Genomic DNA, 55339 nt, shown 5'->3' with positions numbered 1-55339 from the left:
CGCCTGGACCCGAGAGGCCGCCCAGTTCGCGCTGTCCGGCAGCGACGACGACGTCTTCTCCTGGATCGACCTCGACCGGGCCGTCGCCCAGGGCCAGGACGACCGGGAGACCGTCCTCTACATCGCCCAGGTCTCCAACCCCACCATCGCCAAGGCCGCGGTGGCCGCGTTGGAGAGCAACAGCGCCACGGCAATCGGGGACTTCCTGACCTCCGGGGTGATCCGGGCCTCGCAGGACGACAACCGGGTGCAGATCGGCCGGATCCTCGACCAGAAGCCCGGCAAGGCCGTCACCCAGGCGGCCAACGAGGCGCTCGACAAGAACACCCCGGAGGCGTTGCAGGACTTCTTCGACCGCACCTACCCCGCGGCCGTACGGGAGGACGACGCCGTCGAGACCGCCACCTCGGTGGCCAACGGCGGCGACTACACAAAGGCTTACGGCGACGTCGCCCTGGAGGGGCCGACGTGGATGCGCCGGAACTTCGTGCAGGTCGTGCAGTACGCCGCGGCCCAGCTCGACCACGACGCCGCCACCCATGTCGCCGCGATCCAGGGGGCGATCGCCGCCGCGGCCAAGACCGCCTACACCGCGCAGCAGACCGCGGCCCTGGCGTCACAGGTGGCGGCGACCGCCCGTAACGCCGCCGCCGAGGCCCAGGACTGGGCGGACAAGGCCATCGCCGCGGGCACGAAGGCCGGCCAGTACTCCGACCAGGCCCGGCAGAACGCCGACGCGGCGGACAAGTCGGCCGCCGACGCGCAGGCCTCCGCGAACAAGGCCTCGGCCGCCGCCTCGACGGCGCGCACCGCCTCCCGCTCGGCCAACTACTCCGCGAACAAAGCGATCGACGCGGCCCGTTCGGCCCTGGCCTCCGCCTACAGCGCCCAGCAGTCCGCGGCCAGCGCGCGCCAGTCGGAGCTCGCGGCGGGCCGGGACGCGGCCACGGCGGCCGCGGCGGCGAACCAGGCACGTGCCATCGTCATCCAGAAGCGCCAGGCGGAGGCCCGCGAGGCCGCCCGTGAGGCCGCCGAGAAGGCGCAACAGGACCGGAACAACGGCCACAACCCGGCCGACAACGGCACCAATGACGAGGTCAACCAGAACGGCAGCGGCGGCGACAACGACGCGTGGTACTCGGACGCCGGCTGGTGGGCCGACGCGTTCAGCTACGTCAGCGTCGGCGCGGGTCTCATCTCCGCCGGCCTGGGGGTGGCCAGCCTCGTCTTCCCGCCGTTCGCCGTGGTCGGTGTCCCGGCCGCAGCGATCTTCGGCGGCATCGCGATGGGCGCCGGCGCGCTGAGCACCCTGTTCACCGGTATCGAACACGGCTTCACCAGCAGCGAGTTCATGTGGGCCGCGGCCGGCACCGCGTTGAGCCTGGTCACCTACGGGCAGTCCAAGTGGATCACCCCGGTCGCCAAGCGGGTGGCTCCGGTGGTGAAGGAGGTCGCCGAGGAAGGAAAGGAACTGGTCTCCTCGATCACCAGCGGCCTCTCCTCGATGTTCTGACCTCCGCGCCGCTCGCGCCGGCAGACGGGCGGCACCGCCGAGCACGGTGCCGCCCCGGTCACCCGACACAGACTTGCCTCAGTCGGCTGCCGGCGGACCGGGAACGGAGCAACAGGCCCATCGGCGCCACTCACATGAAGGCGTGGCAGGGGTGGCAGGAGTCGAACCTGCGGCATCCGGTTTTGGAGACCGGCGCTCTGGCCGTCTGAGCTACACCCCTTGGTCTGCGGACAGCTTGTCATGCCCGCGAGACCCGTCACCAAGGGTTTTTGACGGCCGGGGTGGACGCAGGCCGCTCGCCCTGCCCACCCCGTCGTCCTCAGTCCTCGGCGACGCGAATGATCGTGCGGCCGGGTACGCGCTCTCGTGAGGTGAAGGCGTCGGCCGCTTCCGCAAGCGGCCGCACCGCGCCGACGCGCACCTGAAGTCGGCCCTCCCGCACCCGCCGGGCGAGGTCGGCGAGGCGTGCCCGGTCGGGTTCGACCACGAAGAAGACGGCTCGGCCGTCGGCAGGGCGCACGGTGGGCGGCTGAGCGATGCTGACGAGCGTGCCGCCGGGCCGTACGAGGGCGGCCGAGCGGTTGAGGACGTCGCCGCCGATGACGTCGAACACGACGTCGACCTGCCCCGTCTCCTCCCACCGCTCGGCTTCCAGGTCGAGGAACACGTGCGCGCCCAGCGCGAGGACGGTGTCCCGGTCGGCGGAGCGGCCCGTGCCGACCACGCGGGCGCCCGCTTCGTGGGCGAGCTGCACGGCGATCGAACCGACGCCGCCGGCGGCCCCGTGGATCAGGACGGTCTGGCCGGTGGTGAGGCGGGCGTGGTCGAACAGGCCCTGCCAGGCGGTCAGACCGGAGATCGGCAGGGCGGCGGCCACGGTGTGGTCGATGTCGGCGGGCAGCGGGGCGAGGTTACGGGCTTCCACGGAGACGTACTCGGCGAGCGATCCGTCGCGGGTCCAGTCGGCCAGTCCGAAGACGCGCTGGCCGACGGTGAGGCCGGTCGTTCCGAATCCGAGTTCCGTCACGACTCCCGAGACCTCGTGGCCGGGCACGCTCGGGGTGCGGTCACGGCCGGCGCGGTCGGTCCAGGTGGCGGGCCAGTCGAGCTCGCCCCGGGTGAAGCCCGCGGCGTGCACCCGCAGGATGACGTCGTTCTCGGCGGCGTGGGGGTGGGGAAGCTCCTCCAGGGTCAGTCCCTTGAGCCCGGCTTCGCGATCCCGAACAGTGATGGCGCGCATGATGTGCCTTTCGTGGTGTGGTCTGAGGTGAGCGAAGGGTGGGAACGGCCGGGTCACCGTGGCCACGGAGCCTCCAGGACCCGCTCCACCATGGACGTGCGTCGAAATCCGGGCACGAAGTGCTCCAGGACGTCCGCGTTGACGGTCCCGTAGGTGGTGTCCGGGCGGTCTTTGAGGCCGTCGACGAATGCCTGAAGGAATTCCTTCTTGAAATCGCCGCGCGGGTGGGCGGCGACGATCTCGTCCGTCTGGTCACGTCGGACTTCATCAAGCCCCCAGCCGATCGCATCGGTCAGGACGCCGTAGTTCGTGGCGGCGACCTCGGGTTCCATCCGGCCCGGAATCCCCGGTGTGGTGTGCAGAGCGATCGCCCTCCAGACCACGTCGGCGGCGCTTTCGGAGAACCCGCGTTCCAGGAGGAACTTCTGCGCGTGGTCGGCGCCGTCCAGCTCGAATCGCTGCTGCTCGTCGCGGAACGGGATCAAAAGGCCTACGTCGTGGAACATCGCCGAGACGTAGAGCAACTCGGGATCGGGCCGCAGGCCCCTTGCACGCGCATGGAGGGAACCGAAGAGGAATACCCGCCGGGAGTGGTGGAGGATCAAAGGGTTCGTCCGCTCCCGAAGGAACTCCGTGGCCTCCGCGACGGCCGGGGTTCCGGGTATTTCCACCCCTGCGATGATGTCGGTCATGATGTCCGCGCTTTCCGATGCGATGTACGACGGGTGGACCGTGGGCCCGCTCTCCACACTGCCGACCTCGCGGCCCCCGGCGCCGCCTCCGTCCGGCCATGACTCCCTCGAATCCGGTCATCCCAGGGTGGGCCAGTGAGCTCCGCCCCGCACCGCGTGGCGATCCTCGTCTACGACGGGGTCAAGCTGCTGGACGTCGCCGGCCCGGCCGAGGTGTTCGGGGAGGCGAACCTGCTCGGCGCCGACTACCGGATCGCCGTGCTGTCGACGACGGGCGCCGACGTCACCTCCTCGATCGGCATGCGGATCGCGGTCGACGGCAGCGCCGCCACCCGGACGGACCCCGACACGCTCCTGGTTCCGGGCGGGGACGTCTATCCCAGGACGCCGGTCACGCGCGATCTGGCCGAGGCGACCGGGCACCTGGCGGCTCATGCGGGCCGTGTCGCCTCCGTGTGTTCCGGGGCCTTCGTCCTCGGAGCGACGGGGCTCCTGGACGGCAGGCGGGCGACCACCCACTGGAAGATCGCCGGCGAACTCGCCAGCCGGCACCCCAAGGCCCGCGTCGAGCCGGACGCCATCTACGTGCGCGACGGCACGATGTACACGTCGGCGGGCGTCACCGCGGGCATCGACCTGGCCCTCGCGCTCGTCGAGGAGGACCACGGCCCCGACGTCAGCCGTGAGGTGGCCCGCTCCCTGGTGGTCTATCTGCAGCGGGCGGGCGGCCAGTCACAGTTCTCCGCGCCCCTGCAGGGCTCACCGCCCCGGTCGCCGGCACTGCGCAGGGTCGTCGACCTGGTCACCGCGGATCCCGCCGACGACTACTCCCTCGCCGCGCTCGCCGGACGGCTCAACGTCAGTACGCGCCACCTCACCAGGCTGTTCCGGGAGGAGCTGGGCACCACGCCCGCCCGCTACGTCGAGTCGATCCGCTTCGACATCGCGAAGTCCTTCCTCGACCAGGGGCACACCGCCACCCACGCGGCGTCCATGGCCGGCTTCCCGAGCTACGAGAGCCTGCGCCGTGTCTTCGCCCGGGAGTTGTCCATCAGCCCGGCCGCCTACCAGCGCCGGTTCGCCACCGCCCGCCGCGAGCAGACCGGATAGCGTCCCGGGGCAGGGCGGCACGAGCGTGAGTGTGCGCCCTCGCACTTGCCGCGTAGACGCTGCCCGGCGGGACCCGCCCCAGGATTATGTACATTTGTACATACCGATGGACGCGGGGCCCGCCGCCGGCCCGCCCCTGCAGACGAGCCCCGCGGAGCCACCCTTGACAGACCCCGCCGTGCGTCGGCGCCGCCAAGCCCTCTACCTCTTCTTCTTCGTCCCGGGTATCGCCATGTCGTCCTGGGTCACGCGCACCCCGGACGTGCGGGACCGACTGGGCGCTTCCACCGCGGAGATGGGGCTGATCCTCTTCGGCCTGTCCGTCGGATCGATGATCGGCATCCTGTGCTCCGGCCGCTTCGTGGAACGCCTCGGCACCCGGCCCGTGATCGTGCTCGGCACCGTCCTGATCGTTGCGGCCACGATCGTCATCGGCGCAGGCAGCGCCGCTTCGTCGCCTGCCCTGGTCACCGCCGGTCTCTTCCTCTTCGGTGCGGGCATGGGTTCGGGCGAGGTGGCGGTCAACGTGGACGGCGCCGACGTCGAACGCCTCACCGGCACACCGGTCCTGCCCACCCTGCACGGCTGCTTCAGCCTCGGCACGGTCGTCGGCGCCCTGGCCGGGATGACCGCCACGGCTGTGGAGCTCCCGGTCCACTGGCACCTCGCCGCGATCACAGTGGCCGCCACGGGCATGCTGATCCACGCCTCACGTGCGCTGCCGACGGGCGTCGGTCTCAGCACCCGGCGCCGGACCGCCGACCCTGCCGGGCACACCGACCCTGCCGGACACGCCGCGCCGCAGGTCTGGAAGGACCGCAAGCTGCTCCTCATCGGCGCGATCGTGCTGGCCATGGCGCTGGCCGAAGGGGCGGCCAATGACTGGCTGCCGCTGCTCATGGTGGACGGCCACGGCCTGGACGCCACAGCCGGTTCGCTCGTCTACGTCGGGTTCGCCGCCGCGATGACACTGGGCCGCTTCTGCGGCACGTTCTTCCTCGTCCGCTTCGGGCGTGCCACCGTCCTGCGGGCGAGCGCCCTCTCCGGTGCCCTCGGCCTCGTCCTGGTGATCTTCTCCGACAACGCGGCCGTCGCGGCGGCGTCCGTTCTCTTCTGGGGACTCGGCGCCTCGCTCGGCTTCCCGGTGGCCCTGTCGGCGGCCGGCGACTCGGGCCCGGACCAGACCGCGCGCGTCTCCCTGGTCGCCGTGATCGGCTACGTCGCGTTCCTCGTCGGACCACCCGCCCTCGGTTTCCTGGGTGACCACTACGGGCTGCGTACGGCCATGCTCGCGGTACTCGTGTTCGTCGCCTCCGCGATCCTGCTCGCGCCCGCCGCCGACACCCGCGAGCGGGCCGGCGCGACGCTGGACGCCTGACGCGGGGCCCGGCGAGCCTGGGTGCCCACCTGGCGGGGTACCGCGGCACCGACTCCGGCCTGCGCCTGCGCCTCAGTCGGAACCGGGGGACCCACTCGGACCGAGCGAGCCGTGACCGACCGACCCCACAGCAGCCGAAGCAGGACAGGACCGTACCGGTCACCCTCCGCGGCAAGTAGGGTCCATCATCGTGAAACTCGCGATCTTCGATCTGGACGGCACTCTGGTCGACCGCACCGGCGCCTTCGCCGATGCCATCACCTCCCTGAGCCATGACCACGCCTACGGCCCGGAGATCGAGCAGTGGCTGCTGACCGAGCTGGCCGACCACGCCGAGCGCCGTGACTTCGACCGACTGCGCGCCACCTTCCCCGTCAGTGAGAGCGCCGACCATCTGTGGCGCGTCTACATCGACCGCATGGCGGCCTCCATGCACTGCCGCCCTGCCGTACTCGACAGCCTGGAACGTCTCAAGCAGGCGGGCTGGAGCATCGGTGTCGCCACGAACGGCGCCAGCGACATCCAGCGGGCCAAGATCCACGCCACCGGTCTCTCCGACCTGATCGACGGGATCGCCGCTTCCGGTGACATCGACATACGCAAACCCGACCCACGGCTCTTCGAGCTCGCCGCCGCGCGATGCGGTACCCAGCTCACTCCGGGCGACTGGATGACCGGCGACAATCCGGAGACCGACATCGCCGGCGGCCATGACGCGGGCCTGCGCACCATCTGGGTCACCGGCCGTCCCTGGCCCGACGGACTGGTGACCCCGCACCACACGGTCGGCGACGTCGTGGAGGCCATCGATTACCTGCTCGACCAGGACTCGGCATAGCCGGGGACCGTCTCCCGGAACCGCGCTCACCGGTGCCAGGCGCGGGCGAGACGGTCTCCTCGGATCAACTCGACGGACGACGCGGGCCCGGTTTCGTACCCTGGCACGCATGCGGACCCGTCCCACCCTGCACTGGACCCCTCCCCCGGACCTGCCGCCGGCCACCACCGACCTCCGGCCGGTGGTCGACGCGCTCGGCGCCGGTGGCGTGCTGGTGCTCACCGGGGCGGGCATCTCCACGGAGTCGGGCATCCCCGCGTACCGGGGCGAGGGCGGCAGCCTGAGTCGGCACACGCCGATGACGTACCAGGACTTCACCGCGGGCCCGCAGGCCCGGCGACGCTACTGGGCCCGCAGCCACCTCGGGTGGCGTACCTTCGGCCGCGCCCGGCCCAACGCCGGGCACCAGGCGGTCGCCGCGTTCGCCCGGCACGGTCTGCTCTCGGGGGTGATCACCCAGAACGTCGACGGCCTGCACCAGGCCGCCGGTGCCGAGGGGGTGGTGGAGCTGCACGGCAGCCTGGCGAGAGTCCGGTGCCTGGCCTGCGGTGCCGTCACCTCGCGCCGTGACCTCGCGGTGCGGCTGGAAGAGGCCAACGCGGGGTTCCGGCCGGTGGCCGCGGGCATCAACCCCGACGGTGACGCCGATCTCTCCGACGACCAGGTCGCCGACTTCCGCGTCGTGCCCTGTGCGGACTGCGGCGGCATTCTCAAGCCCGACGTGGTGTTCTTCGGCGAGCCGGTGCCGGCGCAGCGGATCGAGGACTGCCGCGAGATGGTCCGGGCGGCGAGATCCCTGCTGGTTCTGGGGTCCTCGCTGACGGTGATGTCGGGACTCAGATTCGTCCGCCAGGCGGCCCAGTCGGACAAGCGGGTCCTCATCATCAACCGGGACCCCACCCGCGGTGACCAGCTCGCCCACACCCGTGTCAGCCTCCCGCTGGGAACCGCCCTGACGTCTGTCGCGGGCGCCCTGGGCCTTCGACGGATGCCGAACATCTGAGCGTGCGAGGCCCGGCAGCGACAGAGGTCCGGAACGCGCGGGTTTCCCTTCCAGGGGTATCGCAGCCATCCGGTGTCGGGGTCCAATGGTGTACGTCAGGCCCTTCCGCACCCGCACCGGTCAGAAGAGGCACGCCATGGATCCATCGCTGATCTGGTTGATCATCGCAGCCGTGCTGGCTGTGGCGGAGATCGCCACCCTTACCGCTGCGCTCGGAATGCTGAGTGTGTCCGCGCTGGTCACGGCGGGGTCCGCCGCGATCGGGCTGCCGCTGCCCTTCCAGTTTCTGGTGTTCACCCTCGTCGCCGCGGGCACCCTGGTGTTCGTGCGCCCCATCGCGCTGCGCCACCTGCTTCGGCCCCAAGTGGAACGATTCGGCATCGACGCTCTGGTCGGCAAGCCCGCCTATGTCCTCTCGGAGGTGACGGGCCTCGGCGGCAGGGTCCGCATCGACGGCGAGGAATGGACGGCCCGCGCCTATGACGAGACGCTGGTGATTCCGCCTGGAAAGACGGTCGATGTCATGGAGATCTGCGGCGCCACCGCCCTCGTCTACCCCCGGGACTGAAACCATGGAAACCTCGGCGTTCCTCATTGCCGGCCTGCTTGTCGCACTGATCGCGGTTTTCACCGTGGTGAGGGCGGTCCGCATCGTGCCGCAGGCGCGCGCTCGCAATGTCGAGCGACTAGGCCGTTACCACCGGACACTGACTCCTGGGCTCAGTCTCGTCATTCCGTTCATCGACCGGGTTCATCCCGTGATCGATCTCCGGGAACAGGTCGTCTCCTTCAAGCCGCAACCCGTGATCACCGAGGACAATCTGGTCGTCGAGATCGACACCGTTCTGTATTTCCAGGTCACCGACCCCCGAGCGGCGTTCTACGAGATCGCGAATTTCCTCCAGGCGGTCGAACAGCTCACCGTGACCACATTGCGCAACGTCGTGGGATCCATGGATCTGGAAAAGACCCTCACCTCGCGGGACACCATCAACAGCCAGCTCCGCGGCGTCCTGGACGAGGCCACCGGCAAGTGGGGGCTGAGGGTCAACCGAGTGGAGATCAAGGCCATCGATCCGCCGCAGTCCATCAAGGACGCGATGCAGAAGCAGATGCGAGCCGAGCGGGACAAGCGTGCCGCGATTCTCGGGGCCGAGGGCCAGCGCCAGTCGCAGATCCTCACCGCCGAGGGCGACAAGCAGGCCGCCGTCCTGCGCGCCGAGGGCAACCGCACCGCTGCGATCCTCCAGGCCGAGGGCCAGTCCCGGGCCATCGACGAGGTGTTCCAGGCCGTGCACCGCAATGACCCCGACCCCAAACTGCTGGCCTACCAGTACCTCCAGACGCTGCCCCAGCTGGCGCAGGGATCGGGGAACAACTTCTGGGTGATCCCCAGCGAGATCACCTCCGCGCTCCAGAACGTGTCCCGCGCGTTCACCGAGGTGCTGCCCCAGTCCCCGGCCACCCGTGAGAAGCCCTCGGACGACAGCGCCGAGCGGGCAGCTGACGACACCGCCGAGGCCGCGCAGGCCGCCGCAGCCGCCCTCGCGGACGCGGCCAAGGTCGACCGCGCCACCCCCGACGTCCTCCCGTCCGTGCCGCCCCGCTGAACCACGGCCCGTCCTCGGACGCGCATCCTGTGCCCGACGTCCGGCGTCGTGGCCCTGTAGAGCCGCCGCCGGGCAGATCGCACCGACCGACACCTTCACGCGCCACACACACGTGCTCCATAGTGTCCTCCGATCCGCCTTCCCGAGGATGAGACGACGAAGACCACGAAGAGGTGCAGTTGAACGGCCTTGGCACCGCGTCACCCGGCACGGCGACGGAAATAGTCCTGCTCGATCCCGAGGAGCACGTCATCGGGCGCCTCCGTTTCCGGGCCTGCCCGACCTGTCGCACGGGGCGGATCCTGGACGTCTGGGTCTGCGACGCCCGGCAGCGTCAGGGGCTGGGACGCGATCTCGTCCACTCCGTTCTCGCCCGTTGCCCCGGCTTCCAGTGGAGCACGACGGCCCAGACCCGCGACGGACGGGGCTTCTTCGAGACGATGGCCCGGGAGAGCGCGGTGCCCCTCCCCCACGGCGGCCCCCTGTGCTGCCACCTCATGGGTGGGTTCCGACGCACCTGGCACGGCCTGCTGGATCGCCGGCAGCACTCTGGGTCTCGCCACGGGTGAAGAGGCGACGCCGCCCGTAGCACCAACTGCCTGATGTGCAGCCGCTCGGCCGGATCGAGGGCGTTGAGGGCCCCCTCGTAGGCCCGCGCCCGGGTGAGCGCGCCCGAAGCCGCCTCTCCTCGGCTCAGCCGTCCAGTCCGAGGCCGACCTGCTGAAACCGGCCGAGCTGCGCGGCGCACTCACCCACGAACGAGAGCTCCGTTGAGCCGAGTTGAAGGCCGCGTACGTCTGCGGCCAGGCCCTGGGCGGACCGGCCGACGACTCCTCACCCGTGCGGTGGCCACCTCGGTCTGCTCGCCGACCGGATCGCCGCCGTCGAGGCGGCGATCAACGCCACCACCGGCCCACGCCAACCGATCACCGATCCCCCGCCCGGCACGGACCCGGCCCCACCCTGAGCCGCCCAGAGCACTAAAGTGCCGCGATCGGTTTCTGACGGCATCCGCGTTCGGCCGCTGACGCAGTGCCGTCCGGGCAAGTAGGCGTGACCAGTCGTCAGTAGGTCTCGGAGTCGGGGATCAGATGGACCGCAGCCTCCTCAGCCGATGCCCCGGCGCCGTCCAGCCCCAGGTCGGAAGCGATCAGGTCGGAGTCGGTGTTCTCATGGCTGCCCTCGTCGGGCGCGACCAGCCGTCCGGCGCGTTGGTCCCCGACCTCGTCGTCGATGAGCTCACCGTCGGTGTCCCAGGTGTCCCCCAGCCCGTCACCGTACGGGACACCGACGTCCGGCACCTCCTCGGACAGACGCTCGTCCAGGCTCTCGCCCCGCCGCTGCTCCGACCCCGTGACGCCGGTGTGCTCCACGCCCCAGGGCTTCTCCGGGGGCGACCAGCCCTCGTCCAGGGCCTCGTCGCCGCTCCGGAAGTCCAGGGTGTCCAGGGCGTCGAGCACTCCGGCGTCGTCCTGCACCTCGGAACCGTCCGGTTGGTAGACGTCGTCGCCCATCGCTTCGTCGGCCATCTGCGCTCCATCGTTGTTCGGGCCGGAGGGCCGGCGGCAAACCACCCCTCGCGGCGGGACTGCGTGAACGGAACCAGGTCCGTCCAGATCTCGACGACGGTCGCCCCGGCCCCTCGGCGCCGAGACGCTCGCTGCACCGGTCTCCCGGTCGCACGACCCGGATCACCTGCGCGGCCCCCAATGCCGCTGCACGTCACTCTAGAGCCGCTGTCCCCCGCAGGATCCCCCACGAGCGCACGACCACTGTCCCCACAGCGCACGGACGACGTCACTCACCACCAAGTGACGGACGTACGTGGAAGCGTTCGATCTCGAGTCGGACCTCGACGCCGTCCCTTCTCCACACGGATGCCGCGTGCGCCCGCCGCCGTGGCGATGGCGGCGTAGTCGGTGCGGACCGGCTCCGCGTCTGTTCGTCGCAACGTAGCCAGTGTGGCTGGTGTGATTACGGCGTCAGAGCCCTGCAAGACTGCCTCACCTGCCGGGCAGGCAGTTGGCGAGCCAGTCCGCCTGCTCCGCACGACTGACGCCACCATCGCCGTCCACCACATAGGCCAACGCCTCCATAAAGGTAGAACTTAGAGGCCAGAGGCAGTTCGGCCCCACGGCGACGACGAGACCGCTGGCTGAGATGTACGCGCGGAACTGGCTCGACCACATGCCCAGAGGGCTGTAGTTCTCTCCGTAGTGAAGCCTCAATTTGGACGCTCCCTCAGCGTCGTCGATACAGGCGTCAACGGGGTCCAGGTGCAGTGACGAACCGGGGACACGGCTCGAGGAACTCCTGATCAGCAGTTCGCCGAACTCGGCCCAGACCGCTACCGCCAGGTCGTTGAGTTCGAACCCGGCATCCGTCATTTGCCGCGTCCAGCCCGTAACGGAGATTTTGCGACCTGCTGTCCACCCAGCAGCACCAAGCGCGTCCAACACCGACGGACTGCAAGCGGTCGATGACTTACTGATGTGTTCTATGCGCGCTCCCGGTCGGCCGTGTCTGTTGCTCCACTCTGCCTCACATCCCGACCAACGGGCAGGGCCATTGGCAACGAAGGACACGAAGGTCGTTTACGGGCTCAACCCTCTTAGCGCGGTCCCCGCGGGCCGCGGGGACCACCCGGACCGCTTCGACGGCCCGGTGAAGCATCGGACACATCCGGAACGGGACGGCTCGCCCGCCGCTGCGGGGCATAGCGTCGTCGGCGTACGCACAGCACGGCATCCTCAGGAGACAGTCATGACCACCACGTCCCCACCCCCGAGCAGCCAACCGTGGCTGCATGAGAAGGGCGCCGTCATCCAGGAGTTCGGAACCGTGAAGCAGTTCCCGCTCGGACTGTCCTACGACGCGCGCATGTACTCCTGCCAGCGCACACGCTGAACTTCCCGTCACGGCAACCGCGTTACGTACGGCAGCGGCAGCAGCGTCGGTTGCCGACCGTCACTGGCGATACGCCCCCGTCGCGATCTCCACGAAGGACCGGATCAACGGGTTGGTGTCGCCTTCGTTCCACACCGCCACCACGCGGCTCGGGGCCATGTCGATCAGCGGCACCACGGCCAGCTCGGCGGGCAGGTCGTGGCCGAGCGGGGCCAGGCCGATCGTGCCGTTCCACAGCACGGCCTGCAGGCACTCCTGGACGGCCCGCACCACGGGACCCTCGCGCGGTGTCCCGCCGTTCCAGTACGACTGCCAGACGGGGTCCGTGCCCCGCGGGAACTGGAACCAGCGGCGATCGTCGAGTTCGGCCAGCCGCAGCCGGTCGCGGCGGGCCAGCGGATCGTCGGCGCGCAGGACGACGCCGACTGGATCGGCGCGCAGCACACGCACCGTCAGGGCGGTTTCGTCGAACGGCGCTCGTGTCAGGGCGACATCGACGACTCCGGTGCGCAGCCCGCACGTCGGGTCGGTCAGATCGGTGTCGCGGACGCGGATGTCGATGCCGGGGTGGCTCCGACGGTAGGCGGCGGCCAGCCTGGCCACTCCGGGATCGGTGCCGTCGCCCAGAATCCCGACGGTGAGGGTCGTCATGCCGGCCGCCGCGCTGACCCGGACACGTACGCGGTCGGCGTGTTCGAGCAGTGCCCGCGCCTCGTCGAGCAGCACCGTGCCCACCGGCGTGAGGGCGACACCCGCGGGCGAGCGGGCGAACAGCAGGGCCCCGACCTCGGCCTCCAACTGCTTGATCGCCCGGCTCAGCGGCGGCTGGCTCATGTGCAGTCGGGTCGCGGCTCGGCCGAAGTGGAGTTCCTCGGCGACCGCCACGAAGTAGCGCAAGGTCCGTAGCTCCACGCTGCAACCATACCCAGCGGGTATCGGTGCCGCAGGACAGGTCTTGGACACCGGCAGGGGGCCGGCGGTGGACTCGGGGACATGACCGACGCAGCAAGGAGCAGCGAACCGCAGGCCGACCCCGCCGTATCGGTGGTGGGTCCGGGCGAGGGCGAGACGATCGCTCTCGGCACCACGCGCAGGCGGGTTCCTGAGGAACGGCAGCCGCATCGGGCAAGGCTGACACCACAGACCGACATCGACGCGATGAGCCGTCACACCCCTGCGCCTGCCTGAAGTCGAACCGACAGACACGATCGACGGGCCCCGGAAACCGGCGGTCCATGAACGGGAACCATGAACATCGCCTATTGGATCGTCGCGGGACTCCTCGCCCTCTTCTACCTCTACGCGGGCGTCCTGAAAGTGACCCGCAGTCGCGAGCAGCTCCGGCCGATGATGGCCTGGGTCGACCGCTTGCCGATGCCCGTCGTCAGGGCGCTGGGAACGGTCGAACTGCTCGGCGCGGCCGGACTGATCCTGCCGCCGCTGACCGGCATCGCGCCCTCGCTGGCTACGGCCGCGGCCATCGGCTTCCTGCTCCTGCAGGCCGGTGCGATCGCAGTCCACCTGACCGGTGAGGACCGCCGGATCACCCTCAACCTCGGGCTCGTCGCCGCCACCGCCGTGACCGTCTGGCTGGCCGTGGCGACGTCCGGCTGAGGCCGGGCACCGCTCACCCGAGGACGGTGACCGCAGCGGCGGAGCCGTCACTACGATCACCCCCATGGATTGGCTCGAACGCCTCGCGAAGCTCCGGCAGTGGACCAGGAACGGCACACGGGCCCCGCACAAGCCACTGCTCCTGCTGTACGCCCTCGGCCGGTACCAGGAGGACACGGGCAGCGCGCTGCGATACACGGCGGTGGAGGAGGATCTGCGACGACTGCTGACCGAGTACGGGCCGCCCAACAGGACGTCACCCGCGTACCCGTTCCACCATCTGGTGAGCGACGGGGTGTGGGAGGTGCGGACCGACCGCGGGCACGGCAGCCCCGGCAGCGGAGTACGGGATCTGCGCCGGACCGGTGCCACCGGGCGGCTCGCCCCGGAGCTCAGAACCGCTCTGGACGGCGACCCGGAACTGCTGGGCCGGATAGCCCAGTTGCTGCTCGATCTGCACTTTCCGCCCTCTCTGCACGAGGAGTTGCGGGAAGCGGTCGGCCTGGAACCGGAGGTGGCGCCGACCGAACACCTCCCGTCCCTGCGGAGGCGGCAGCGGGACCGGCGCATGCGCGAGACCGTGCTGACCGCCTACGAGTACCGGTGTGCCTTCTGTGGCTACGACGGCAGGATCAGCACCGTCCCGGTCGGCCTGGAAGCCGCGCATGTCCGCTGGTGGGCGTTCGGCGGTCCGGACGACGTGGACAACGGTCTGTGCCTGTGCTCGCTGCACCACAAGCTCTTCGACAAGGGCGTCCTCGGGGTCGACGCCGACCACCGCATCCTGGTCTCCCAGCGCTTCGTGGGCCACAGCCCCGCCGCTCGCGACCAGGTCGTCGCGCTGGCCGGACGCCCGCTGGTCGGGCCGCAGCCCGGCATCCCCCGTGTCGCGGCCGACCATCTCGCCTGGCACACCGGCCAGGTGTTCCACGGCGCACCGCGCCCTGCCGCCGACGCCTGACGCACGTCGGTCCGCGCAGATGTCAGACGTGGTGGCCGTAGGAGTGCGGGTCGACCGGCCCACAGCCGGTGGACCGCCAGGCGGTCGCCACCTGGCTCCCCGCCAGCCGCCCGCACGACCCGACGGGCGCCGACACCGGCCACGTGAACGCCCACTCCGGCGGCGCACGAGCCACACCCTGAGCGATGAGTTCGGCTGAGCGAAGCAGTCTCACCAGTGTGAGCGACCGACGGGAGTGGCGATGGGCAAGCTGAAGCAGGTGGCCGACGGCGTCTGGGTCCGGCAGAGCGAGTGGGTGTGGAGCAACTCCGTCGTGGTGCGCGGTGACGACGGGCTGATCCTGATCGATCCCGGCATCCACGGCTCCGAGCTGGACCAGCTCGCCGACGCCGTGGACCAGCTCGGTGTCCCGGTGGTCGCGGGGTTCTGCACCCACCCGCACTGGGACCACCTGCTCTGGCATTCCCGGTTCGGCGACGTGCCGCGCTACGCCACTCCCGCCGCCGCCCAGGTGGCCGCCGAGGCCAGGGAGAGGGCACAGGCGATGGCGGCGCAGAGCGCGTCCGACGTCCCTCTCGAACTGGTCGCTCTCCTCACCCCGCTGCCCGCGACCGGCGGACCCGTTCCGGGCGAGGTCATCGAGCATCGGGCGCACGCCGTCGGTCACGCCACGATGCTCCTCGCGGACCGGGGCGTCCTGATCGTGGGCGACATGCTCTCGGACGTACTCATCCCGCTCTTCGACGTACGCCAGGACGATCAGGTGGCCGCCTACGAGGAGGCGCTCGACCGGCTGGACGCGGCGGCCGGGCACGCCGACGTGGTGATCCCCGGCCACGGCGCGGTCGCCGAGGGCGCCCAGGTCGCGGCCCGCCTCGCCGCCGATCGTGCCTACGTCGACGCGCTGCGGCGAGGGGAGGAACCGGTCGACGCACGTCTGGGACCGCATGCGGACTGGCTCTACGGCCCCCACCGGTCCAACCAGGAGCAGGTTCGGGGGCGGTAGCCTCCCGTAATTCGGTTGACCGGGCCACGGGCCACCGCTGCACTGTGGCCAGGCCTCACCAGTCGTGGGGCCGGGATCCCGAGGAGGCAGCGGCCGCGATGGAGATACGTTCCACGACCGACGAGGATTTCGACGTCTTCGTCGACACCGTCCATGCGGCGTTCGGACACTTCCCGGAGACTCCGACCGAGGGCGGCGGACTGTGGTGGTCGGCGCTCGAAACGGACCGCTGCCTGCTCGCCCGGACAGCCGATGGACGGCCGATGGGTACCGCCGCCACGCACTCCTTCGAGCTCACCCTGCCCGGCGGGACCCTCGTCCCGGCACCCGGGGTGACCGCAGTAGGCGTCCTGCCCTCGCACCGACGCCGGGGGGTGCTCAGCGCGATGATGCGGCACCAACTCACCGACCTGCGGGCCGGCGGCGACTTTCTCTCCGTGCTGCTCGCCTCTGAGGCCCTGATCTACGGCAGGTTCGGCTACGGGCCGGCGACCTACACACAGCGCCTGACCGTGCAGCGCCATCGGGCCGCCTTCGCCCGCCCTCGCGCCCGCGCCACGCCCGGCGCACCGGCGGTCGGCCAGGACGCCGGCACGATCGAGGTGCTGCGCCGTGCCGAGTGCGGCGAGATCCTGGAAGAGGTCTACGACCGGTACCGCCGCGCCCAGCCCGGCGCGCTGTCCCGGCCGCACCGCTGGTGGGACCTGCGCGCGGGGCAGCCCCCGATCTCGCCCGCGCCGCGTTACGTCGCCGTACACCGGGACGCCGACGGTGTACCGGACGGGTACGCCAGCTACTCGATCGACGACTCCCGGACCCTGAAGGTCGACGAGACCATCACCGGCGACGACAACGTCTTCACCGCACTGGCCCGCTTCGTGCTCGGCCATGACCTGGTCTCCGAGGTCGTGTTCCGCCACGTCCCGCCCCACCATCCGCTGCGCTGGCAGCTCGCGGACTTCCGTGCCGCCGAGGTGAGCGGCGACACGGACTGGCTGTGGGTACGGCTGCTGGACGTCCCCCGTGCGCTGACCGCGCGGGGCTGGTTCACGGACGGCGAGCTCGTCCTCGACGTCGACGACCCCTTCCTCGACGAGCACAACCGCTACCTGCTGACCGTCCAGGACGGCAAGGCCGACTGCGTCCCGACCGACCGGGAGCCCGACCTGTCCCTGGACGTGAACGACCTGGGATCGGTCTACCTCGGCGGCACCGCCCCGAGCACCCTCGTGCGCGCCGGGCACATCCGCGCCCACCACCCGGACGCGGTCCCCCTGGCCGACGCCCTCTTCAGCTCCGACCGCGCTCCGCACTGCCTGCACTGGTTCTGAGGAGGCGCGATACCGGTGCCTTCGGCACGAGCCAGTGCTCTCGTCGCTGCGACGACGAGGGTCGCAGCCGCGTGACCGCCAGTTCCTCGGTCACACCGTGGCCTGTTCGCCGGGAGGCGGAGGCGGAGACGGGGCGCCCGGGGCCCGCCGTCATCCGGCTGACAGCCTCTGGCCGACGGCGGGCCCCGGACCCCCGACCCCACCGAAGCCCTTGATCACCCACACCCACCGGCCCTCTACGGTGGCACCGTGGAACTCCTGCATCTGCGTTACTTCGTCGCTGTCGCACAGGAACTGAACTTCTCCATGGCGGCCCGCAAGCTGCACATGGCCGCCTCTCCGCTGAGCAGACGGATCAAGGATCTCGAGAGCGAGCTCGGGCATCGGCTGTTCGACCGCGACACCCACCATGTGACCCTCACTCCGGCCGGCAACGCCCTGCTGCCGATCGCGCGGGGTGTGCTGGAGCAGGTCGACTCCATCAAGTGGCGCCTCGACGAGACGGCCCGGCCGCGGCGGGCCATCCTGCTGCTGGGGGTGCCCAGCGGCATCCATCCGGATCTGCGGGAGCGAATGGACGCCCTGGCCGAGCGGGTCCGCGACCGGTTCGAGATCAAGCGCTGGCCGGGCGGCACCGACCGGCTCGTGGACGCCGTCTGCGACGGCAGGCTCGCGCTGACGCTGGCCCGCCTCCCGGCAGGCGGGGACCCCGCGCTGGAACTGCTGCCGGTGATGTCGGAACGGCTCGGCGCGGTCGTCCCCAGGGACCGGTTCGCCGGACGCGACGCCGTCGCCCTGACGGAACTGACCGAACTCGCCTACGTCACCTCCCCGACGGCCGTCACCAACGCGTACTTCCGTGGACTCGATCAGCAGCTTTCCGAACTCGGCATCAAGAAGCGTATCGAAATCAACAGTGCCGCTTTCGAGGGAATCAGCGAGATAGTGTCGAGTGGTCTGGCCTTCTCCATTTCCATGCTGGATTCCAGAAGCCCTGTACAGAATTACCATCTGGAGAATGTCACCGTACTGCCGTTCTCCGATTTCCACCCACGGCTGGAGACCGGGCTGATCTGGCGCAAGGACCGAGCCCAGGGCGGCGACCTGGAGGAAGTCGTGACAGCGGCCCGCGAGATCTTCGCCGAACCACTTCGTTCATAACCACCTTGGAACCTTCACGAAAGGCGGTACGACCACTGCGGTCATACCGCCTTTCGCTATTCGGTCACTCCCTGAGCTGTCCCCTCGAACACTTCTCGCTGTAACTTAGTTTCCAGATACACAGAAAGCGCGAAACAAGGAGTGAAGGGAAGTTATGACGGACCTCGCAGACACCGTCTCCGGCCCTCTTGAGGGCACCCGCGTGATCGACCTGTCGACCGTGGTGATGGGTCCCTACGCCGCCCAGATCCTCGGGGACCTCGGCGCCGACGTGATCAAGATCGAGTCGCCCGCCGACACCGTCCGGGTCGGCCACTACCGCACCACGCCGGGCATGACCCCGCTGAACCTCAACGTCAACCGCAACAAGCGCAGTGTGTCCCTCGACCTCAAGGACGACACGGACCGCGAGCGGGCGCTCAGGCTGATCGACACCGCTGACGTACTGATCACCAACATGCGCCCCGGTGCCCTGCACCGCCTTGGCCTGTCCTACGACGACATCGCCGCCCGCAACCCCGGCCTGGTCTACGCCCACGCGCAGGGGTTCCGCAGCGACTCCGACCGGGCCGGCCACGCCGCGTACGACGAGACCGTGCAGGCCGCCTCCGGTCTTGTCGACATCGCCGACCGGGCGCTCGGCGAGCCCGTCTACCTGCCGACCATCATCGGCGACAAGGTCTCCTCGCTGACCATCGCCTACAGCGTCCTCGCCGCCCTGCTGCACCGCGGCCGCACCGGTGAGGGCCAGCTCGTCGAGATCCCCATGACGGACACGTTGATCGCGTTCAACATCGTGGAGCACCTGGCGGGCCACACCCACGTGCCCGAGACCGGCCCCACCGGCTTCGCGCTGTCGATGCTCAAGGGCCACAGGGCGGTGCGCACCAAGGACGGCCTGGCCTGCGTGATGCCGTACAACCCGAAGAACTACCGGGACTTCCTCACCGCCGCCGGACGTCCGGACCTCGCCGGCGACCCGCGTGTCAACGGTGACGCCATCGACAGCGCCGACCACGAGGACCTGGCCGCGCTCCTTGAGACCTGCGCCCCGGCGCTGACCACCGAGGAGTGGGCGGAGGTGTGCGCCGAGCACAGCATCCCGATGGCCCCGGTGCTGGAACTGGACCGCGCCCACGAGGACCCGTACGTCCGCGACGGCCACCTCCTCGACACCGTCGAGCACCCCACCGAGGGCACGGTCCGCACCATCGGCATCCCGGTGCGGTTCTCCGCCACCCCTGGCTCGATCCGCCGTCTGGCCCCGGTCGCGGGCCAGGACACCGAGGACGTCCTCGCCGAACTCGACGCCGCCGCACGCTGACCGTCACAGGAGGACAGCCATGAGCACCACCACGGAACACCCCGCCACCACCCCCGTCGTCCGCACCGAACGCATCGGCTCCACCCTGCTGATCACCCTCGACCGCCCCGAGGCCCGCAATGCCGTGAACGCCGCGGTCGCCACCGCCCTGGCCGACGCACTCGACGCGCTGGAGGCCGACCCCGCCCTGCGGGTCGGCGTCCTGACCGGCGAGGGCGGCACGTTCAGCGCCGGCATGGATCTCAAGGCCGCCCTGCGTGGCGAGTCGCCCGAGGTCGAGGGCCGCGGGTTCGGCGGCCTGACCGAGGCCGAGCCGGCCAAGCCCCTGATCGCCGCCGTGGAGGGCTTCGCCATGGGCGGCGGCTTCGAACTGGCCCTGGCCTGCGACCTGATCGTCGCCGCCGAGGACGCCCGGTTCGCCCTGCCCGAGGTCAAGCGCGGCCTGATCGCCGCGGGCGGCGGCGTGATCCGCCTGCCCCGGCGCATCCCGCATCACCTGGCCATGGAGCTGCTGCTGACCGGCGAGGCCGTCGGCGGCCGCCGCGCCGCCGAACTGGGCCTGGCCAACCGCGTCACCGCCAGGGGGCAGGCCGTCGCCGAGGCCCTGCGACTGGCCAACGCGTAGCGGAGAACGCCCCGTTGGCCCTGGCCGCCGTCAAGCGCGTCGTTCGCGCCGCCGACGGTGCGTCGGACGCCGAGGCCTTCGCCTTCCAGCGCGGCGCGATGAGGGCCCTGATGGCCTCGGAGGACGTACGCGAGGGCATGACCGCGTTCGCCGAGCGCCGCGCCCCGCGCTGGACGGGGCGGTGAGAGCCATGCGTGCACAGGACGTACGGCAGCTCCTGACCACCCCGCTGACTAGCCCCGCGTACCCGCCGACGGTCCCGCGGTTCAGCGACCGCGAGTACCTCAACGTCGTCTACCGCACCGACCCCGACGCGCTGCGGGCCGTCGTCCCCGAACCGCTGCGGGTCGACGAGCCGCTGGTCCGGTTCGAGGTCATGAAGATGGGCGACGTCAGCGGCTACGGCCCCTACACGGAGGCCGGCCAGGCGATCCCCGTCCGCTTCGAGGGCGAGCGGGGCGAATACCTGCACGCCATGTACCTCGATAGCTTCCCGGCGACCGCCTCCGGCCGCGAGGTCGCCGCCTACCCGAAGGTCATCGCCTCGCCGTCGCTGACCGTCGACTCCGGTGCGCTCGTCGGCACGCTGGACCACGGCAGGCTGCGGGTCGCCACCGCGACGATGGGCTACAAGCACCACGAACTGGACCCGCGCCAGGCCGAGGCGCAGATCGCCGTACCGACGTACATGCTCAAGACGATCCCCGGCTACGACGGCATGCCACGCGTGCAGGAACTCGTCCGCACCCGCATCACCGACCTCACCGTCAAGGAGGCCTGGACCGGCCCCGCCCGGCTCCAGCTCTTCCAGCACGTGCTGGCCCCGCTGGCGGACCTGCCCGTGCTGGAGGTCGTCTCCGCCGGCCACATCGTCACCGACCTGACGCTGAACGGCGTCGAGCCGGTCCACGACTACCTGAAGGGAGGTGCTTCCTCATGACCCGCCCCTTCCGTACGGCCGCCGTCATCGGCGCCGGAACCATCGGACTGTCCTGGACGGCGCTGTTCGCGGCGCACGGTCTGACCGTCCGGGTGAGCGACCCGCGCGAGGACCTCGCCTGGGCCGTCGCCGACGCCCTGGAGCGGTACGCCCCGCACCTGGCCGCCCGCGGTCTGGACGTGACCGGCCTCGCCGACCGGGTGCGCATCTCGGCCGACGTGACCGAAGCGGTCCAGGACGCGGACGTCGTCCAGGAGAACGGCCCGGAGCGGGTGGAGTTCAAGAAGGACCTGTTCGCCCGGCTGGCCCGTGCGACCCCCGCCCACGCGCTGCTGCTCAGCTCCTCGTCGGCGATCCCGTCGACCGCGTTCACGGGCGAGATGGCGGAGGAGGACGCCGCACGCGTCCTGATCGGCCATCCCTTCAACCCGCCGCACCTGGTCCCGCTGGTGGAGGTCGTGCCCGGCGAACGCACCGGTGAGCACGCCGTGCGGGCCGCGCTGGACTTCTACACCTCGGTCGGCCGCACCCCGGTCGTCGAGCGCAAGGAGATCCCCGGGTTCGTCGGCAACCGCCTGCAGAACGCCCTCAGCCGCGAGGCGGTCCACCTCGTCGAGCAGGGCGTGGTGACCCCCGAGGACCTCGACAGGGTCGTGACCAACTCCCTGGGCCTGCGCTGGGCCACCGTCGGGCCGTTCCTCGGCTCCCACCTGGGCGGCGGCCCCGGCGGCTACCGGCACCTCCTCGAGCACATCGGCACCTCGATGCAGGACATGGGAAACGGCGCCGACCGCCCCGCGCAGACCCCCGAACAGCGAGAACGGCTCATCGAAGCCGTCGAGAAGGCTTACGGATCCTCCACGTACTCGGCGCTCGCCGAGGCGCGCGACCGCAAGCAGTTGGCGGTCCTGGACGCGCTGGACGCGGCCCGGACGGCCGCCCCGAAGGAGGAGAACTGAGATGACCACCACCACACAGCCCACGGCCCCCGGCCCCGTCGCCGACGAACTGACCGCGGACTTCTACCACTACGAGTCGCTGCTCCGGGACGACGAGCGCGAGATCCTCCTCAAGGCCCGCGCCCTCATGCGCGACAAGGTCAAGCCGCTGGTGAACGACTACTGGGCCAGGGGCGAGTTCCCCAAGGAGCTCATCGGCCTGTTCCGCGACAGCGGCCTGGCCGGGCTGCCCTACGAGGGCTACGGCGAGCACAAGCCCGCCGCGAGCAACCTCCTCGCCGGCATGCTCGCCATGGAGATGACCCGTACCGACGCCTCGGTCACCACCTTCTTCGGGGTCCACAACGGCCTGGCCATGTACTCCGTTCACTCCGGCGGTGACCAGGAGCAGCGCGACCGCTGGCTGCCGGCGATGGCCGCGATGGACAAGATCGGCGCGTTCGCGATGACCGAGCCCCTCGGCGGCTCCGACGTCGCGGGCGGCATGCGCACCACCGCCCGGCGTGAGGGCGACACCTGGGTCCTGAACGGCGCCAAGAAGTGGATCGGCAACGCCACCTTCGCCGACTACGTCGTGGTCTGGGCACGGGACGAGGACGACAACCACGTCAAGGGCTTCGTGGTCCAGAAGGGCACACCCGGCTTCGACCCGGTGAAGATCCGAAACAAGCTCGCCTTCCGCATCGTCGAGAACGCCGAGATCACCCTGACGGACGTCCGGGTCCCCGAGGCCGACCGCCTCCAGAACATCAACTCCTTCCGCGACGTCGCCGAGATCCTGCGCGCGACCCGCGCGGGCGTCGCCTGGCAGGCGCTCGGTGTCATGGTCGGCGCCTACGAGCTCGCCCTCGACTACGCCCGGGAGCGCAAGCAGTTCGGCCGTCCCATCGGCGGCTTCCAGCTCGTGCAGGACCTCCTGGTCAAGAGCCTCGGCAACATCACCGCGTCCTGGGGCATGCTCGTCCAGCTCGCCCGTCTCCAGGACGCCGGGATCTTCCGCGACGAACACTCCTCGCTGGCCAAGGCGTTCGTCACCTCGCGGATGCGGGAAGTCGTGGGCTGGAGCCGTGAGATCTTCGGCGGCAACGGCATCCTCCTGGACCACGACATCTCCCGCTTCTTCGCCGACGCCGAGGCGATCTACTCCTTCGAGGGGACCCGCGAGATGAACACGCTGATCGTGGGCAAGTCGATCACCGGTCAGAGCGCCTTCGTGTGAGGAGCGGCGGCCGGTGGCGGGGCCGTGCCGAGCATGGCAGCCGTCCGGCGGATCGCGTGCACCGATGCCCCGGGGCCCTGTGCCCCGGGGTCTTTCGCGTCCCGGGTGCGGTGTCTAGCGGTGCGTACGGAGCCCGTCGAGGATGAGCGCGAGCATGCGGGGAGCGCGGTCCTCCGGGTCCGGCGCGGCGCGCCACAGTGCGCCGGTGAGCTGGAGGAAGTCGCCGGGGTCTGCGTCCTCTCGGATGCTTCCGTCCTTCTTGCCGGCGTCGAGGAGCTCCGTGATGGCGGCGACCACAGGGCCGTAACTCTGTTCGCTGATCGCCTGGTGCGCACCCGGGCTGAGGGCGTCCCCGAGGCCGTGCTTCCTGCGCATGGCCTCGACGAGGTCCGTCGTCCAGTGCCGGAGCGCTTCCAGCGGCGGCATCTTCGCCAGCAGTTCCGGGACGGTGCCGATGATGCGGGTGACCTCGTCCTGGTAGACGGCCAGGACCAGCGCCTCGCGCGTCGGGAAGTTGCGGTACAGGGTGCCGGCGCCGACTCCGGCGCGCTGGGCGATCTGGTTCATCGACGTGCTGCCGTCCGCAGTGAGCGCTTCGCGCGCGGCGGCGAGGATGCGCGCCCTGTTCTCACGGGCGTCAGAGCGGACCACAAGACCTCCCCTTGCTAAGTGGAGAGTTCTCCACTACGTTATCTGGAGAGCTCTCCGCATAGCTTAAGGAGCGTCATGCAATACATCAAGCTCGGCACCACCGGCCTCGACGTGTCCCCGATCGCCATCGGTGCGATGACCTACGGCGAACCCGACCGCGGCCATCCCGTCTGGTCGAAGGGCGAGCGGGAGGCGCGCCCGCTCATCAGGCACGCCCTGGAAGCGGGCATCAACTTCTTCGACACCGCCAACATGTACTCGAACGGTTCCAGCGAGGAGATCCTCGGCCGCGCGCTGAAGGACTTCGGCGACCGCGACACCGTGGTCATCGCCACGAAGCTGCGCCACCCGATGCGGCTCGGGCCCAACGGACGGGGGCTGTCGCGCAAGGCGGTCATGACCGAGGTGGACCACTCGCTGCGCCGCCTGGGCACGGACTACATCGACCTCTACCAGATCCACCGCAACGACCGCTCCACCCCCTGGGAGGAGACGCTCGAAGCACTCAACGACCTCGTGAAAGCCGGCAAGGTCCGCTATCTCGGCGCCTCGTCCATGCACGCCTGGGAGTTCGCGAAGGCCCTCAACCTTCAGAAGCAGCACGGCTGGGCGCGGTTCGTGTCCATGCAGAACCACTACAACCTGCTCGCCCGTGAGGAGGAGCGGGAGATGATCCCGCTGTGCCTCGACGAGGGCGTCGGCATGATCATCTGGTCGCCGCTGGCCCGCGGCCGCCTCGCCCGGGGCTGGGACGACGCCCGCTCGACGGCACGCTCCGAGACGGACGGAGCCTACGCGGACCTGCTCTACTCGCCCGCTCAGGAGGTGGCCAACCGCGCGATCGTCGACGCGGTCGGCCAGGTCGCCGACGCCCACGGCGTCAGCCGCGCGCAGATCGCCCTCGCCTGGCTGCGCCGCCAGTCCGTCGTCACCGCTCCCCTGGTCGGGGCCGGCTCGATCCGGCAGATCGACGAAGCCGTGGCCTCCCTCGGCATCGAGCTCACCGCCGACGAGGTACGCGCCCTGGAGGCGCCGTACACCCCCCGCTACGACTGGCAGGGCGTGTCCGACGAGGCCGAGCTGGAGGCCATCCGTCAGCGCGTCCCCGGCATGGCTCTGGCATGAGCCCCGTCGTCCGCTCCGGCGCGGCCGCCCGCGCCGGAGCCCTCCTCATCCTCCTCGGCCCGCTCGTGTCCTGGACGGCCGAGTTCGTCACCGCCGCCGCATGGCAGGACCCGCCGTACTCACCCCTGCACAACTGGGTCAGCCACCTCGGACTGACCGGCCCGCCGCAGACCGCGTTCGGCCAGGTCGCCAACTCCCCCCTGGGCGCCGTCATGGACACCGGCTGGGTGGTGTACGGCGTCCTCCTGATCGTCGGCGCGTTCCTCGTGTTCGACCCGCGCAAGGGCGTCCGCCCGGCCCTCGTCCTGGTGCTAGCCGTCCTCGCCGGTACCGGCGTCTCGCTCGTCGGCATCTTCCAGGGCTCCAACGCGAACGTCGACAACGGCCTGATCGTGTTCCACACCCTCGGCGCGCAGGGCGTCATGCTCAGCGGGAACGTCATGGCGATCGTCGTCGGATCCGCCGGGGCCCGCATCGGTCTCAGCAGGGGCCGGTCCCTCGCAAGCGTCGCACTCGGCACCGCCGGACTGCTCGCCTTCCCCCTCTTCATGGCCGATGTGCTGACCGGCTGGATGTGGAACGTCGGCATGTTCGAGCGCGCCGTGATCTACCCCATCATGATCGGCCACGCCCTCCTCGGAAGCAGCCTGGCCGCCGCCCAACGGCATCGGGCGACCCGCCCGCTGATGCCCCACGACACCCGACTCGCGAGTTCAGGAGACACACATGACACGAGTTCTGGTCACCGGAGGGACGGGCTTCATCGGGAGCTGGTGCGTGCTCGCCCTCCTCGACGCCGGGCACACCGTCCGCACCACCGTCCGCAGCCCGCAGCGTGAACCCGCACTGCGCTCCTGGCTCCACGCGGCCACGTCGTTCGACGACGAGCGTCTCACCGTCGTACGCGCCGACCTCGAACACCCCGACGGCTGGGACGACGCCGTCGCCGACTGCGATTACGTCCTGCACGTCGCCTCACCGACCCTGCGCCACACCCCGGGCGGTGACGACGAGTTGGTGGTCCCGGCACGGGAGGGCGTCCTGCGGGTGCTGCGTGCCGCACGCGACGCCGGCGTGCGTCGGGTCGTCCTGACGAGCGCCTTCGGCGCCGTGGGGATAGGACATCCGCCGCGCTCGACCCCGTTCACCGAGGAGGACTGGACCGACGTCGACAGCGACATCCCGCCCTACCAGCGGTCCAAGACGCTGGCTGAGCGCGCCGCCTGGCAGTTCGTCAAGGAGGAAGGCGGCACTCTGGAGCTGGCGGCGGTCCATCCCGTCGGCGTCCTTGGTCCCCTCCTCGGTCCCGACGACCCGCCGTCCCTGCGTCTCGTGCGCAGGATGCTCGAAGGACGGGTACCGGCGTGTCCTCCCTTCGGGATGGGCTTCGTCGACGTTCGGGACGTGGCCGATCTGCACCTGCGCGCGATGACCGATCCGGCGGCCGCCGGCGAACGCTTCCTCGCGGTCGCCGGGCACAGCCTGCGTGTCCTCGACATCGCGCGCATCCTGCACGAGCGCCTTGGCGAGCGCGCCGCGAAGGCCCCGACCCGTGAACTGCCCGTACGGCTCGCCCGCGCGCTGAGCATCGTGAACCCGGAACTGCGGTTGCTGCGCCACCAGTTGGGCCGGGATCTCGACGCCACCAGCGCCAAGGCCGAACGGCTCCTCGGCTGGCGGGCCCGTGCCATCGAGGACACCATCCAGGACACCGCCGAGAGCCTGCTCGCCCACGGCATCGGAACCTGACGGATGTGCCGGTTCCCGTCCCGGTCGCGGCCGCGGTTCACCGGTCCGCCGCGGCCGGGGGGGCTGGGACCGGTGGAAGAAGACGTGACCCCTACCTGACGGGAAAGTCGAAGTAGGTGTCGGGAAACGGCTCGCCTCTCAGCGTGTAGTGCCACCACTCGTACGCGTACGAGCTGAAGCCGCAGTCCTCCATGAGGGAACGCAGCAGTTCACGGTTGCGCGCCTCTTCCTCCCCGATCCCCGTCGCTCCGTGATGGGAGCGGACATCCATCAGGTCGTGTCCACCACCCATGGGGACGAGTTCACCCGTGTCCAGGTGATACAGCGTCACGTCGACGGTGCTGCCCCGGCTGTGGCCCGACCGGGTGGCCACGTATCCCTTCGCGAACATGTCGGACCGGTCGATGTTCGGATAGTGCCGTGCCTTGGTGCGGCCGTCCTCCGGCTGTCGTGACCAGCGTACGAAGCAGTCCACGGCGCGTTGTGGCCGGTAGCCGTCCCAGAGCAGCAGGCCGAAGCCGAGGGCACCGGCCTTGTCCCGGGCCCTTTCCAGAGCCGCGCACAGGACCTTCGTGCCGGCGATGCGGTTGACGAGGTAACCGTCCACCGGTCTGCCGGTGAAGTTGTCCCAGGTGGCGTACTTGGCGTCCCAGCGTATGCCGGGCACGAGTTCGTCCACGAAGGCGAAGTCCTCGTTCATCGCACGTCCGTCGACAGTGCCAGCGCCACCAGCCGGTCGATGACCTCGCTGAACGGAAGACCCGCGGCCGCCATCATCCTGGGATAACGGCTGTACGAGGTCATACCGGGAAACGTGTTGACCTCGTTGAGGACCACCTGGGAGTCGTCCGTGAGGAACATGTCCACCCGTGCCAACCCCCGGCATCCCAGGGCCCGGTAGACGGCCTTCGCCTTCTCCGCGACGAGGGAGCGCGCCTCTTCCGGGATGTCGGCGGGAACGATCGCCAAGGAGTTGTCGGATCCGGTCTCGGGCTGGTCCTCCTGGTGGATCCTGAAGAAGCCGTGGGAGAGCGCGATGTGGTCCACCTCCCCCGCGATCAGCTCCTGACCGTTCCCGAGGATGGCGCACCCGATCTCGCTGCCGCCGACGGCCTCTTCGACCAGCACCTTCGAGTCGTACTTCCGGGCGGTTTCCAGCGCACCGGGGAGTTCCTCCTTCCCGGACACCTTGGTGACTCCGAAGGACGACCCCGAACGCGCCGGCTTCACGAACACGGGGAAGGTGAGCAGGTCGGGGTCGATGCTCTCCTCCCCCGTGACGGTCCAGTGCTTCGGCGTGGGGATCCCCACGCTCGCTGCGACGAGGTAGGCGAGGGACTTGTCCAGGCACAGGGCCGAACTCTGGATGTCGCAGCCGGCGTAGGGGATGCCGGAGAGTTCGAGGAGCCCCTGGATCGCGCCGTCCTCACCGAGCTTGCCGTGCAGCACGGGCAGTACGACATCCAGGGTGACCGTCTCGTACCGCCCCTGGTCCAGGACGAGCAGTCCGCGGACGCTCCGGTCCGGTGACAGCACGGCCGGGCGGTGGTCGCCCTTCTCCCAGTCCGCGTCCGGCCCGTCACAGAGCCTCCAGTCGCCGCTCTGGGTGATCCCGACGAAGAACGGCTCGTATTTCTCCACGTCGAGATTACGCGCGATCTCCCGCGCCGACTTGAGCGAGATCGGGTGCTCCTCGGAGATCCCACCGAAAATGACGCCGACCTTCAGCCTAGCCACGCTGACTCCTTCTCTCGTATTGCAGACAGTTGGCGATCGAGTTCTCGACCATGTCGATCAGGGCGTGCTCCGTGTAGTACGCGGTGTGCGGAGTGACGAGTACGTTCGGCATCTCCTGAAGCCGCAGGATCGCTTTGCTCTCGATGGGTCTGTCGCGGCAGTCGGAGTAGAAGATTCCTTCTTCCCCTTCGACGACATCCAGCGCCGCACCCCCCAACCGACCGCATTCCAGAGCCCGGACGAGGGCGTCGGTGTCGACAAGGGAGCCGCGTCCGGTGTTGACGACGAAGGCTCCGCGCTTCATCCGTTCGATGCGCTGCCGGTCAAGGAGATGATGCGTCTCCGGGGTGAGCGGCGCGTGGAGCGTCACGATGTCGCTCAGCCGCAGCAGGTCGTCGAGCGAGACGTAGTGGGAAGACCGCGCGGGGCGACGGTCGTGGGAGAGAACGCGACAGCCGAAGCCGCGCAGCCTTTCCACAACAGCCGTGCCGATGCGCCCCGTTCCGACGACCCCGACGGTCAGGTCGCGCAGTTCCTTTCCGCGCACGTCGTTCAGCCGGTAGTCGTGGCGGTCCGAGCGGCGGACCGTGGTCTTCGCGCCGCGTACCGCCATCAACATCAGCATGAGGGTGTAGTCGGCCACGCTGTCGGGCGAGTAGGTGACGTTCTCGACCGAGATGCCGATACCTGCCGCGTAGGCGACATCGATGTGGTTGCAGCCGATGCTCCGCGTGGATATGTAGGTCACGCCTGCTCGTTTGAGGGCGCGCAGTACGGAACGGGTGATCCGGCTCTTGTGACCTACGCTGATGCAACGATTTCCCGACGCCAGGTGGACATTGGCTTCGGACACGGCCGCTTCCGTGATGGTGGGTGTGACACCGAAACGGAATGCCGATTCCCGGAAGAGGGCTGCCTCGTCCGGCCCGCATCCGTACACGGTGATACCCGTCGCTGGTTCCACCGAGGAAGGCGAAGTCACCGGTGACCGGGGACGGCCGACCGTATTTCGGCCTGATTCGCTGTGGGTCATGCAGCCAGTCAAGTTGACGATCTGTTGCCGAGGCGTATGGGGTTTTCGATACGCCGACGATATGCAACAGGCGGCTAGCGTCGAGCACATGACCATTCTGACCGACCTTTTGATTCCGCTTTTCCGGCGCCCGCTCCTCCGGACCCGTAAGGCCTGGGCATGATCCCGCTCAGCGTCGGTGAGATCGCCTCGATCGTCGGCGGGTCGGTCTCGGGGGACGGTTCGGTGCGGGTGACGGCTCCCGCCGTGCTCGACAGCCGGAAGGCCGAACAGGGCGGCCTCTTCGTCGCGTTCGCGGGCGAGCACGTCGACGGCCACGACTACGCCGAGCAGGCAGGACGGGCCGGTGCCGTGGCCGTCCTCGGTTCCCATCCCACGCCGCTGCCCACCGTCGTCGTCGAGGACACCCGGGCCGCTTTGCAGGCCCTCGCCGCCCATGTCGTGGGCCGGCTGCGCGACGGACTGACCGTTTTCGGGCTGACCGGCTCGCAGGGGAAGACCAGTACCAAAGACCTGCTGGCGGCCGTGTTGTCGAGCACCGGGCCGACGATCGCCACGTTCGGCTCGCTCAACAACGAGCTGGGGGTGCCGCTCACCATGCTGCGCGCCGAACCGTCCACCCGGTTCCTCGTCCTCGAGATGGGGGCCCGCCACGTGGGCGACATCGCCCGGCTGACGAACCTGGTCGCACCCGACATCGCCGTCGTCCTCAACGTCGGCCGGGCCCACCTCGGTGAGTTCGGGTCCCGCGCGGCCATCGCCCGGGCCAAGGGGGAACTCGTGCGGGGGCTGGTGCCCGGTGGTACCGCCGTCCTCAACGCCGACGATCCCCGGGTGGTCGCGATGCGCTCGCTCACCGACGGGCCGGTGCTGACCTTCGGCCGGGCGGAACACGCCGACGTACGGGCCCTCGGCCTGACTCTGGACCGGCTCGGTCGTCCGACCTTCACCCTGCGCACCGCCGATGCCTCGGCGCCCGTCTCACTCCCGCACTCGGGCGCCCACCAAGCGCTCAACGCGTCGGCCGCCGTGGCAGCCTGCCTGATGGCCGGCATACCTCTCGCCACCGCCGCCGCGGCGCTCGCCACCTCCTCACTGTCGAGGTGGCGCATGGAACTGCGCGAGCTCCCCTGCGGAGCGACGCTGCTCAACGACTCCTACAACGCCAACCCCGAATCGACCCGCGCAGCCCTGGACGCCCTGGCCGCGATCGAGGGCGGACGCCGTATCGCCGTCCTGGGCGAGATGCTCGAACTCGGCGAGGACAGTGCGAGCATGCACCGCGCGGTCGGCGCGTACGCCGCCACCCGGGCCGACATCGTGGTCACGGTCGGCGAGGGGGCCCAGCCGATCGCCGAGGGGGCCGGCCGGCGGGCGGTGGCGCTGACCGACAACGGCGCGGCCGTCGACTGGCTGCGCGCCCGGCTTGCCGCCGACGACGTGGTGCTCGTCAAGGCGTCCCGCGGGGCCCGTCTCGACGAGGTGGCCGCCGCACTCGCGTAGTACGGCGAGGCAAGCCGGCCGGGCGCGCCAGCGACGTCCCGCACACCTCCATAGGCGGGGCTGGGCCGCGTGCACCAGGGGAACCGATCTCAGCGACTCCGCCGCTTGATGTACAGGTCGAAGGCCCGGTAGACCAACGGCCGCAGTGGCAGGTCCCATTCGCCGACGTACCGCACCGCCCGGCCACCGGTGCCGACCTTGAACTGGATCAGCCCGACGTGCGGGTCGTCGGGGTCCAGGGTGGGCGTGATGCCGCGCAGGTCGTACACGTCGCAGCCCGCCGCCAGCGAGTCCCGGATCATCGCCCATTGGCAGGCGTTGGAACCGCGCACCTCCCTCTTCCGGGTCGAGGAGGCGCCATAGGAGTACCACGCGTGGGCGCCGACCCGGACCAAAACGGTGGCGGCGACCACGTCACCCCGGTGACGGGCCAGGTAGAGCTTGATCCGCTCGGGGTCCTCCGCCTTCAGCGCCGTGAACATGGTCTCGAAGTATCCCAGCGGCCGGGGTGTGAAGCGGTCGCGCTCGGCGGTGTGCACATACAGGTCGTGAAACACCTTCAGGTCGTCATCGACCGTGACCTCGACCCCCTCCCTGGCCGCCTTCCTGATGTTGCGGCGCCAGAGCTGGTTCATGCCCCGGAGCAGGTCGTCCTCGGTCCTGCCGGCCAGGGGGACCTCGTACTTGAACTGCGGATGCCCGACGCCGAAGCCGTTCTCCGGGCTCTGCGGCAGCCAGCCGGCGTCCCTGAGTCGACCAGTCACGCGGGCGCCGACCGGGTCGTCCCACTGCCCCGGCATGTCGGTGAGCCGCCTGATGCCGGGATCGGCGATGCCCTCCTTGACCTGGGCGGCGCTCCACGTGTCGGTGCGCACCGGCGGGCCGATCCGGATCGCGAACGCGCCCTGAGCCCTGAGCCGGGCCGCCAGCGGTTCGAGCCACGCGCTGATGTCGCCGGTCCAGTCGATGACCGGGCCCTCGGGCAGATAGGCCAGCGTGAAGCGGTCGAGCTTCGGCACCGGGCGGTGCAGGACAAGCCCCGCGCCGACCAGCCGTCGGCCGTCGTACCAACCGAGGGACTCGCCGCGCCACTCCGTTTTCACGCGGGCCCACGCCGGGGTCTGAAGGAAGCTCACCGACCGCTGCGTCCTTGTGAACGCCAAGTGCTCGGCGGCGCTGATCGGCACGACGGTCAGCCTGCCGCCCGCGGTCCCGGCCCCTCGGTGAGGCGTGGTGCGGCTCACCGGCCCGCCACCCTCACCTCGGCGTGCACGTACGGCACGTCGACGCACCACCGGGCCGGGACTGCTGTACAGGAAGATTCGCTCTGGGACATCCCGCCATTGAAGGCGGCGCGCTGTTGCCGACCCGTATGCGGTTTTCCATACGCCGACGATATGCGTCACGCCACAGCGACGCCGTGCACCAGTTCAGTGGCGCCCGATGTAACAGCGGATCGCCGTCCCCTCGGGACTGGTGTGTATGCGTACCAGGTCGGCGACGGTGTGCACCAGCAGCAGGCCCCGGCCGCCGAGCGTGTCCCGTTCGGGTGGGCGGCGGCCGGCGAGCGGATCGTTCAGGCGCCCGTGGTCGCGCACCTCGCACACCACGTGGTCGTCCTCGGCCCACATCCGCAGGGTGCCCGAACCACCGCCGTGCACCACGCTGTTGGTGGTCAGCTCGGCCACGATCAGGGCCACGTCCTCCAGGCGGATCCCGGACAGACCGTGCCCCGTGGCCCGTTCGACCGCGAACTGCCGGGCTGTCGGCAGTTGGCCGGCCTGGAAGACCAGTTCCTCGGGCGTCTCCGGCTGCTCCAGGGGCTGGTTGTAGCGTGCGACCACGTCCTCGGGGGCGTAGGCCGTGCTGGGCCGCTCCCTTCCGCCGGAGATGACCACGGGATGGGTCTCGTGCGCGTCGGTGAGCGCCTGCTCGTCGAGGCGGTCGGCGTCGTAGGGGCACAGGATGGTGACGTCCCGCCCCTGGAACGCCGGGTTGATCAGGGCTTCGTGCTGGACGCACGCCGGGTACTCCACGGCGCTGCGGCCGGCCCAGATCGGCTCGCCGATGATCCGCACCCGCTTCTGGCGGTGGGTGTCCGCGAAGGCCCGCAGCACCCTGGGGATGATGCGTCCGGGGTTGCGCCCCGCCTCGGTCATGTCGAGGAACTTCACCTGGGCGACGTCGTCGCCCAGGGCCGCCTGGAGGAGGGCGAGGTTCGTCCCGGGCACGGCCACCGCCACCGGTTCCCCGGCCTCCAGGCCGTCGCGGATGAAAGGCACCGTGCCGTGCAGGTACTCCTTCTCGCCGCGGTAGAACAGGGCGGGGTGAACGAACGGGTCGCTGACAGGCGTCATCATCGCCCCATCACCTCGACAGTCAGCAGGTCCGGCCAGAACAGGTCCAGAACGCGCCGCAGTGTGGCAGGCGGCTCCTCAAGCACGATGCGTCGCCCCTGCGCCAGGCCCTGGGCGGTCACCGCCAGGGCGGAGACGCCGGCGACGTCGACGAAGGTGACCGCGGACAGTTCCAAGTGGCACGTCTCTTCGTCGCTCCGGGCAAGGCGGCACAGCGTCTGTTCCCAGGCCGGGCGGGTGAGGAGGCTGACCTCGCCGGACGCCCGCCAGCCCGGCCGGTCCGTCAGCGGCAGCACACGCAGGCCCTTGGGCGTACCCGGCGGTACCGACGGCGCGTCCGCCTGTCCTGCACTGTCCACCCCGTCACCCCTAGTTGCCACGTCCTGCTGCCCAGTATCGCCTACCCGGGGCAGTGTAGGCGGTGCCGGCTCCTCAGGCGGGCGTGAGCGGTGCGAGCACCTGGTTGTGGGTGTGCTGGTAGATGACCGAGGTACGGAACCCGACGACCTCGCGGCGTGCGGTGAACTTGTCCATGAGGAAGCCGTGCAGGTAGTCGACGCTGGGCGCGGAGACGTGCACGATCATGTCGTCGCCGCCGGTGACGACGTAGACCGTGGTGACCTCGGGCAGGCCGGCCGCGTAGCTCTTGAACGCTTCGATGACCGCGCGGCTGAGGGGACGGATCTGGAAGTGGATGAGGGCCTGGACGTGGCGGTTGAGCGCGGCCGCGTCGACGGCGGCGTGATAGCCGGTGATGACTCCGCGGGCGCGCAGGGCGCGGATCCGTTCCAGGCAGGTCGACGGGGCGATGCCGAGGGTGCGGGCAAGGTCCCGGTTGGTCTGCCGCGCATCGCGCTGCAGATGCTCGATGATCGCCGAATCAAGTTCGTCCATGCCGCGATTATGACCTCTGTGCCGAATTTCGTTCGGCCGGTGGCCGTTCCCTTTGTCGGAACGGCTAGCTTCACCGCATGACAGCCGCACTTATGGAAGCCATGGACCTCGACGTCCCTGAGCCGACACACGAGCTCGTGCAGGTGGTGCGCGGCCACCGCAGTGGCCTCGCGATCATCGTCGCCGTCCACTCGACCGCGCTCGGCCCCGCCGCCGGCGGGTGCCGGATCGCCCACTACCCGACCCCGGCGTCCGCGATCGCGGACGCCATGCGGCTGGCGGCGGCGATGACCGAGAAGAACGCGCTGGCCGGACTGGACCACGGCGGCGCCAAGGCGGTCGTCGCCCTGCCCACCACCACCCGCCCGACCGGAGCGGAGCGCACGGCGTTGCTCCATGACGTCGGTGACACCATCGAACTGCTCGGCGGCCGCTACATCGCGGGTCCGGACGTGGGCAGCGCCCCGGTCGACATGTCCGTGATCGGCGAACGCACCGCGCATGTCTGCTGCCGGCCCGTCGAGGACGGCGGCAGCGGTGACTCCTCCGTCCACACCGCACGCGGGACCCTCGCGGCGCTGGGCGCGGTCGCCGACGAGGTCTTCGGCTCACCGGAGCTGGCCGGCCGGACCGTCGGGGTCGTCGGCCTGGGCGCGGTCGGCGGTCACGTGGCCCGGCTGCTGAGCCGTGCCGGAGCGCGGCTCGTCGTGACGGACGTCGACCCCGCCACCCGCCGCCTGGCCAAGGAGGTGGGGGCGGTCTGGGTGGAGCCGGACGACGCGTTGACGGCGGAGGTCGACATCCTCGTCCCGGCCGCGCTCGGTGGCCTCCTGACCGCACGTACCGTTCCGCTGCTGCGGTGCGCCGCCGTCGCGGGCCCGGCCAACAACCAGCTCGACGAACCGGCCACCGCCCGTCTCCTCGCAGCACGCGGCGTCCTCTGGGCCCCGGACGTGGTCGTGAGCGCGGGAGGGGTCATCCACGCCACCGGTGTCGAGCTGCGCGGGGAGTCCGAGGACCAGCTCACGGAACGCCTCTCCGGCATCGCGGCGACGCTCCGCGAGGTCTTCGACCTGGCCCGGGCCGATAGGACCACCCCGGCCGAGGCGGCCACGGAACTCGCCCGGCAACGCGTTCACCGGGGAGCCCCGCACCCCGCTCACGGCGCGGTGGAGCCCCCGTCCTCCCCCACTGCCCTGCGGCGACAGCCCGGGCCGTCGGCATATCGCGCCACGAGCCCTTCGAACGCTTCGAACGCTTCGTACGCTACGAGCCCTACGGCACAGGAGAACTGACGACATGACGAACCGCTGGATCGGGGTCACCATCGACTGCGTGGACGTGGAACGGACCGCGGCCTTCTGGGGCGCGCTTCTGGACCGCCCGACCATGCCGTCCCGCCCCGGCTGGGTCTACCTCGGCCGCCCCGGCGACCCCCAGCCCCGCCTCAACTTCCAGCCGGTGACCGGGCCGAAGCGTGACAAGGTGCGCCTGCACCTCGACGTCGGGGTCGACGACATCGACCAGGGCATCGCCCAGGTCGTCGCGCTGGGCGGCCGCTTCACCGGTGAACGGCACGACTACGACGAGGGCGTGGTCGTCGTGATGGCCGACCCCGAGGACCACGAGTTCTGTCTGGTCCAGTACTACTGACCGGCATCACGCCTCGACATGGGTCCCAAGCCCTCGTCGGCACGGTCAGCCTGTCGTGACACCGTGCCCTAACACCGAACCCATGACTCGGCAACGCGGCCGGTCGAGTGGTGAGCCGGGCGTGGCCTCAGTAGCGGCTGCCACTCGGCGGGTGTAGCGTCGTGATCCAGCAGTCGTGGTTCCGAAGTCCCGTTCGCCCGTGATCGCCTCACGGGCGTTCTTGCGTGTAGCGCCTCTCCGGACCAGGGCGATCACCTCCGGGCGCGCAAGGTGCGGGCCCGGTTTCCCGCTAAGGAGACGGCCATGGCCAAGGGCACTGTCAAGTGGTTCAACAGCGAGAAGGGCTTCGGCTTCATCGAGCAGGAGGGTGGCGGCCCCGACGTCTTCGCCCACTACTCCAACATCGCCGCTCAGGGTTTCCGCGAGCTGCATGAGGGCCAGACGGTCGAGTTCGACGTCACCCAGGGCCAGAAGGGCCCGCAGGCGGAGAACATCCGCCCCGTCTGATCGCGCCACCGCGGCGAGGCCCGGCATCCCGCTCTCCGGGCTGCCGGGCCTCGCCGTACCCTGACCCCTTGCCGCCCCCACCGCCACAGGACGGCCCAAAGAGGCGCGAGGCAGCCCCTGTTGACCTCGCCGGCCCCGGGTCAGGTCCTGCGCCGCGTCACGCGTCGGACGCGGAGTCGGGAACCGGGGTGCCGGGCCGCTGAACTGTCCGGCGGGCTGCCTCGCGCAGGGCGGAGACGGCCGGGTCGTCGCGGTTGTCGGGCAGCCAAGCCAGTTCGGCCGTCGAGAGGCCCAACTCGGGGCAGTCGACGTAGGTGAGGCCGGCGCGCGGGTACAGTCGGCGGGCCGCGGCGGGCAGGAAGGTGATCGCACGCCCCTGGGTGACGGCCAGGACCATGGCCTCGGTGTCCCTGACGACAGGACCGAAGCGGACCCTGGTGCCGTCGGGACGGGGGTTGACCGTCAGGTGGTTCCACCACGAACGGGGCACTTCCGGCGGCATGTCGACGACCGTGCGGTCGGCGAGGTCATCGAGCGTCAGGGTCTCCCGGCCGGCGAGCGGATCGTCCGCGGCCAGACAGACCACCCGCGCCTCGGACGCCAGGTGCAGGGACTGGATACCGCCGGGCAGCGGGCCACGGAGGAAAGCTGCGTCGACCTCCCCGCTGAGCAGGGTGCTGAACATGTCGACGAAGGTCAGGTTGCGGACCTCTGTCTCCAGGTCGGGATGGCGACCGCGCAGGTCGGCGAGGATGGCCTGTGCGTACGGCATGGCAGCCTCGGCCCCGAGGCTGCCGATCCGCAGGAGTCCGCGTGCCGCGCCGGCGTGACGGTCGGCCGCCTGGCGCAGTCGGTTCATGGCGTCGACCACCGCGCAGGCCTCCTCGGCGACGGACCGGCCGACCGGGGTGAGCCGCACGTTCCGGCCGCGGCGCTCGACCAGTACGACACCGAGGCGCTGTTCCAGGGACCTGATCTGCTGGCTGAACGCGGGCTGGGTCACGTAGACCCTGGCGGCCGCGCGCCCGAAGTGCAGTTCCTCGGCCAGGACGAGAAACAGCCGGAGTTGGTGGAGACTCGGCTCCCGCTTGCCACTGGATCCGCCACCGGTACTCATAAACGAAAGGTTATCGACAAGACCGTCATCCTCTTCTCCCTCTCGGCTTTCCATGACAGGCCCACTCCATCAGGATCTATGGGGCCGTCTTGGCCGACGGATCAGGATGAGCCGGACGATTCCCGGCGGGCTCCGCCTGTCTGCGGATCTCGGACCGCTGGAGGAAAGCGGATGCGGCGGTGCACGCGGGCGAGGACGGTCACAGTCCTGACCGTGCCGTCGTCGAACGCGGTCGCAGCAGGCCCCTACTACGCCGACATCCTCCGGTGCGGTGGTCCCCGCCATCAGTAGGTCCCGAACCTCCGTGCCGAACGTGCCGCATACGGTGCGCCGTTCGGCCCGCCGTACTCACCCTGGTCGTCACAGCACCGGGCGGTTCAGGTGTGACCGGCCCGGCGCCACGGTCGCTCCTTCTCCGTATCGACCCTCCACACCGCCCTTCCCAAGGAGCCACTTGCTTCGTATCCACTTCGGCTGGAGCGATCTCGAGAACGTCCGGATCGCGCAACAACCCGACCCCTTATGGGAGTTGATGTGTGCCGTCTGCCGCCTCCAGGCCCGGCAGGGGATCGTCGAGTTCGGTCACTGGCGTCGGGAGACGGTTCAGCGGCTGTCGCGGGACCGGAGGGCCGCACACGCCCTGGGCACCCTGCGCACCGTCATCCCGGCCTCCGGCTACATCCCCGACTTCCTGACGCCCCCCGTCACAGGCGAGTGCCTGGAGGCGGGGCTCGAACAGTTGCGGGCGACGCCCCGTGACCGATTGACCGCGGAACTGACCCGGCTCGCCGCCAACCGGCCGATGCCGGGCTGGATGCGCGGCCCTCACGAACGGGCAAGCCCCTCGCTGAAACTGGTGTCCGACGCACTCCGGGCCTCGTTCCGGGCGTTTCTGGACCCCTACTGGCGGCATGTCCGTTCCGCCGTGGGCGACGACGTGTCAATCCGCACGCGGGCCGTGCTGGACGGCGGCACCGCCGCCCTCCTGGAGGGCCTGCAACCCTACGCCCGCTGGAACCCGCCCTACCTGGACGTCGACTATCCCGTCGACCGCGAACTGCGTCTGGAGGGACGGGGGTTGACACTCGTGCCGTCGTACTTCTGCTGGCGCAGACCTACCGCCCTGGCCGACCCCGCGCTCGATCCGGTGCTCGTCTACCCGGTCAGGAAACAGCCGCTCGACATCGCCCGGGCGGGCGAGGAACGGCTGGACCGACTGCTCGGCCGGACCAGGAGCGCGGTCCTCGTGGACGTGGCGGGGCATCCCGCCCGTACCACCACCGAAGTGGCGCAGGCCCTCGAACTCGCACCGGCCAGTGCGAGCTACCAGATAGGCGTCCTGCGCGGGGCGGGACTCATCGTCAGCAGGCGGGACGGCAAGCACGTCGAGCACACGGCCACGTCACTGGCCCTCAACCTGCTGGCGGGCACGGGCACGACGTTTCGAAGAGCTTCGAAAACATAGCGGCCCGTGCGAGTGCGGGACATCGTCTTCACAGACGTCGAACGACCAGGGGGAATCACATGGGGCGTGCCCTCAAGGCCGCGCTGATCGCACTGTTGGTACTCGGCTGCTGCTCCGTCCTGGCTGCCGGTCACGCATCGGTTCAGCACGTGACGATCAGGGCCCGCTAGCACCGACCCACGTCCCGAAGGACACCGACCGACAACCAATGGGGGAACCAATGAACTTGCGCCGACGCGCGATCACCGTCGTGTTCCTGGCCGCGACCGCCCTGGGCGCCCTCGGCGCGCCCGCCATGGCGGCGCCGATGCCGTGGGAAACGAGCAGGGTCCCGGCCGTCCCGGCCGCGCCAGACGCACAGGACGGCACTGTCACCGTCCAGTGCGGGAATCCCTGCTACCAGTAGGCAAGAAGTCGGGGACGCTCCCAGGCGACGCCCGTTGAGTGTCACCGACACCGATTAGACAGGGCGGTTCGGCCCCACCTGTGTGCCGGGTGGGGCCCCGCTGATGGACAGATGCGATGGCGGACGACGACTCGCAGCAATCCGGGCTGCTCGTGGGGGTTCCGGAGGCAGAGCCCGCGGTACGAGCATGACGTGCCCGACTTGTCGGCCCGTGCCGGCGTCCCGGCTCATGTAACGGGGTGCTCTTACCTCGCCCCTGAACCGGGCGCGCACTTCAGGTGCCTCACCGAGGCGATCGTCGAGCGGTGGCCGGAACACCCACCGTTCGGCAGGCAGTTCGCCGAGGTCGTCACGCATCTGACTGTGGCCCACGACGAGGCGCAGTGGCGACAGAGGGCTTTTCCCGCTGACCCTTGATGCCCGGACCACCGGCCCGGGCATCAGAAGGTTCCTCCCTCGGCAGGCCCAGCCGCCGAGGCCGTACGGCTGAGACGGGCCTGCCCTCAGGGGGCAGGCCTCGAGTCAGACGCCGTTCGAGGTCAGACCCGGTCACCAGTAGTGGCGACGGCCGGCGACCGCGTGCCCCATGGATCCCATGACCCAGAAGACGGCCCCCAGAACGGCCAGGATGATGCCGAGGGTCCACAAGATCGATATGCCGGTGAGGAAACCGACGACAAGCAGAATGATGCCGAGCGCGATCATGTCGTGCCTCCTGGTGTGAGCTGACGTCTTACCTCCCGAATGCCCCGAAGCGGCAACATCACCCCACCCGACGACGGACATCGAGCGGGAGCTTCTCTGGGGCCCGCCCCGAACCTCACCGGCATCGTCATCACCACCAACAACTCGTGCCCCGGCGGCACACCCCGCTGCCGGCACCAGTCCGCCGGCGCCGGAGAGGGTTCGGGCATCTCAAAACCGTGGTCAGCGGCGCATGTTGCGGGGAAAATGTCGACCATGACGTACGAAGGCTCCACCATCGACCCGTCCAAGCCGAGCATCGCCCGCGTGTACGACTACCTGCTGGGCGGCAAGGACAACTACGCCGTGGACCGAGAGATCGGCGACGTGTTCAAGCGCGACCTGCCCGGCTCGGTGGCCATCGCCTTCGCCAACCGCGCGGCCCTGACACGCGCGGTCGGGGAGATCGTGAAGACGACCGGCATCCGGCAGTTCATCGACCTGGGCAGCGGCCTGCCGACCGCCGACAACGTCCACCAGGTCGCGCAGCGGCACGCCCCCGAGGCCCGGGTCGTCTACGTCGACATCGACCCCCAGGTCCTGGTCCACGGCCGTGCGCTGCTGGAGAAGGACGAGCGGACCCGGGTGGTCGCGGTCGACGTCCGCGACCCCGAGGCCGTCCGCACCCACGCCGACACCGTGGACCTGATCGACTTCAGTCGTCCCGTGGCCGTGATGTTCAGCGCCATCCTCCACCACGTCAACGACGACGAGGACCCGGCCGGCATCGTCCGCTACTGGCGCGAGAACGTGCCCTCCGGCAGCTACTTCTTCGTCAGCCACTTCCGCTCCGGCAACAACCCGGAGACGCAGGAGGCCGAGAGGGTCCTCCAGCAGACGTTCGGTCGCGGACGGTGGCGCACCGACGAGGAGATCGCCGCCCTCCTCGACGGCCTGGAGATCCTGGACCCCGGCATCGTCCCCGCTCCCCTGTGGCGTCCGGACCAGGTCGACACCCCCTGGGACGACGGCGGGCAGCGGGAACTCACGGTCTGGGAACACCTCATCGCCGCCGCCCTCGCCCGCAAGCCCTGAGCCGCCGCGGGATCGGTCGAACGACGACGCGCGTCCCACGGCGATGCCCCGGCCCGGGCTCCGCTCCTCGGAAGGAACCGGAGTCCGGGCCGGGTGGTGTTGCTGTCCCTCCGCCTGCGCGTCAGGACAAGGGGATCAGACCCGGGTGAGGCGGACCGCCACCGTCTCGCCGACCGTCACCGGCTTGTCGTAGTCCGGGTCCGTCGCCGTGGCGCGGCCCTCGACCTCGACGTCCCCCTTCTGGAAGGGCACCGAGCCGGTGGGCACCGCCGTACCGGTCCAGGCGACCGGGGCGCCCGGCGTGCAGGACACCGACGTGGAGAACGAACCCCGGATGAGGTCCCGCCTCTTGACCTGCGTGACGTCGCCCGCCACGGTCACCTGCACCGGCTTGTTGCAGCTCACCGTGCCGTGGAAGGTGGCCTTGCCGTTGAGGGAGCTCGCGGTGCCGGCCAGGGCGATGTCGAGGCCGAGGCCGAGTTCGGCCGGAGGTGCCGGGTTCTCGATGTGGACCTCGCCGCGCGCGGCCGGGGTGCCTCCCTCGCAGTGCTGCACGAAGTCGGCGTCCAGCTTCTTCACGTAGCCCTGGGGTCCGAACTCCACCGCGGAGACGGTGAAGGTGCCGGTGAGCTGGTTGCAGCCACGGCCGTTGCCGCTGAGCGACAGGCCCGGCTCGGGTGCGTCGTTGAACGGGTAGCGGGTGGCTCCCGTGTACGTCCCGGGTGTCAGGGCCTTGCCGGACGGCGCCGCGAGGTTCAGGGTCCACCAGTCGCCGTTCGCTCCGTCGACGGAGACGGTGACCACACCGTTGTCCGAGCTGCCGGAGACGTTCATGCGGTCCTGGGACGCCGTTGCGTAGGCGTAGGACCGGCCGCCGCTGATGTAGTCGCCCTCGTCACCGCTGAAGGTGAAGGAACCCTCGGTGACCGGCAGGGCGTGGGCTTCGGTGCCGGAGAGCAGTCCGGTGGTTCCGGTGGCCATGGCCAGCGCCAGTGCGAGGGTGGCGGTGGCCCGGCCCAGGACGCGTCCGGGCATGCTGAGATGCATGGGTGTTCCCCCTGTGAGATGAGTGGATCCCGTCCGCCGACGTGCTGCTTGCACGCGTGTGGTCGCACGCTTGCCCGCGTGTTCTCCCGTCGGCGAGGTGAGTCTGCCAATCAGAGGGGTGTGCGACAACCGTGTTTCAGGTGTGGTGAGTTGATGTTCCAGCCAACCCGTGGGAGCCGCCGATTCGGCGGGAACGTGTCAGGCGTCAGGGTCGACTGCGGGGTGCGTGAACCGCACGGGCCTGCCCAGCGACCGGGCGTAGGCGATCTCGGCTCGGGTGCTGTCACCGATGTAGTCGCCGACCACGAGCACCTCGTCGGCGAGCCGGATCTTCGCCCGGTGCAGATCGGCGAGCTGAACCTTCAGCGCCTCGGCCTCGGCAGGACCGGACCGGAGTGCGTCCGGCGACTTCGTGTCGAAGCCCGGCTTGACGACGATCTTTCCGGCTCTGGTCTCCCGCAGTTCGGCCTCGGTCATCTCGGTCATGAACCGGGTGGAGCCGCAGATCACGACGATACGCGGGAGGCTCAGCAGCTTCTTCGCGTCGGCGAGCTTCTGCTCGGCGCCGAGCAGTCGCGGGTCTGACACTGGGGCCTCCTGGCGGTGTGGTCCAAGGGGTGCCTGCGGACGCGAGAACGAGGGTGACCCGGATCGTGGTGACGAACGACGTGGACTCCCTCGTCACCGCACCCTATGCGAGGACTGAGGACATGCCGAAAGCGCACCCGGGCCGGCGCCGTGGCGGGCTGGACCCGCCGGAAACGGAAAGCCGGACCGGCCGAGTGGTCCCCTTACCCACGCGACCGGCCCGACGTGCTTTGCGGGATTCGCTCAGCAGCCAGTGGCGTTGTAATTCCAGAACGCGGCCCTGGTCTGGGGTCCGGCGATCCCGTCGGGGGTTCCTGCGTTTTCACCGACGGCGTTCAAGAACTTCTGCAGCGCCGTGATCGTGTTGGGCCCGACGACCCCGTCCTCGGCGCCGGCGTTGTAGCCCCAGGCGTTGAGCATCCGCTGGGCCGCCTTCCAGCTGTTGGTGCCGAGCTGCCCGTCCTCGGTGCCGGCGTTGAAGCCCCAGGCGTTCAGGCAGCTCTGCCAGTTCTTGGCCCGGGCCGTGTTCAGGCCGAGGTTGTTCACTGCGAGGACCGAGGCGGGCCGGCTGCTGACCGCAAGCTTGGTGGCCTGCTGCGGAGCCGCCACGCTCACACTCGCACTCGCGAGACCTCCACCGGCAATGCCGACGACCGCGCTCGCGACGACGAGTGTCCTGGTCAGAGAAGTGCGCATTACTTCCTCTTTCCGATCGACTACGAGGATTCGGCGCGACCTCCCTTATCGAGTGTCCGCGCCGCCGCAAGCGTGTCAGGATCGTGCGCGCAAATCTCCCGAAAGCGTGAGCCGCTTTTTCGTATGACCGAGTTCAGGCCATAGCGCAAGCTCCGCCCACCACGGAAAACTTTCCGTCAGAAGATCACCGCTAATTGTGGCCGAAATTCTCGCGTTCTCCAGTTCTTCATGTCGCGAATTCGCCGCCGGGAGGAGCGGGTGATCTTTACCGCGGACGTACGGATGAACGTGTGCGCGGGCGACGGCGTGTCGAAGCCCGGACCGTGTGGGGTCGCGGTTGAGGCTTCGGCTGTGCGGTCGTCGGGCCGTACGACCGGCATCAGGAGGCTGAGACGCATGCTTGTACTGGGTCGCTCACAGGTCGAGGCCCTCCTCGACCCGGACGCGCTGATCGACGCCCTGGCCCTCGCGATGGCCGACCTCAGTACGGGCCGTGCTTCGGTACCCGATCGCGTCGCCGCCCTGGTGCCCGAACGCGACGGGTTCCTGGCGGCCATGCCGGGCTTCCTGCCGTCGGCCGGGGCCCTCATGACCAAGCTCGTGTCGCTCTTCCCGCACAACGACGGCGTCCGGTTGCCCACGCATCAGGCGCTGATCGTGGCGTTCGCCCCGGACACCGGTGAGCCCACCGCCCTGCTGGACGGCACCGCCATCACCGCGGCGCGCACCGGCGCCTGCTCCGCACTGTCGGCGCGACTGCTCGCCCGCGAGGACGCCACGGTGCTGGCGGTGCTGGGCACCGGTGTGCAAGCCCGTTCCCATGCCCGCGCGATCTGCCGGGTCCGGCCGATCCGGCAGATCCGCGTCGCGGGCCGCGATCCGGCGAAGGCGGCCGCCCTGGCGGCGGAGCTGTCGACCGAACTGGAGGGCGAGGTCCGGGCCGTGTCCGGTTACGCCGAGGCGCTCGACGGCGCGGACATCGCCGCGGCGACGACACACTCCGTCGAACCCGTGGTCCGCCGCTCCTGGCTGACCCCCGGGGTGCACATCACGTCCGTGGGGTACAACCCCGCCGGTCGCGAGGTCGACGACGCCACGGTGGCCGAGGCACTGGTGTGCGTCGAATCGCGTCGGGCCGTGCTCGCCCCGCTTCCCGCGGGCAGCAACGACCTGCTCCTGCCGATCCGCGACGGCGTCATCACCGCCGATCACGTGCACGCCGAACTGGGCGAACTCGTCACCGGCAGCAGACCTGGACGCACCGCACCGGACCAGATCACCCTCTACAAGTCGGTCGGCGTGGCAGCACAGGACGCCGTGGCCACGGCTCTGGTCCTCGCCTCCGCCCGCGAGCGGTCCATCGGCGAGGAGACGACACTGCGGTGACCTGCCGACCGGAGGGCCACGCCCGCGTGGCACCCGCCCTGCTCTCTCCGGGCTATCCCAGGTCGAGCATCGCCTCGGTGATCTCGCCGACCGCCGTTCGGGGGATCGCGGTGGCGGCCTCCTCGATGACGAGCAGCCGTGCGCCGGGAATCTCGCGTGCGATCGCCTCGCCGTTGCCGACGGGGAAGAAGCGGTCGTGGCGGCCGTGGACGACGAGCGTGGGGACCTCGATCCCGGGCAGGCGCTCGCGCCAGCGGGGTGCGCAGTCGAGCCTGGCGAAGACCATGCCCGTCTGGTTGGCCATCTGGACCGGGGGTGTGGTGCCGGGCGTGCGGTCCCAGACGCGGGCGGCGGTCGCGCGGGCGGCGACGGGGTCGTCGCCGAGGATCTCCGCGCCGTCGGCGGCGAACTCCGCGACCGCCTCGCGATCGGCCCAATCGGGCTTGGGACGTGCGAACAGGCAGCTCATCGTCACCTGATCGTGCTCCGGGAGGTCGTCGTCGGCCGGGCCAGGGGCGACCGGGCGGGTGCCGACCAGGGTGAGCGCCGAGAAGGCGCCGGGATGGTCGAGCACGGCGACCTGGGCGACCATCCCGCCGACGCCGATCCCCGCGAGGTGCGCGGGCCCGCCGCCGAGCACGTCGGCAAGGGCTGCCGCGTCGGCGGCCAGGTCGCGCAGGGTGTAGGCGGGAGCGGAGGGGTCCGTCGTAGTCGACTCTCCGCTGTCGCGGAGGTCGTAGCGCACGACACGACGTCCGCCGGCCGCGAGGCGCCGGCACAGTGCGTCGGGCCAGGAGAGCATGGTCGTCCCGCCCACGAGCAGGACGAGGGGCCCGTCGTCGTCTCCGAACGACTCGATCCCCAGGGTGACGTCATTGGCGTGGACCGTGGTCATCGGATCACCGGGACACGTCGTAGGTGAGGTGGGTCGCGGTGGAGGTCGGAACGACGCTCCGCTGTACCAGCGTGCGGGGTGCTCCTCCGGTGAACAGTGGTGTTCCCGCGCCCAGCACGACAGGGGCGAGGTGCAGCGTGAGTACGTCGACCAGCCCGGCGTCGAGTGCCGAGCGGATCGTGGCGCCGCCGCCCATGAGGATGACGTCGAGGTCCTGGCCCCTCTCCGAGGACGCCGCCTCGGCCCGCTCGCGCGCGGTGGCGACGGCGTCGGTCAGTCCGGTGGTGACGAACGTCCAGTCGAGCTCGGTCGTCCGCACCGTCTCCGGCGGCGAGCCGGTCACCACGACGAAGGCGGGCTTGCCGACCTCACCGGCGCCGTAGCCCGACGTGTCGTCCCAGCCCTTCGGCCCGTCGACGATGTCGAAGAGGCGACGGCCGAGGACGACGGCACCCGAGCGCGCCGTCCCCTCATGCAGCAAGCGGCGGTCGGCGGGGTCGTCGGAGAACGCCCATGTGTGCAGGGCCTCGCCACCGGCGCCCAGCCCGTCGTCAGGACTGGGGTCGGGCCCGGTGACGAAGCCGTCGAGGGAGACCGAGATGTCAGCGATGATACGAGTCATGCAAGGGCAGACCCGATCCGTCACCTGAACTCATCGTTCGGTGCGAGTACCAGGTCCCCGGCCCGCGGCCCCCGGCCATCGTCCGCGAGTCCGCTGCCGCCTAGAGGGCGTCCCAGACCTTGAACCAGCCGATGTTGTCGTCCGCTCGGGCGCCCACGTTCGGTGTGCCGAACCCGTAGTAATAGACGGCGTTCTGGCCGTCGTTGAGGACGGCCTGCTGACCGTCGCAGTTGTTGTAGGTGATGAACGAGGAGATCGAGTAACGCCACAGGCCGGTGCTCAGGACATAGCCGTCCGCGTCGCAGGGACCGTAGTCCCCGTACACGTCGGTGCTGCCGCCGCCGTACTCGTACCAGGTCATGAGCAGGGTCTGGCCGCTGCGGTCGGCCGTCGTCGTCCTGGTGTCGGAACAGGTCCGGCTCTTCACCCGTGAGGCCTCCTCGCCCGGCTTCACCGGCTCCACGACGACGGTGCAGTACTTGCCAGCGGTTTCTTCTGCTTCAGCGGATGCATGTCTCTCCCGTGGGTGTGCGGCCGGAACCGTTGCTCCGGCGGCACACCCATGGTCCGCGGCGCCTCTCAGGCCACGCCACGCGTTTCGGGCGTGGTCGAATACCGCTGGTCACCTCGCCCGCCAAGGGACCATGCCGTTGACGACGGGGCCTCGGCTTGCTCAGCCGCCGCTCCAGGGGTCCGCCCTGCGAGCCAGTTTCTTCGCGCGGCCGCGGACGTCCGGCGGGAGGCGGTGCAGGACCGTGCGGGCCGCCCGGCGGAGGGGCGGGGCCGAGGTGGTGCGCAGATAGAGGCGGTGCGGGAGCGTGGCCTGGCCCGGTGGGCGCACGGAGAGGCGGAGTTGACCGGCCGAGCCACCCCAGGCCGGGATCACCAGGTGGGGCGGGGTGCCGACTTTCACCGCTCCGAAGCCGAGGCCGAGGCCCGCGCCGAGACCGAGATCAGGCGCGGCAGCGCCCGTTGTGTTGTCGTCGCGTGTGACGCGTGCTCTGCGGCCGACGCCCAGGAGTTGGGCGCTGGCCCACACGATGTGGGTGCCCGGTTCCATGGGGCGGCCGCCGGCCAGGGTGAGGGGGTCGATGGGTGTGTCGCCGGTGAGTACGACCCGGTGGCGGCCCTCGCCGAGTGGCTGGGTGCGCGGGATCAGGTCGGCATCCGGGTACCACCACAGGTTGCGGGCCGTGTCGTGGACAAGGAGTTCGCCGTGGGCGTGGCCCAGGGGGTGCGGGGCCTCCCAGCCCTCGGCGCCCTTGATGCCGGCCAGCAGGTCGGGGTCCAGGAGCATCCGGCCGTAGCGCTCGACCAGGGCGAGGGGCTCACCGTCACCGCGGCGCATGCCGAACGTGGTGGTCACGTGCAGCTTCCCGTCGCGCCAGCGGATGTCGTCGACGGTCAGCTCCGGCCTGATGGTCCGGGTGCGGCGGGCCAGTTCCACCAGGGAGTCCAGATGGCCCTCCTCCAGCAGGTGCGCCCGCAGCCGGGTCAGGGCGGGCAGGCCGCCTCGGACCCCGGGCGGATAGGCCTCCAGCGCCATCCGGCGCACCACGTCGAAGTAACGTTGAAGGTCTTTGCCGGTGCGCTGCAGGGCGCGCGGCTCGCCCACCGGGCGCAGGAGTTCCACGCGGTAGGAGCGGCGCAGCAGATGGTCCTGGAGCGGGCCGGGAGGGGTGTCCTGCTTGATGGCCTCCACGACCGTGCGCAGGTGGCCGTAGTAGTCCTCGGGGGTGCTGGCGCGGCTGCTGGTGTTGCCGCCGTCCTCGCGACGGTTCCAGATGTAGCAGGGATGGTCGGCGACGATGGAGACCGTCTTGGCCCGCACGTACGCCTGGGCCATGAACAGCTGGTCCTCCAGCCGCACCGGGCCCTCGGGAAACCTCAGGTCATGGGCGAGCAGGAAAGCGCGGCGGAACATCTTGTGCGGGGTCAGGCTCTCCATCAACGGCGCGTCCTCGACCGTGCAGCGCTCCACGGTGCGCTTGAAGACATTGCTGGGACCCGCCATGGTGCCGATGACCTTGCCCAGCACGATGTCCGAGCGGTTGCGGTCGGCCATGCGGTGCAGGACCTCCAGGGCCTGAGGGGTCAGCTCATCGTCCTGGTCCACGAACTGGACGTACTCCCCGCGGGCCTCCCGGACCCCGACGTTGCGGGGCTTGCCCGGCCAGCCGGAATTCTCCTGGTGGATCACCCGCACGTGCTTGTGCGTATCGGCCAACTCGTCGAGCCGCTGTGCCGAGTCGTCGGTCGAGCCGTCATCGACGTAGATGATCTCGTACGCGTCCTCCCCCAGGGTCTGGCGTAAGAGTGACGGCGCGCAGATGTCTATGTAACGGCCCGCGTTGTACACGGGCACCACGATGCTCACCTTGAGCATGAACGCTCCCCCTAAACGGAGACAACGCGTCTCCTGTTGTTCTTTGGACGTTCAGACTCTGGCAAAGGTTGTCTAACCCGAAGCAATCAAACGATTGCCTTCAGAAAACGCCTTCCGTCACCCCTCGGCTGGCGGCTCCTGCCCCGAGGCCGGGGTCTGGACCCTGGTGGCGAGGTTCGCCGCCTTCGTCGACGCCGAGGACACCGCCGTGAAAAATACGCCGGATCAGCTCCATCGGAGTGGGGACGACAACGGCTCGCTGCTGGGAGAGTTGGGGAAGCGCGGCCGCCGCCCTGGGTCGGCGATGGGTGACGGCCGCTGAGCGCGAGCGCTTGCGTACTCCCCTGGCGCAAGACCTCGCGCGGGATCGCCCTTGCGGCCCGGGACGCGCGGGAGTTCGCCCCGGCTCGAGTTGCCGCGAGGACGAGGGCCGGAGCCTGCGGATCGTTCAGAGCGAAAGGCGGGCTCCGGCCCGGCGTGCGATGGCTGCTCCTTCGGACGCCCAGGGCGCCGTGAACAGCCGGCCCGCCGCTCTGCCGGACGGGCAGCCGGTGTCAGTGCCGCATCTTAAAGTGTGCAAGCGACCCTGCAATAGGGCACGTTCCGGCCTGGGCGAAATGGAATATGCGGGCTCGTGACGGCTGTGACCTTGGTTTCGCCGGCTGGTGTTCGATGCCTTGCCTCCAGCCCACTCCGTATAGGTGCTTACCGCTGGGCCTATCCAGGACCCGGGTGCCTCAGACCCCGTGTATCGAGGGCCACGGCCGTGGCACGGATAGCCTGCGTCAATGGAACGGTTTCAGCGGGCGGCCGGCGTGATCGTCGGCTCAGCGGTGGGTGACGCCCTGGGTGGCCCCTTCGAGTTCGGTCCCCAGGGAGCGTTCACCGCGCGTTTTCCCGTGCCTGGTGCCGGTGACGAGATGTGCGGAGGCGGGGGCTGGGACCCCGGCGAGGCGACGGACGACACCCAGATGGCCATCCTGGTCGCGGAGTCGCTGCTGGAGCGCGGCGGACTGGACCTGCCGGACGTCTTCGCCCGCTTCCAACGGTGGGCAGCGGCGGAACCGAAGGACATCGGCTTGCAGACCGAAGACGTCCTGACCAACGGGATGCCCTGGGACCTCGCCGCCGCGATCCATTTCCAGGTCAATCAACGCGCAGCGGGAAACGGCTCCTTGATGCGGGCGTCGACCTCCGCTGTCCACTTCGCTGCCGCCGGCCAGGAAGCCACCATGGACGCGGCCCGCAGGATCGCCGCCCTGACCCACGGTGACCGTGCGGCTTGGGAAGGCACGGCGATCTTCCACGAACTCATCCGCGTCACGTTCGAGGACACCGACCCGCTCGCGGCGCTCCCGGACATCCTGGATCGTGTGCACCCCGACCACCGCGGCCGTTACGCCACCGTTCTCGCCCCCGACTGGCACCCCGACCGAGCGACCGAGTTCAACGGCGCCGTCTGGCCCTGCCTGGGCTCCGCCGTCTGGGCCCTGCGCACCACCAACGGCTTCGAAGAGGCGATACGCGCGGCGATCGACCTCGGTGGTGACACGGACACGGTCGCCGCGGTCACCGGAGGCCTCGCGGGGGCGTACTACGGGCTGGACGCGATTCCCGCCCGCTGGACCGAACCTCTCCATGTCCCCCTTCCCGGATTCGACGGACGCGTGCTGCACGTGGCGGATCTGCTCCGCCTTGCACGCGGCCTCGGAGGCTGAAGCGGGTGCTGCCCCGCAGCGGCCCCATCCGGATGCATCGGCACCTGCTTCTCCGGCTGCCGTGAGCGCGGGCAGTCGGCTCTCACCGACGTCAACTGAACCCGCCCAGCCATCCCTTGGCAGAGCGTGACAGCGTGCCGCCATCTCAGGCGGTCGTTACCGAAAAACTCCCGGAGGTCCGTGTCGAGAGCTGGCGAAGGGGGCCGCACCCGTGGCGTCCGGGCGGCATCACTCCGTCGACTCCAGAATGCGGTCGAGGGTCCGGCGCCCCATCCTGCTCATCGTCGGATTGCTCTCGACGTAGTACCAGACCAGGCCCATCGCCTGTTCGAACGCCCACGCCTTGCCGCGCTCCCACTCCAGGTCGTCGCAGCCCAGTGCTTGCCGGAGCACTCGCCGTGGGCCCGGCCGCAGCAGGTGCCAGGCGCTGACCAGGTCCAGCGCGGGGTCGGCGGGGCCGAAGCCGCCGGTGTCGAGGACGCCGCTGAGCCGGTCTCCCGCGACCAGTATGTTGCCGGGGATCAAGTCACCATGGCTCATCACATCGGCATCCCTGCGCGGCAACTCCCTGAAGCGGCTCCACACCTCGCGCAGCCGGGGCACGTCGAGCAGTCCCTTGCTCTCCTCGAAGCACCTCGCCATCCAGTCGTCGTGGTCGGTGAGAACACCGCCACGATTGTCACCACTGAACCGCCGCCCCCGTGTGTCGGCGCCCCGCAGGGCCGCGATGAAGGACGCGAGGTCCTCGGCGAAGGCGTCCGACGCACTGGGGTCGGCGTCGGAGGCGACCGTTCCCGGCAGCCATGTCTGGACCGACCAGGGCATGGGGTAGTCCGCTCCCGGCTTCCCCAAGGCGACGGGTTCCGGGACGGGGAACCGGGACACCTGTGCCAACTCCGCGCTCGCCCGGGCTTCCTGTTCCAGAACCGCCAGGGCCTCGGCCGGATCCGCCGGACGAAGAGGGAAGCGCGCCGAAAGGTCGTCTCCTATGCGGAAGATGGCGTTGACCGTCCCGGTCGACGACTGGGGGCGGATCGCCTTGTCGCTCCACTGGGGGAACTGTTCCTGGATCAAGGCCGCGACGATGTCGGTGGTCACGTCCACCTGGTCGTCGTGCATGGTCATTCTCGCCGCCCTCATCCTGGTCCGTCCGAAACGCCGGGAACAGATCCGATCAACTGTGACGACAGCCAGTATTCATACGGCCAGGACCGGATCAACCGAGATTCACGGCCGCTCGGAGCGGCGACGCGCAAAGCCCTGCCGGCCCGACACGGATTTCCGCGCGGGCGTCAGCGAAGGGCGAGCAGTCCGGTCGCGGCGACGTGCAGGATGCGTCCGAGCCGGGCGGCGAAGTCGACCTTCGTGGGGGCGAGTTCGGGGTCCCGCTGGGCTTCGCTGACGGCCGGCGAGGGGTGGGCGAACGGCCAGAGCCCGGCTGTGTAGACGACGGTCAGGGAGACCAGTTCGCGGGCCGCCTCGGGGGTGAGCCCTGTGATGCGGCCGCGCAGCAGTTCGGCCAGGTCGGCCAGGAGCCGGACGTTGACGAGCTTGAACTCGCGGACCGACTCGGCGGAGATGTTCCGTTCCAGTTCGGTTCCCAGCGCGCTGAGCAGGGCGCAGAGCAGCGACCTGCGCGCCAGGGACCGGGCCAGGGCGCCGGCCACGGCCTCGACCTCTGCCTCTGTCTCGACCTCGACCTCCGTCTCGGTCTCGGGCCAGTCGGCTCCCTCCGGCCCGGCGGGCGGGAGTTCGGCGGGCAGTTCCCCAATCCACTGCGCGAGGGACCGGTTGAGGAGTTCGAAGAAGACCGCTTCCCGGGTCTCGAAGTACCGCACGACGTTGCTCTTCGACAGTCCGACCCGACGGCTCAGCTCCCGCAGGCTGATCTCGGCGACCGGCAGCTCGGTCAGCAACTGGGTCGCCGCGTCGAGGATGGCCTGCCGTCGCATCTCGCGCTGTTCGGCGCTGCGCGCACGCTGGAACTGCGTCGGCCGTTCGTCTGTCATCGTCGCTTCCCCGGAAGTCCCTTTCGCGGCCGGCACCCGGCGCCGCCTGCGGCAACCCTAAAGCCCCGGGCTCGCGTGCCGGGTCCGGGGCCGGGACCGCGGGGCCGCGTGTCAGGCGGCCCCGCTGACCGCGCGCCACCGGGCGTCCTCCGCGGCGAGCCGGTCGGCCATACCCTGCGCCACGGCGACGGCGTCCTTGCCGAGCAGCAGTCGCAGCGGGGGTTCCTCGGCCTCCACGACGTCCAGCAGGATGCGGGAGATGCGGTCCGGGTGGCCGGGCTGCCTGCCGTCCGCGTCGCGGATGGCGGCGATGGCGCCGCCCACGACCTCCTCGTACGGCGCGCTGACCGGCGGGGTGGCCATGGAGGAGCCGGCCCAGTCGGTGCGCATGCCACCCGGTTTGGCGACGGTGACCTTGATGCCGAGGGGAGCCACTTCCTTGGCCAGGACCTCGGAGAAGCCGCCGACCGCCCACTTCGCCGCCTGGTAGGCACCCAGACCCGGGACGCCGACCCGGCCGCCGACGGAGGAGATCTGGATGATGTGCCCGGCGCCCTGCTCGCGCAGCACGGGCAGGGCCGCCCTGGAGACGTTCACGACGCCGAAGAGGTTGGCCTCGATCTGGTCCCTGAAGGCCTGCTCGGACATGTCCTCGATGGCGGCCATGTCGGCGTACCCGGCGTTGTTCACGACGACGTCCAGTCGCCCGAACGCCTCGACCGCGGCCTGTACGGCCCTGCGGGCGGCGGCGGGGTCGGTGACGTCCAGGGTCACCAGGCGGACCCGGTCGCCGTACGTGGTGGCGAGGTCCTTCAGGGCTTCGGTGCGCCGGGCGGTGGCGACCAGGTTGTGGCCTGCCTCCAGGACGGCCTCGGCGAGGGCGCGGCCCAGTCCGCGGGAGCTTCCGGTGATCAGCCAGGTCTTGTTCATGGGGTTGTCTCTGTCTCTCATGGGCGCTGCACACGTGTGCACACGCCGGATTCGACCAGGGCACACACTTTTAAGAGGCCACTGGAACCTTATGATTCGACAATAAGAGACCGGCGGCCTCTTGTCGACTTGCGGAAGCCTGCGGTAAGGAGGGTCACGTCGCGCAGCAGTCCGCAAAAGTAACCATCTTGACAGGTGACGCAACGCCATGGGAATCTCGCGTCACCATTCAGAACGGTTACTTCTCGGTGAGGACATCCCATGGCAGTCGTACGCTTCCACCTCGTCTCCCAGCTCGGCCCCAAGGACGTGCTGGGCGTGCTCACCGACTTCGGTCCCTCCCGCGCCCAGGCCTGGCCCACCATCGACGCCGAGCACTTCGAGGTCCACGACCTGGGTGACACCTGGGCCGAGGTCACCGAGGGGACCGCGGCCGCCTGGGAGCGGGCGCGCTACGACTGGGAGCCCGCCGGCGACACGGTCACCGTCACCACGCTGGACTCCAAGCTCTTCGGCGCCGGCGGCGGCTGGGTGTTCAGGATGACCCCCGAAGGCGACGGCACCCGGGTCGACGTCGAACTGACGCGGGAGCCGAGCACGGTCAAGGGCAAGATGCTCGCCTCGCTGCTGCCCTTGGCCTCCGGGTCGCTGCGCAAGTCCTTCGCGGGGCCGCTCCGGGCGAAGTGACCCGTCAACACATGCGGGAGGGGCCGACAGCCTGTGCTGTCGGCCCCTCCCGCATGTGTTCCCGGCCGTGGCCCAGCCGGTCACTTGTCGAGGTGTGCGGTGAAGTAGTCGGTGAGCTTCTCGACGGCCTGGTCGATGTACTCGCGCTTGTCGTAGAGGTCGACGTGGCTGGCCCCGGGGATGCGGTGGAGCTCCTTGGGTCCGGTGCCCGCCTGGTGGGCCTCGATCGCCATCCATGCGGTCACCGCGCGCTCGCCGATGATCTGCAGCATGGGTCGGGGGCCGATGAGGGGGACGGCACGGAAGACGTCGCTGGAGGCCATCTTGTCGACACTGTCCCACGTGAGGAACTTCGCGGAGCGCTCGTGGTAGCCACGGGGGCCGCAGTAGTACTCCCAGCCCTCGATGCCGTGCTCGCCGCCCAGGGCGCCCGCCTCCTCGGCGGTGTCGGGGAACATCGTCAGCACGCCCGGGTCCTCGCCGCGGGCCGCGCGGGTGCGGGCCTGGGCGGCGGCGTCCAGCAGGGCCTGGAAGACGGCCGGGTCCTGGGAGCCGTCGGCGCCGAAGCGGAACTGGCGGGCGGGCTCGGCGGTGCAGACCGTGGCGACCGCCTTGACACGGTGGTCGCCGCCGGTGGCGGCCAGCGAGTAGCCGCCGGAGGCGCAGATGCCGAGCAGACCGATGCGCTCGGCATCCACCTCCTCCCGGGTGGTGAGGTAGGAGACGGCGGCCTTGAAGTCCTCGATGCGCTGGGCGGGGTCCTCGAGGCCGCGGGGCAGACCGCCGGACTCGCCCTGGTAGGCGGCGTCGAAGGCGAGGGCGACGAATCCGCGCTCGGCCATCAGCGCCGCGTAGGTGCCGGAGGTCTGTTCCTTGACCCCGGTCCCGGGATGTCCGACCACCAGCGCGGGACGGGGGCCGGTGGCCGGGGTGTCGGGGGTGTGGAGGTGGGCGGCGATCTCGATGCC

At 70.2% G+C, this 55339-nt stretch carries 57 protein-coding genes, 1 tRNA gene and 2 pseudogenes (1 of these 60 cut by a window edge); 33 read left to right on the top strand and 27 right to left on the bottom strand.

The features are described from left to right. Positions 1 to 1513 carry the final stretch of an ALF repeat-containing protein gene (locus AOJ26_RS04985; protein WP_078959745.1) on the top strand. The gene continues 1853 nt to the left of window position 1, outside the view, so only the last 1513 of its 3366 coding nucleotides appear in the window; the start codon falls outside the window, past its left edge; its stop codon occupies positions 1511 to 1513. Positions 1514 to 1656: 143 nt separating this feature from the next. Here the strand turns inward: AOJ26_RS04985 and AOJ26_RS04980 are convergent. The 3 genes from AOJ26_RS04980 to AOJ26_RS04970 form a co-directional block, all read right to left on the bottom strand. Continuing rightward, positions 1657 to 1733 (bottom strand) — tRNA-Trp (locus AOJ26_RS04980). 99 nt (positions 1734 to 1832) lie between these two features. Continuing rightward, complete coding sequence (locus AOJ26_RS04975) at positions 1833 to 2753, bottom strand: NADP-dependent oxidoreductase (RefSeq protein ID WP_053846928.1); 921 nt, start codon at positions 2751 to 2753, stop codon at positions 1833 to 1835. Positions 2754 to 2806: 53 nt separating this feature from the next. Further along, positions 2807 to 3445, bottom strand: coding sequence for an HD domain-containing protein (locus AOJ26_RS04970; protein ID WP_179200245.1), 639 nt, complete (start codon positions 3443 to 3445; stop codon positions 2807 to 2809). Between the two features lie 135 nt (positions 3446 to 3580). Here AOJ26_RS04970 and AOJ26_RS04965 point away from each other — a divergent pair, with 135 nt between their 5' ends. The 7 genes from AOJ26_RS04965 to AOJ26_RS45155 all read left to right on the top strand — a co-directional run bounded on the left by AOJ26_RS04965 (position 3581) and on the right by AOJ26_RS45155 (position 9953). Then, complete coding sequence (locus tag AOJ26_RS04965; protein WP_053846927.1) at positions 3581 to 4555, top strand: GlxA family transcriptional regulator; 975 nt, start codon at positions 3581 to 3583, stop codon at positions 4553 to 4555. Positions 4556 to 4718: 163 nt separating this feature from the next. After that, the gene (locus AOJ26_RS04960) at positions 4719 to 5933 is read left to right on the top strand and encodes an MFS transporter (protein WP_053846950.1); all 1215 of its coding nucleotides are present in this window, start codon (positions 4719 to 4721) and stop codon (positions 5931 to 5933) included. A gap of 190 nt (positions 5934 to 6123) precedes the next feature. Next, positions 6124 to 6771, top strand: coding sequence for an HAD family hydrolase (locus tag AOJ26_RS04955; RefSeq protein ID WP_053846926.1), 648 nt, complete (start codon positions 6124 to 6126; stop codon positions 6769 to 6771). A gap of 109 nt (positions 6772 to 6880) precedes the next feature. After that, complete coding sequence (locus AOJ26_RS04950; protein WP_053846925.1) at positions 6881 to 7774, top strand: NAD-dependent protein deacetylase; 894 nt, start codon at positions 6881 to 6883, stop codon at positions 7772 to 7774. Positions 7775 to 7910: 136 nt separating this feature from the next. Further along, positions 7911 to 8342 (top strand): NfeD family protein, encoded by a 432-nt coding sequence (locus AOJ26_RS04945; protein WP_053846949.1) that lies wholly within the window; start codon positions 7911 to 7913, stop codon positions 8340 to 8342. Positions 8343 to 8346: 4 nt separating this feature from the next. After that, the gene (locus tag AOJ26_RS04940) at positions 8347 to 9384 is read left to right on the top strand and encodes an SPFH domain-containing protein (RefSeq protein ID WP_053846924.1); all 1038 of its coding nucleotides are present in this window, start codon (positions 8347 to 8349) and stop codon (positions 9382 to 9384) included. A 173-nt stretch (positions 9385 to 9557) separates the two neighbouring features. Beyond that, positions 9558 to 9953, top strand: a complete 396-nt coding sequence (locus tag AOJ26_RS45155) for a GNAT family N-acetyltransferase (protein ID WP_053846923.1) — start codon at positions 9558 to 9560, stop codon at positions 9951 to 9953. A gap of 495 nt (positions 9954 to 10448) precedes the next feature. Here AOJ26_RS45155 and AOJ26_RS04930 read toward each other — a convergent pair whose 3' ends face one another. Next, complete coding sequence (locus AOJ26_RS04930; protein WP_053846922.1) at positions 10449 to 10913, bottom strand: DUF5709 domain-containing protein; 465 nt, start codon at positions 10911 to 10913, stop codon at positions 10449 to 10451. Positions 10914 to 11387: 474 nt separating this feature from the next. Next, a complete protein-coding gene (locus AOJ26_RS04925) occupies positions 11388 to 11843 on the bottom strand; it encodes an SUKH-3 domain-containing protein (RefSeq protein WP_159044208.1) in 456 nt (151 codons plus the stop codon). Positions 11844 to 12147: 304 nt separating this feature from the next. Here AOJ26_RS04925 and AOJ26_RS41470 point away from each other — a divergent pair. Next, a pseudogene (locus tag AOJ26_RS41470) lies at positions 12148 to 12282 on the top strand (DNA starvation/stationary phase protection protein); the annotation flags it as partial. 69 nt (positions 12283 to 12351) lie between these two features. Here AOJ26_RS41470 and AOJ26_RS04920 read toward each other — a convergent pair. Then, a complete protein-coding gene (locus tag AOJ26_RS04920; protein ID WP_234358441.1) occupies positions 12352 to 13203 on the bottom strand; it encodes a LysR family transcriptional regulator in 852 nt (283 codons plus the stop codon). An 81-nt stretch (positions 13204 to 13284) separates the two neighbouring features. On the opposite strand from AOJ26_RS04920, the gene AOJ26_RS45150 reads away from it, so the two are divergent. From AOJ26_RS45150 to AOJ26_RS04870, 11 genes and pseudogenes are all read left to right on the top strand, one after another. Then, positions 13285 to 13479: a hypothetical protein gene (locus AOJ26_RS45150; protein WP_373413154.1), complete on the top strand. Its 195-nt coding sequence runs from the start codon at positions 13285 to 13287 to the stop codon at positions 13477 to 13479. 60 nt (positions 13480 to 13539) lie between these two features. After that, complete coding sequence (locus tag AOJ26_RS04915) at positions 13540 to 13905, top strand: DoxX family protein (RefSeq protein ID WP_053846919.1); 366 nt, start codon at positions 13540 to 13542, stop codon at positions 13903 to 13905. Between the two features lie 64 nt (positions 13906 to 13969). Further along, positions 13970 to 14866 carry a phosphorothioated DNA-binding restriction endonuclease gene (locus tag AOJ26_RS04910; protein WP_053846918.1) on the top strand — a complete coding sequence of 299 codons (897 nt, stop codon included), beginning with the start codon at positions 13970 to 13972 and terminating at the stop codon, positions 14864 to 14866. 241 nt (positions 14867 to 15107) lie between these two features. Beyond that, positions 15108 to 15872, top strand: a complete 765-nt coding sequence (locus tag AOJ26_RS04905; RefSeq protein ID WP_053846917.1) for an MBL fold metallo-hydrolase — start codon at positions 15108 to 15110, stop codon at positions 15870 to 15872. A gap of 98 nt (positions 15873 to 15970) precedes the next feature. Beyond that, the gene (locus AOJ26_RS04900) at positions 15971 to 17203 is read left to right on the top strand and encodes a GNAT family N-acetyltransferase (RefSeq protein ID WP_053846916.1); all 1233 of its coding nucleotides are present in this window, start codon (positions 15971 to 15973) and stop codon (positions 17201 to 17203) included. Positions 17204 to 17452: 249 nt separating this feature from the next. Continuing rightward, on the top strand, positions 17453 to 18364 hold the full coding sequence (locus AOJ26_RS04895) for a LysR family transcriptional regulator (protein WP_053846915.1): 912 nt from the start codon (positions 17453 to 17455) through the stop codon (positions 18362 to 18364). Positions 18365 to 18518: 154 nt separating this feature from the next. After that, a complete protein-coding gene (locus tag AOJ26_RS04890; RefSeq protein ID WP_053846914.1) occupies positions 18519 to 19688 on the top strand; it encodes a CaiB/BaiF CoA transferase family protein in 1170 nt (389 codons plus the stop codon). Between the two features lie 19 nt (positions 19689 to 19707). Beyond that, positions 19708 to 20498: pseudogene (locus AOJ26_RS04885) on the top strand (crotonase/enoyl-CoA hydratase family protein). Positions 20499 to 20503: 5 nt separating this feature from the next. Next, positions 20504 to 21253, top strand: coding sequence for an acetoacetate decarboxylase (locus AOJ26_RS04880; RefSeq protein ID WP_053846913.1), 750 nt, complete (start codon positions 20504 to 20506; stop codon positions 21251 to 21253). Beyond that, positions 21250 to 22212 carry a 3-hydroxyacyl-CoA dehydrogenase NAD-binding domain-containing protein gene (locus tag AOJ26_RS04875; protein WP_053846912.1) on the top strand — a complete coding sequence of 321 codons (963 nt, stop codon included), beginning with the start codon at positions 21250 to 21252 and terminating at the stop codon, positions 22210 to 22212. Before AOJ26_RS04880 ends, AOJ26_RS04875 begins: the two co-directional genes overlap by 4 nt. 1 nt (position 22213) lies before the next feature. Then, entirely contained in the window at positions 22214 to 23431 is a 1218-nt protein-coding gene (locus AOJ26_RS04870) for an acyl-CoA dehydrogenase family protein (RefSeq protein ID WP_053846911.1), read from the top strand. A 114-nt stretch (positions 23432 to 23545) separates the two neighbouring features. Here AOJ26_RS04870 and AOJ26_RS04865 read toward each other — a convergent pair whose 3' ends face one another. Beyond that, positions 23546 to 24082 (bottom strand): TetR/AcrR family transcriptional regulator, encoded by a 537-nt coding sequence (locus AOJ26_RS04865; protein ID WP_053846910.1) that lies wholly within the window; start codon positions 24080 to 24082, stop codon positions 23546 to 23548. A 75-nt stretch (positions 24083 to 24157) separates the two neighbouring features. Here AOJ26_RS04865 and AOJ26_RS04860 point away from each other — a divergent pair, with 75 nt between their 5' ends. Genes AOJ26_RS04860 through AOJ26_RS04850 form a run of 3 tightly spaced genes read left to right on the top strand, consistent with a single transcriptional unit; the run spans position 24158 to position 26956 of the window. After that, complete coding sequence (locus AOJ26_RS04860; protein WP_053846909.1) at positions 24158 to 25207, top strand: aldo/keto reductase; 1050 nt, start codon at positions 24158 to 24160, stop codon at positions 25205 to 25207. Beyond that, the gene (locus AOJ26_RS41460) at positions 25204 to 26046 is read left to right on the top strand and encodes a DUF998 domain-containing protein (protein WP_078959743.1); all 843 of its coding nucleotides are present in this window, start codon (positions 25204 to 25206) and stop codon (positions 26044 to 26046) included. The genes AOJ26_RS04860 and AOJ26_RS41460 overlap by 4 nt, the downstream gene beginning before the upstream one ends. Then, entirely contained in the window at positions 25934 to 26956 is a 1023-nt protein-coding gene (locus AOJ26_RS04850; RefSeq protein ID WP_053846908.1) for an SDR family oxidoreductase, read from the top strand. Before AOJ26_RS41460 ends, AOJ26_RS04850 begins: the two co-directional genes overlap by 113 nt. Before the next feature lie 91 nt (positions 26957 to 27047). On the opposite strand, the gene vanX is transcribed toward AOJ26_RS04850, so the two are convergent. From vanX to vanH, 3 genes are read right to left on the bottom strand one after another with little or no spacing between them, the layout of a single operon-like run. Continuing rightward, positions 27048 to 27656, bottom strand: coding sequence for a D-Ala-D-Ala dipeptidase VanX (vanX, locus tag AOJ26_RS04845; protein ID WP_053846907.1), 609 nt, complete (start codon positions 27654 to 27656; stop codon positions 27048 to 27050). Further along, complete coding sequence (gene vanA, locus AOJ26_RS04840; protein WP_053846906.1) at positions 27653 to 28693, bottom strand: D-alanine--(R)-lactate ligase; 1041 nt, start codon at positions 28691 to 28693, stop codon at positions 27653 to 27655. Before vanA ends, vanX begins: the two co-directional genes overlap by 4 nt. Further along, a complete protein-coding gene (gene vanH / locus AOJ26_RS04835) occupies positions 28686 to 29657 on the bottom strand; it encodes a D-lactate dehydrogenase VanH (RefSeq protein ID WP_063790226.1) in 972 nt (323 codons plus the stop codon). The genes vanA and vanH overlap by 8 nt, the downstream gene beginning before the upstream one ends. 228 nt (positions 29658 to 29885) lie before the next feature. Here vanH and AOJ26_RS04830 point away from each other — a divergent pair, with 228 nt between their 5' ends. After that, a complete protein-coding gene (locus AOJ26_RS04830) occupies positions 29886 to 31229 on the top strand; it encodes a UDP-N-acetylmuramoyl-tripeptide--D-alanyl-D-alanine ligase (RefSeq protein ID WP_053846905.1) in 1344 nt (447 codons plus the stop codon). Between the two features lie 89 nt (positions 31230 to 31318). Here AOJ26_RS04830 and AOJ26_RS04825 read toward each other — a convergent pair whose 3' ends face one another. The 4 genes from AOJ26_RS04825 to AOJ26_RS04810 all read right to left on the bottom strand — a co-directional run bounded on the left by AOJ26_RS04825 (position 31319) and on the right by AOJ26_RS04810 (position 34480). Further along, the gene (locus tag AOJ26_RS04825; RefSeq protein ID WP_053846904.1) at positions 31319 to 32473 is read right to left on the bottom strand and encodes a lipid II:glycine glycyltransferase FemX; all 1155 of its coding nucleotides are present in this window, start codon (positions 32471 to 32473) and stop codon (positions 31319 to 31321) included. A gap of 186 nt (positions 32474 to 32659) precedes the next feature. Next, positions 32660 to 33589: an anti-sigma factor RsbA family regulatory protein gene (locus AOJ26_RS04820; RefSeq protein ID WP_053846903.1), complete on the bottom strand. Its 930-nt coding sequence runs from the start codon at positions 33587 to 33589 to the stop codon at positions 32660 to 32662. Continuing rightward, complete coding sequence (locus AOJ26_RS04815) at positions 33586 to 33945, bottom strand: STAS domain-containing protein (RefSeq protein ID WP_053846902.1); 360 nt, start codon at positions 33943 to 33945, stop codon at positions 33586 to 33588. The genes AOJ26_RS04820 and AOJ26_RS04815 overlap by 4 nt, the downstream gene beginning before the upstream one ends. Positions 33946 to 34018: 73 nt before the next feature. After that, positions 34019 to 34480: an Lrp/AsnC family transcriptional regulator gene (locus AOJ26_RS04810; RefSeq protein WP_053846901.1), complete on the bottom strand. Its 462-nt coding sequence runs from the start codon at positions 34478 to 34480 to the stop codon at positions 34019 to 34021. 77 nt (positions 34481 to 34557) lie between these two features. Between AOJ26_RS04810 and AOJ26_RS04805 the strand changes: the two genes are divergently transcribed. The 3 genes from AOJ26_RS04805 (at position 34558) to AOJ26_RS04795 (ending at position 36640) form a co-directional block, all read left to right on the top strand. After that, positions 34558 to 35775 (top strand): Glu/Leu/Phe/Val dehydrogenase dimerization domain-containing protein, encoded by a 1218-nt coding sequence (locus AOJ26_RS04805; RefSeq protein WP_234358440.1) that lies wholly within the window; start codon positions 34558 to 34560, stop codon positions 35773 to 35775. A 4-nt stretch (positions 35776 to 35779) separates the two neighbouring features. Further along, a complete protein-coding gene (locus AOJ26_RS04800; protein ID WP_053846899.1) occupies positions 35780 to 36133 on the top strand; it encodes a VOC family protein in 354 nt (117 codons plus the stop codon). Between the two features lie 303 nt (positions 36134 to 36436). Beyond that, positions 36437 to 36640, top strand: coding sequence for a cold-shock protein (locus tag AOJ26_RS04795; protein WP_053846898.1), 204 nt, complete (start codon positions 36437 to 36439; stop codon positions 36638 to 36640). Positions 36641 to 36797: 157 nt separating this feature from the next. On the opposite strand, the gene AOJ26_RS04790 is transcribed toward AOJ26_RS04795, so the two are convergent. Continuing rightward, positions 36798 to 37757 (bottom strand): LysR family transcriptional regulator, encoded by a 960-nt coding sequence (locus AOJ26_RS04790; RefSeq protein ID WP_053846897.1) that lies wholly within the window; start codon positions 37755 to 37757, stop codon positions 36798 to 36800. Between the two features lie 454 nt (positions 37758 to 38211). On the opposite strand from AOJ26_RS04790, the gene AOJ26_RS04785 reads away from it, so the two are divergent. Beyond that, positions 38212 to 39222, top strand: a complete 1011-nt coding sequence (locus tag AOJ26_RS04785; protein ID WP_063790225.1) for an ArsR/SmtB family transcription factor — start codon at positions 38212 to 38214, stop codon at positions 39220 to 39222. Between the two features lie 220 nt (positions 39223 to 39442). Next, positions 39443 to 39628, top strand: a complete 186-nt coding sequence (locus AOJ26_RS04780) for a hypothetical protein (RefSeq protein WP_053846895.1) — start codon at positions 39443 to 39445, stop codon at positions 39626 to 39628. Between the two features lie 549 nt (positions 39629 to 40177). Here the strand turns inward: AOJ26_RS04780 and AOJ26_RS43755 are convergent. Further along, positions 40178 to 40333 carry a DUF6131 family protein gene (locus AOJ26_RS43755; RefSeq protein WP_086724005.1) on the bottom strand — a complete coding sequence of 52 codons (156 nt, stop codon included), beginning with the start codon at positions 40331 to 40333 and terminating at the stop codon, positions 40178 to 40180. A gap of 255 nt (positions 40334 to 40588) precedes the next feature. Between AOJ26_RS43755 and AOJ26_RS04770 the strand changes: the two genes are divergently transcribed. Beyond that, positions 40589 to 41407, top strand: coding sequence for an SAM-dependent methyltransferase (locus tag AOJ26_RS04770; RefSeq protein ID WP_053846893.1), 819 nt, complete (start codon positions 40589 to 40591; stop codon positions 41405 to 41407). A gap of 135 nt (positions 41408 to 41542) precedes the next feature. Here the strand turns inward: AOJ26_RS04770 and AOJ26_RS04765 are convergent, their stop codons facing one another. The 3 genes from AOJ26_RS04765 to AOJ26_RS04755 all read right to left on the bottom strand — a co-directional run bounded on the left by AOJ26_RS04765 (position 41543) and on the right by AOJ26_RS04755 (position 43738). After that, on the bottom strand, positions 41543 to 42454 hold the full coding sequence (locus AOJ26_RS04765; RefSeq protein WP_053846892.1) for a hypothetical protein: 912 nt from the start codon (positions 42452 to 42454) through the stop codon (positions 41543 to 41545). A 198-nt stretch (positions 42455 to 42652) separates the two neighbouring features. Continuing rightward, positions 42653 to 43042, bottom strand: coding sequence for a hypothetical protein (locus AOJ26_RS04760; RefSeq protein WP_053846891.1), 390 nt, complete (start codon positions 43040 to 43042; stop codon positions 42653 to 42655). Between the two features lie 243 nt (positions 43043 to 43285). Further along, positions 43286 to 43738, bottom strand: coding sequence for a peptidoglycan-binding domain-containing protein (locus AOJ26_RS04755; protein WP_053846890.1), 453 nt, complete (start codon positions 43736 to 43738; stop codon positions 43286 to 43288). A gap of 396 nt (positions 43739 to 44134) precedes the next feature. Between AOJ26_RS04755 and AOJ26_RS04750 the strand changes: the two genes are divergently transcribed. Beyond that, a complete protein-coding gene (locus AOJ26_RS04750) occupies positions 44135 to 45124 on the top strand; it encodes an ornithine cyclodeaminase family protein (RefSeq protein WP_053846889.1) in 990 nt (329 codons plus the stop codon). Positions 45125 to 45176: 52 nt separating this feature from the next. On the opposite strand, the gene AOJ26_RS04745 is transcribed toward AOJ26_RS04750, so the two are convergent. The 4 genes from AOJ26_RS04745 to AOJ26_RS04730 all read right to left on the bottom strand — a co-directional run bounded on the left by AOJ26_RS04745 (position 45177) and on the right by AOJ26_RS04730 (position 49027). Beyond that, positions 45177 to 46019 carry an alpha/beta fold hydrolase gene (locus AOJ26_RS04745; protein WP_053846888.1) on the bottom strand — a complete coding sequence of 281 codons (843 nt, stop codon included), beginning with the start codon at positions 46017 to 46019 and terminating at the stop codon, positions 45177 to 45179. A 4-nt stretch (positions 46020 to 46023) separates the two neighbouring features. Continuing rightward, positions 46024 to 46641, bottom strand: a complete 618-nt coding sequence (locus tag AOJ26_RS04740; protein ID WP_053846887.1) for a dihydrofolate reductase family protein — start codon at positions 46639 to 46641, stop codon at positions 46024 to 46026. A 100-nt stretch (positions 46642 to 46741) separates the two neighbouring features. After that, positions 46742 to 47068, bottom strand: a complete 327-nt coding sequence (locus AOJ26_RS04735; protein WP_143663517.1) for a hypothetical protein — start codon at positions 47066 to 47068, stop codon at positions 46742 to 46744. Positions 47069 to 47314: 246 nt separating this feature from the next. After that, positions 47315 to 49027: a glycosyltransferase gene (locus AOJ26_RS04730; protein WP_053846885.1), complete on the bottom strand. Its 1713-nt coding sequence runs from the start codon at positions 49025 to 49027 to the stop codon at positions 47315 to 47317. 788 nt (positions 49028 to 49815) lie between these two features. Between AOJ26_RS04730 and AOJ26_RS04725 the strand changes: the two genes are divergently transcribed. Continuing rightward, positions 49816 to 50745, top strand: coding sequence for an ADP-ribosylglycohydrolase family protein (locus AOJ26_RS04725; protein WP_053846884.1), 930 nt, complete (start codon positions 49816 to 49818; stop codon positions 50743 to 50745). A gap of 228 nt (positions 50746 to 50973) precedes the next feature. Here AOJ26_RS04725 and AOJ26_RS04720 read toward each other — a convergent pair whose 3' ends face one another. From AOJ26_RS04720 to AOJ26_RS04710, 3 genes are all read right to left on the bottom strand, one after another. Continuing rightward, on the bottom strand, positions 50974 to 51870 hold the full coding sequence (locus tag AOJ26_RS04720; RefSeq protein WP_053846883.1) for an aminoglycoside phosphotransferase family protein: 897 nt from the start codon (positions 51868 to 51870) through the stop codon (positions 50974 to 50976). Between the two features lie 167 nt (positions 51871 to 52037). Next, positions 52038 to 52754: a TetR family transcriptional regulator gene (locus tag AOJ26_RS04715; RefSeq protein ID WP_053846882.1), complete on the bottom strand. Its 717-nt coding sequence runs from the start codon at positions 52752 to 52754 to the stop codon at positions 52038 to 52040. Positions 52755 to 52865: 111 nt separating this feature from the next. Beyond that, complete coding sequence (locus tag AOJ26_RS04710) at positions 52866 to 53684, bottom strand: oxidoreductase (RefSeq protein ID WP_053846881.1); 819 nt, start codon at positions 53682 to 53684, stop codon at positions 52866 to 52868. A 261-nt stretch (positions 53685 to 53945) separates the two neighbouring features. Between AOJ26_RS04710 and AOJ26_RS04705 the strand changes: the two genes are divergently transcribed. Next, positions 53946 to 54371, top strand: a complete 426-nt coding sequence (locus tag AOJ26_RS04705; protein WP_053846880.1) for a hypothetical protein — start codon at positions 53946 to 53948, stop codon at positions 54369 to 54371. 80 nt (positions 54372 to 54451) lie between these two features. On the opposite strand, the gene AOJ26_RS04700 is transcribed toward AOJ26_RS04705, so the two are convergent. Continuing rightward, positions 54452 to 55339: alpha/beta hydrolase (locus tag AOJ26_RS04700; RefSeq protein WP_063790224.1), on the bottom strand; the 888-nt coding region annotated here is incomplete at its 5' end.

Origin of the sequence: Streptomyces sp. NRRL B-24085 (assembly GCF_001282115.1) — a bacterium.
Classification (GTDB): Bacteria; Actinomycetota; Actinomycetes; order Streptomycetales; family Streptomycetaceae; genus Streptomyces.
This window is presented reverse-complemented; position numbering and strand designations above follow the sequence as displayed.

What these genes read in the sequence shown, in the direction of transcription:
- AOJ26_RS04930 (WP_053846922.1), bottom strand. Translation starts at nt 10,913, where the DNA reads ATGGCCGACGAAGCGATGGGCGACGACGTCTACCAACCGGACGGTTCC.
- AOJ26_RS04870 (WP_053846911.1), top strand. Translation starts at nt 22,214, where the DNA reads ATGACCACCACCACACAGCCCACGGCCCCCGGCCCCGTCGCCGACGAA.
- AOJ26_RS04880 (WP_053846913.1), top strand. Translation starts at nt 20,504, where the DNA reads ATGCGTGCACAGGACGTACGGCAGCTCCTGACCACCCCGCTGACTAGC.
- AOJ26_RS04940 (WP_053846924.1), top strand. Translation starts at nt 8,347, where the DNA reads ATGGAAACCTCGGCGTTCCTCATTGCCGGCCTGCTTGTCGCACTGATC.
- AOJ26_RS04770 (WP_053846893.1), top strand. Translation starts at nt 40,589, where the DNA reads ATGACGTACGAAGGCTCCACCATCGACCCGTCCAAGCCGAGCATCGCC.
- AOJ26_RS04765 (WP_053846892.1), bottom strand. Translation starts at nt 42,454, where the DNA reads ATGCATCTCAGCATGCCCGGACGCGTCCTGGGCCGGGCCACCGCCACC.
- AOJ26_RS04970 (WP_179200245.1), bottom strand. Translation starts at nt 3,445, where the DNA reads ATGACCGACATCATCGCAGGGGTGGAAATACCCGGAACCCCGGCCGTC.
- AOJ26_RS04915 (WP_053846919.1), top strand. Translation starts at nt 13,540, where the DNA reads ATGAACATCGCCTATTGGATCGTCGCGGGACTCCTCGCCCTCTTCTAC.
- AOJ26_RS04810 (WP_053846901.1), bottom strand. Translation starts at nt 34,480, where the DNA reads ATGGACGAACTTGATTCGGCGATCATCGAGCATCTGCAGCGCGATGCG.
- AOJ26_RS04740 (WP_053846887.1), bottom strand. Translation starts at nt 46,641, where the DNA reads ATGACTCGTATCATCGCTGACATCTCGGTCTCCCTCGACGGCTTCGTC.
- AOJ26_RS04780 (WP_053846895.1), top strand. Translation starts at nt 39,443, where the DNA reads ATGAACTTGCGCCGACGCGCGATCACCGTCGTGTTCCTGGCCGCGACC.
- AOJ26_RS04830 (WP_053846905.1), top strand. Translation starts at nt 29,886, where the DNA reads ATGATCCCGCTCAGCGTCGGTGAGATCGCCTCGATCGTCGGCGGGTCG.
- AOJ26_RS04800 (WP_053846899.1), top strand. Translation starts at nt 35,780, where the DNA reads ATGACGAACCGCTGGATCGGGGTCACCATCGACTGCGTGGACGTGGAA.
- AOJ26_RS04950 (WP_053846925.1), top strand. Translation starts at nt 6,881, where the DNA reads ATGCGGACCCGTCCCACCCTGCACTGGACCCCTCCCCCGGACCTGCCG.
- AOJ26_RS04710 (WP_053846881.1), bottom strand. Translation starts at nt 53,684, where the DNA reads ATGAACAAGACCTGGCTGATCACCGGAAGCTCCCGCGGACTGGGCCGC.
- vanX (WP_053846907.1), bottom strand. Translation starts at nt 27,656, where the DNA reads ATGAACGAGGACTTCGCCTTCGTGGACGAACTCGTGCCCGGCATACGC.
- AOJ26_RS04900 (WP_053846916.1), top strand. Translation starts at nt 15,971, where the DNA reads ATGGAGATACGTTCCACGACCGACGAGGATTTCGACGTCTTCGTCGAC.
- AOJ26_RS04705 (WP_053846880.1), top strand. Translation starts at nt 53,946, where the DNA reads ATGGCAGTCGTACGCTTCCACCTCGTCTCCCAGCTCGGCCCCAAGGAC.
- AOJ26_RS04875 (WP_053846912.1), top strand. Translation starts at nt 21,250, where the DNA reads ATGACCCGCCCCTTCCGTACGGCCGCCGTCATCGGCGCCGGAACCATC.
- AOJ26_RS04790 (WP_053846897.1), bottom strand. Translation starts at nt 37,757, where the DNA reads ATGAGTACCGGTGGCGGATCCAGTGGCAAGCGGGAGCCGAGTCTCCAC.
- AOJ26_RS04725 (WP_053846884.1), top strand. Translation starts at nt 49,816, where the DNA reads ATGGAACGGTTTCAGCGGGCGGCCGGCGTGATCGTCGGCTCAGCGGTG.
- AOJ26_RS04720 (WP_053846883.1), bottom strand. Translation starts at nt 51,870, where the DNA reads ATGACCATGCACGACGACCAGGTGGACGTGACCACCGACATCGTCGCG.
- AOJ26_RS04910 (WP_053846918.1), top strand. Translation starts at nt 13,970, where the DNA reads ATGGATTGGCTCGAACGCCTCGCGAAGCTCCGGCAGTGGACCAGGAAC.
- AOJ26_RS04715 (WP_053846882.1), bottom strand. Translation starts at nt 52,754, where the DNA reads ATGACAGACGAACGGCCGACGCAGTTCCAGCGTGCGCGCAGCGCCGAA.
- AOJ26_RS04945 (WP_053846949.1), top strand. Translation starts at nt 7,911, where the DNA reads ATGGATCCATCGCTGATCTGGTTGATCATCGCAGCCGTGCTGGCTGTG.
- AOJ26_RS04890 (WP_053846914.1), top strand. Translation starts at nt 18,519, where the DNA reads ATGACGGACCTCGCAGACACCGTCTCCGGCCCTCTTGAGGGCACCCGC.
- AOJ26_RS04755 (WP_053846890.1), bottom strand. Translation starts at nt 43,738, where the DNA reads ATGCGCACTTCTCTGACCAGGACACTCGTCGTCGCGAGCGCGGTCGTC.
- AOJ26_RS04750 (WP_053846889.1), top strand. Translation starts at nt 44,135, where the DNA reads ATGCTTGTACTGGGTCGCTCACAGGTCGAGGCCCTCCTCGACCCGGAC.
- AOJ26_RS45150 (WP_373413154.1), top strand. Translation starts at nt 13,285, where the DNA reads ATGACCGACGCAGCAAGGAGCAGCGAACCGCAGGCCGACCCCGCCGTA.
- AOJ26_RS04905 (WP_053846917.1), top strand. Translation starts at nt 15,108, where the DNA reads ATGGGCAAGCTGAAGCAGGTGGCCGACGGCGTCTGGGTCCGGCAGAGC.
- AOJ26_RS04975 (WP_053846928.1), bottom strand. Translation starts at nt 2,753, where the DNA reads ATGCGCGCCATCACTGTTCGGGATCGCGAAGCCGGGCTCAAGGGACTG.
- AOJ26_RS41460 (WP_078959743.1), top strand. Translation starts at nt 25,204, where the DNA reads ATGAGCCCCGTCGTCCGCTCCGGCGCGGCCGCCCGCGCCGGAGCCCTC.
- AOJ26_RS04820 (WP_053846903.1), bottom strand. Translation starts at nt 33,589, where the DNA reads ATGATGACGCCTGTCAGCGACCCGTTCGTTCACCCCGCCCTGTTCTAC.
- AOJ26_RS04730 (WP_053846885.1), bottom strand. Translation starts at nt 49,027, where the DNA reads ATGCTCAAGGTGAGCATCGTGGTGCCCGTGTACAACGCGGGCCGTTAC.
- AOJ26_RS04795 (WP_053846898.1), top strand. Translation starts at nt 36,437, where the DNA reads ATGGCCAAGGGCACTGTCAAGTGGTTCAACAGCGAGAAGGGCTTCGGC.
- AOJ26_RS04745 (WP_053846888.1), bottom strand. Translation starts at nt 46,019, where the DNA reads ATGACCACGGTCCACGCCAATGACGTCACCCTGGGGATCGAGTCGTTC.
- AOJ26_RS04860 (WP_053846909.1), top strand. Translation starts at nt 24,158, where the DNA reads ATGCAATACATCAAGCTCGGCACCACCGGCCTCGACGTGTCCCCGATC.
- AOJ26_RS04850 (WP_053846908.1), top strand. Translation starts at nt 25,934, where the DNA reads ATGACACGAGTTCTGGTCACCGGAGGGACGGGCTTCATCGGGAGCTGG.
- AOJ26_RS04805 (WP_234358440.1), top strand. Translation starts at nt 34,558, where the DNA reads ATGACAGCCGCACTTATGGAAGCCATGGACCTCGACGTCCCTGAGCCG.
- AOJ26_RS43755 (WP_086724005.1), bottom strand. Translation starts at nt 40,333, where the DNA reads ATGATCGCGCTCGGCATCATTCTGCTTGTCGTCGGTTTCCTCACCGGC.